The organism is Promicromonospora sp. NPDC023805 (assembly GCF_040639635.1).
In the GTDB taxonomy this organism is placed as follows: Bacteria; Actinomycetota; Actinomycetes; order Actinomycetales; family Cellulomonadaceae; genus Promicromonospora.
This window is the reverse complement of record NZ_JBFAAH010000001.1, coordinates 54,112-110,782: the sequence shown is the minus strand read 5'-3', so window position 1 is coordinate 110,782 and position 56,671 is coordinate 54,112. Positions and strand designations below refer to the sequence as shown.

Annotated in this window: 52 protein-coding genes, 1 tRNA gene and 1 pseudogene (1 of these 54 cut by a window edge); 32 read left to right on the top strand and 22 right to left on the bottom strand. The window is 71.2% G+C overall.

Going from position 1 to position 56,671, the window contains the following annotated elements; all coding sequences use genetic code 11:
• Nucleotides 1-476: the 3' portion of a hypothetical protein gene (locus AB0F70_RS00585; RefSeq protein WP_357442409.1), read on the top strand. 139 nt of this gene lie to the left of the window's left edge; 476 of the gene's 615 nt are visible here — the last part of the coding sequence; the start codon falls outside the window, past its left edge; its stop codon occupies nt 474-476.
• 39 nt (nt 477-515) lie between these two features.
• Here the strand turns inward: AB0F70_RS00585 and poxB are convergent, their stop codons facing one another.
• Nucleotides 516-2,249, bottom strand: a complete 1,734-nt coding sequence (poxB, locus tag AB0F70_RS00580) for a ubiquinone-dependent pyruvate dehydrogenase (protein ID WP_357442407.1) — start codon at nt 2,247-2,249, stop codon at nt 516-518.
• A 177-nt stretch (nt 2,250-2,426) separates the two neighbouring features.
• A complete protein-coding gene (locus tag AB0F70_RS00575) occupies nt 2,427-2,936 on the bottom strand; it encodes an Lrp/AsnC family transcriptional regulator (protein ID WP_357442405.1) in 510 nt (169 codons plus the stop codon).
• A 137-nt stretch (nt 2,937-3,073) separates the two neighbouring features.
• Between AB0F70_RS00575 and AB0F70_RS00570 the strand changes: the two genes are divergently transcribed.
• The 4 genes from AB0F70_RS00570 to AB0F70_RS00555 all read left to right on the top strand — a co-directional run bounded on the left by AB0F70_RS00570 (nt 3,074) and on the right by AB0F70_RS00555 (nt 8,644).
• Nucleotides 3,074-4,153 carry a thiamine pyrophosphate-dependent dehydrogenase E1 component subunit alpha gene (locus AB0F70_RS00570; protein WP_357443543.1) on the top strand — a complete coding sequence of 360 codons (1,080 nt, stop codon included), beginning with the start codon at nt 3,074-3,076 and terminating at the stop codon, nt 4,151-4,153.
• Complete coding sequence (locus AB0F70_RS00565; protein WP_357442403.1) at nt 4,150-5,154, top strand: alpha-ketoacid dehydrogenase subunit beta; 1,005 nt, start codon at nt 4,150-4,152, stop codon at nt 5,152-5,154. Before AB0F70_RS00570 ends, AB0F70_RS00565 begins: the two co-directional genes overlap by 4 nt.
• The gene (locus tag AB0F70_RS00560; RefSeq protein WP_357442401.1) at nt 5,151-6,596 is read left to right on the top strand and encodes a dihydrolipoamide acetyltransferase family protein; all 1,446 of its coding nucleotides are present in this window, start codon (nt 5,151-5,153) and stop codon (nt 6,594-6,596) included. Before AB0F70_RS00565 ends, AB0F70_RS00560 begins: the two co-directional genes overlap by 4 nt.
• 239 nt (nt 6,597-6,835) lie before the next feature.
• Entirely contained in the window at nt 6,836-8,644 is a 1,809-nt protein-coding gene (locus AB0F70_RS00555) for a DUF222 domain-containing protein (RefSeq protein ID WP_357442399.1), read from the top strand.
• Nucleotides 8,645-8,813: 169 nt separating this feature from the next.
• On the opposite strand, the gene AB0F70_RS00550 is transcribed toward AB0F70_RS00555, so the two are convergent.
• From AB0F70_RS00550 to paaZ, 3 genes are all read right to left on the bottom strand, one after another.
• Nucleotides 8,814-9,227, bottom strand: a complete 414-nt coding sequence (locus AB0F70_RS00550; RefSeq protein WP_357443541.1) for a hotdog fold thioesterase — start codon at nt 9,225-9,227, stop codon at nt 8,814-8,816.
• Nucleotides 9,228-9,273: 46 nt separating this feature from the next.
• Nucleotides 9,274-9,948 (bottom strand): TetR/AcrR family transcriptional regulator, encoded by a 675-nt coding sequence (locus AB0F70_RS00545; protein ID WP_357442397.1) that lies wholly within the window; start codon nt 9,946-9,948, stop codon nt 9,274-9,276.
• Nucleotides 9,949-10,065: 117 nt separating this feature from the next.
• Complete coding sequence (paaZ, locus tag AB0F70_RS00540) at nt 10,066-12,099, bottom strand: phenylacetic acid degradation bifunctional protein PaaZ (protein ID WP_357443539.1); 2,034 nt, start codon at nt 12,097-12,099, stop codon at nt 10,066-10,068.
• Nucleotides 12,100-12,267: 168 nt separating this feature from the next.
• On the opposite strand from paaZ, the gene paaA reads away from it, so the two are divergent.
• The 8 genes and pseudogenes from paaA to AB0F70_RS00500 all read left to right on the top strand — a co-directional run bounded on the left by paaA (nt 12,268) and on the right by AB0F70_RS00500 (nt 18,576).
• Entirely contained in the window at nt 12,268-13,227 is a 960-nt protein-coding gene (gene paaA, locus AB0F70_RS00535) for a 1,2-phenylacetyl-CoA epoxidase subunit PaaA (RefSeq protein ID WP_357442395.1), read from the top strand.
• A complete protein-coding gene (paaB, locus tag AB0F70_RS00530) occupies nt 13,224-13,520 on the top strand; it encodes a 1,2-phenylacetyl-CoA epoxidase subunit PaaB (RefSeq protein WP_357442393.1) in 297 nt (98 codons plus the stop codon). Before paaA ends, paaB begins: the two co-directional genes overlap by 4 nt.
• 40 nt (nt 13,521-13,560) lie before the next feature.
• The gene (paaC, locus tag AB0F70_RS00525) at nt 13,561-14,505 is read left to right on the top strand and encodes a 1,2-phenylacetyl-CoA epoxidase subunit PaaC (RefSeq protein ID WP_357442391.1); all 945 of its coding nucleotides are present in this window, start codon (nt 13,561-13,563) and stop codon (nt 14,503-14,505) included.
• Complete coding sequence (paaD, locus tag AB0F70_RS00520; protein WP_357442389.1) at nt 14,502-15,023, top strand: 1,2-phenylacetyl-CoA epoxidase subunit PaaD; 522 nt, start codon at nt 14,502-14,504, stop codon at nt 15,021-15,023. Before paaC ends, paaD begins: the two co-directional genes overlap by 4 nt.
• Nucleotide 15,024: 1 nt before the next feature.
• Entirely contained in the window at nt 15,025-16,080 is a 1,056-nt protein-coding gene (paaE, locus tag AB0F70_RS00515; protein WP_357442387.1) for a 1,2-phenylacetyl-CoA epoxidase subunit PaaE, read from the top strand.
• Between the two features lie 49 nt (nt 16,081-16,129).
• Nucleotides 16,130-16,872, top strand: a pseudogene (locus tag AB0F70_RS00510) (enoyl-CoA hydratase/isomerase family protein).
• Nucleotides 16,869-17,714, top strand: coding sequence for a 3-hydroxyacyl-CoA dehydrogenase family protein (locus tag AB0F70_RS00505; RefSeq protein ID WP_357442385.1), 846 nt, complete (start codon nt 16,869-16,871; stop codon nt 17,712-17,714). The pseudogene AB0F70_RS00510 and the gene AB0F70_RS00505 overlap by 4 nt, the downstream one beginning before the upstream one ends.
• Before the next feature lie 70 nt (nt 17,715-17,784).
• On the top strand, nt 17,785-18,576 hold the full coding sequence (locus AB0F70_RS00500; protein WP_357442383.1) for an enoyl-CoA hydratase-related protein: 792 nt from the start codon (nt 17,785-17,787) through the stop codon (nt 18,574-18,576).
• Nucleotides 18,577-18,644: 68 nt separating this feature from the next.
• On the opposite strand, the gene AB0F70_RS00495 is transcribed toward AB0F70_RS00500, so the two are convergent.
• The 5 genes from AB0F70_RS00495 to AB0F70_RS00475 all read right to left on the bottom strand — a co-directional run bounded on the left by AB0F70_RS00495 (nt 18,645) and on the right by AB0F70_RS00475 (nt 21,876).
• Nucleotides 18,645-18,971 (bottom strand): type II toxin-antitoxin system HicB family antitoxin, encoded by a 327-nt coding sequence (locus AB0F70_RS00495; protein WP_357442381.1) that lies wholly within the window; start codon nt 18,969-18,971, stop codon nt 18,645-18,647.
• Nucleotides 18,968-19,267 carry a toxin HicA gene (locus AB0F70_RS00490; RefSeq protein WP_357442379.1) on the bottom strand — a complete coding sequence of 100 codons (300 nt, stop codon included), beginning with the start codon at nt 19,265-19,267 and terminating at the stop codon, nt 18,968-18,970. The genes AB0F70_RS00495 and AB0F70_RS00490 overlap by 4 nt, the downstream gene beginning before the upstream one ends.
• A gap of 61 nt (nt 19,268-19,328) precedes the next feature.
• Complete coding sequence (locus AB0F70_RS00485) at nt 19,329-20,195, bottom strand: metal ABC transporter permease (protein ID WP_357442377.1); 867 nt, start codon at nt 20,193-20,195, stop codon at nt 19,329-19,331.
• On the bottom strand, nt 20,192-20,998 hold the full coding sequence (locus AB0F70_RS00480; RefSeq protein WP_357442375.1) for a metal ABC transporter ATP-binding protein: 807 nt from the start codon (nt 20,996-20,998) through the stop codon (nt 20,192-20,194). The genes AB0F70_RS00485 and AB0F70_RS00480 overlap by 4 nt, the downstream gene beginning before the upstream one ends.
• Nucleotides 20,995-21,876, bottom strand: coding sequence for a metal ABC transporter substrate-binding protein (locus AB0F70_RS00475; RefSeq protein WP_357443537.1), 882 nt, complete (start codon nt 21,874-21,876; stop codon nt 20,995-20,997). The genes AB0F70_RS00480 and AB0F70_RS00475 overlap by 4 nt, the downstream gene beginning before the upstream one ends.
• Before the next feature lie 187 nt (nt 21,877-22,063).
• Between AB0F70_RS00475 and AB0F70_RS00470 the strand changes: the two genes are divergently transcribed.
• The 6 genes from AB0F70_RS00470 (at nt 22,064) to AB0F70_RS00445 (ending at nt 28,135) form a co-directional block, all read left to right on the top strand.
• Nucleotides 22,064-22,858 carry an SDR family NAD(P)-dependent oxidoreductase gene (locus AB0F70_RS00470; RefSeq protein WP_357442373.1) on the top strand — a complete coding sequence of 265 codons (795 nt, stop codon included), beginning with the start codon at nt 22,064-22,066 and terminating at the stop codon, nt 22,856-22,858.
• Between the two features lie 78 nt (nt 22,859-22,936).
• A complete protein-coding gene (locus AB0F70_RS00465; RefSeq protein ID WP_357442371.1) occupies nt 22,937-23,923 on the top strand; it encodes an aldo/keto reductase in 987 nt (328 codons plus the stop codon).
• Between the two features lie 218 nt (nt 23,924-24,141).
• Nucleotides 24,142-25,128, top strand: a complete 987-nt coding sequence (locus AB0F70_RS00460) for an NADP-dependent oxidoreductase (RefSeq protein WP_357442369.1) — start codon at nt 24,142-24,144, stop codon at nt 25,126-25,128.
• A 123-nt stretch (nt 25,129-25,251) separates the two neighbouring features.
• Nucleotides 25,252-26,328, top strand: coding sequence for an ABC transporter substrate-binding protein (locus tag AB0F70_RS00455; protein ID WP_357442367.1), 1,077 nt, complete (start codon nt 25,252-25,254; stop codon nt 26,326-26,328).
• Complete coding sequence (locus AB0F70_RS00450; RefSeq protein ID WP_357443535.1) at nt 26,325-27,347, top strand: iron chelate uptake ABC transporter family permease subunit; 1,023 nt, start codon at nt 26,325-26,327, stop codon at nt 27,345-27,347. Before AB0F70_RS00455 ends, AB0F70_RS00450 begins: the two co-directional genes overlap by 4 nt.
• Nucleotides 27,344-28,135, top strand: coding sequence for an ABC transporter ATP-binding protein (locus AB0F70_RS00445; protein WP_357442365.1), 792 nt, complete (start codon nt 27,344-27,346; stop codon nt 28,133-28,135). Before AB0F70_RS00450 ends, AB0F70_RS00445 begins: the two co-directional genes overlap by 4 nt.
• A gap of 26 nt (nt 28,136-28,161) precedes the next feature.
• Here the strand turns inward: AB0F70_RS00445 and AB0F70_RS00440 are convergent, their stop codons facing one another.
• On the bottom strand, nt 28,162-29,214 hold the full coding sequence (locus AB0F70_RS00440) for a LacI family DNA-binding transcriptional regulator (protein ID WP_357442363.1): 1,053 nt from the start codon (nt 29,212-29,214) through the stop codon (nt 28,162-28,164).
• Nucleotides 29,215-29,329: 115 nt separating this feature from the next.
• Between AB0F70_RS00440 and AB0F70_RS00435 the strand changes: the two genes are divergently transcribed.
• The 3 genes from AB0F70_RS00435 to AB0F70_RS00425 all read left to right on the top strand — a co-directional run bounded on the left by AB0F70_RS00435 (nt 29,330) and on the right by AB0F70_RS00425 (nt 32,279).
• Entirely contained in the window at nt 29,330-30,403 is a 1,074-nt protein-coding gene (locus AB0F70_RS00435) for a substrate-binding domain-containing protein (protein ID WP_357443533.1), read from the top strand.
• A gap of 2 nt (nt 30,404-30,405) precedes the next feature.
• Complete coding sequence (locus AB0F70_RS00430; protein ID WP_357442361.1) at nt 30,406-31,452, top strand: ABC transporter permease; 1,047 nt, start codon at nt 30,406-30,408, stop codon at nt 31,450-31,452.
• Between the two features lie 119 nt (nt 31,453-31,571).
• Complete coding sequence (locus AB0F70_RS00425) at nt 31,572-32,279, top strand: ATP-binding cassette domain-containing protein (protein ID WP_357443531.1); 708 nt, start codon at nt 31,572-31,574, stop codon at nt 32,277-32,279.
• A 42-nt stretch (nt 32,280-32,321) separates the two neighbouring features.
• On the opposite strand, the gene AB0F70_RS00420 is transcribed toward AB0F70_RS00425, so the two are convergent.
• A complete protein-coding gene (locus tag AB0F70_RS00420) occupies nt 32,322-32,807 on the bottom strand; it encodes a MarR family transcriptional regulator (protein WP_357442359.1) in 486 nt (161 codons plus the stop codon).
• A gap of 30 nt (nt 32,808-32,837) precedes the next feature.
• On the opposite strand from AB0F70_RS00420, the gene AB0F70_RS00415 reads away from it, so the two are divergent.
• Entirely contained in the window at nt 32,838-33,941 is a 1,104-nt protein-coding gene (locus tag AB0F70_RS00415) for a bifunctional NAD(P)H-dependent oxidoreductase/GNAT family N-acetyltransferase (RefSeq protein WP_357442357.1), read from the top strand.
• Between the two features lie 36 nt (nt 33,942-33,977).
• On the opposite strand, the gene AB0F70_RS00410 is transcribed toward AB0F70_RS00415, so the two are convergent.
• The gene (locus AB0F70_RS00410) at nt 33,978-34,571 is read right to left on the bottom strand and encodes a hypothetical protein (protein ID WP_357442355.1); all 594 of its coding nucleotides are present in this window, start codon (nt 34,569-34,571) and stop codon (nt 33,978-33,980) included.
• A gap of 112 nt (nt 34,572-34,683) precedes the next feature.
• Between AB0F70_RS00410 and AB0F70_RS00405 the strand changes: the two genes are divergently transcribed.
• A complete protein-coding gene (locus AB0F70_RS00405; protein ID WP_357442353.1) occupies nt 34,684-35,451 on the top strand; it encodes a helix-turn-helix domain-containing protein in 768 nt (255 codons plus the stop codon).
• A 6-nt stretch (nt 35,452-35,457) separates the two neighbouring features.
• On the opposite strand, the gene AB0F70_RS00400 is transcribed toward AB0F70_RS00405, so the two are convergent.
• Entirely contained in the window at nt 35,458-36,357 is a 900-nt protein-coding gene (locus tag AB0F70_RS00400; protein ID WP_357442351.1) for a LysR family transcriptional regulator, read from the bottom strand.
• A gap of 87 nt (nt 36,358-36,444) precedes the next feature.
• Here AB0F70_RS00400 and AB0F70_RS00395 point away from each other — a divergent pair, with 87 nt between their 5' ends.
• The 4 genes from AB0F70_RS00395 to AB0F70_RS00380 all read left to right on the top strand — a co-directional run bounded on the left by AB0F70_RS00395 (nt 36,445) and on the right by AB0F70_RS00380 (nt 40,014).
• Entirely contained in the window at nt 36,445-37,290 is an 846-nt protein-coding gene (locus tag AB0F70_RS00395; RefSeq protein ID WP_357442349.1) for an LLM class flavin-dependent oxidoreductase, read from the top strand.
• Entirely contained in the window at nt 37,287-37,979 is a 693-nt protein-coding gene (locus AB0F70_RS00390) for an alpha/beta hydrolase (RefSeq protein ID WP_357442347.1), read from the top strand. The genes AB0F70_RS00395 and AB0F70_RS00390 overlap by 4 nt, the downstream gene beginning before the upstream one ends.
• Nucleotides 37,980-38,074: 95 nt before the next feature.
• Nucleotides 38,075-39,766, top strand: coding sequence for a PQQ-binding-like beta-propeller repeat protein (locus AB0F70_RS00385; protein WP_357442345.1), 1,692 nt, complete (start codon nt 38,075-38,077; stop codon nt 39,764-39,766).
• 174 nt (nt 39,767-39,940) lie between these two features.
• A tRNA-Pro gene (locus tag AB0F70_RS00380) sits at nt 39,941-40,014 on the top strand.
• A 62-nt stretch (nt 40,015-40,076) separates the two neighbouring features.
• Here AB0F70_RS00380 and AB0F70_RS00375 read toward each other — a convergent pair.
• The 8 genes from AB0F70_RS00375 to AB0F70_RS00340 all read right to left on the bottom strand — a co-directional run bounded on the left by AB0F70_RS00375 (nt 40,077) and on the right by AB0F70_RS00340 (nt 52,114).
• Nucleotides 40,077-42,977 (bottom strand): glycosyl hydrolase, encoded by a 2,901-nt coding sequence (locus AB0F70_RS00375; protein ID WP_357442343.1) that lies wholly within the window; start codon nt 42,975-42,977, stop codon nt 40,077-40,079.
• 163 nt (nt 42,978-43,140) lie between these two features.
• Nucleotides 43,141-44,535, bottom strand: coding sequence for a hypothetical protein (locus AB0F70_RS00370; protein ID WP_357442341.1), 1,395 nt, complete (start codon nt 44,533-44,535; stop codon nt 43,141-43,143).
• Between the two features lie 99 nt (nt 44,536-44,634).
• Entirely contained in the window at nt 44,635-47,253 is a 2,619-nt protein-coding gene (locus AB0F70_RS00365; RefSeq protein WP_357442338.1) for a glycoside hydrolase family 9 protein, read from the bottom strand.
• Nucleotides 47,254-47,452: 199 nt separating this feature from the next.
• Nucleotides 47,453-48,370 (bottom strand): hypothetical protein, encoded by a 918-nt coding sequence (locus tag AB0F70_RS00360; protein WP_357442337.1) that lies wholly within the window; start codon nt 48,368-48,370, stop codon nt 47,453-47,455.
• 62 nt (nt 48,371-48,432) lie between these two features.
• The gene (locus AB0F70_RS00355) at nt 48,433-48,918 is read right to left on the bottom strand and encodes a universal stress protein (protein WP_357442335.1); all 486 of its coding nucleotides are present in this window, start codon (nt 48,916-48,918) and stop codon (nt 48,433-48,435) included.
• Nucleotides 48,915-50,504, bottom strand: coding sequence for a tripartite tricarboxylate transporter permease (locus tag AB0F70_RS00350; protein ID WP_357442333.1), 1,590 nt, complete (start codon nt 50,502-50,504; stop codon nt 48,915-48,917). Before AB0F70_RS00350 ends, AB0F70_RS00355 begins: the two co-directional genes overlap by 4 nt.
• 12 nt (nt 50,505-50,516) lie before the next feature.
• Entirely contained in the window at nt 50,517-51,053 is a 537-nt protein-coding gene (locus AB0F70_RS00345) for a tripartite tricarboxylate transporter TctB family protein (protein WP_357442331.1), read from the bottom strand.
• Nucleotides 51,050-52,114: a tripartite tricarboxylate transporter substrate-binding protein gene (locus AB0F70_RS00340; RefSeq protein WP_357442329.1), complete on the bottom strand. Its 1,065-nt coding sequence runs from the start codon at nt 52,112-52,114 to the stop codon at nt 51,050-51,052. The genes AB0F70_RS00345 and AB0F70_RS00340 overlap by 4 nt, the downstream gene beginning before the upstream one ends.
• A gap of 109 nt (nt 52,115-52,223) precedes the next feature.
• On the opposite strand from AB0F70_RS00340, the gene AB0F70_RS00335 reads away from it, so the two are divergent.
• The 4 genes from AB0F70_RS00335 (at nt 52,224) to AB0F70_RS00320 (ending at nt 56,220) form a co-directional block, all read left to right on the top strand.
• Nucleotides 52,224-53,984 (top strand): ATP-binding protein, encoded by a 1,761-nt coding sequence (locus AB0F70_RS00335; protein WP_357442327.1) that lies wholly within the window; start codon nt 52,224-52,226, stop codon nt 53,982-53,984.
• Nucleotides 53,981-54,673, top strand: a complete 693-nt coding sequence (locus AB0F70_RS00330) for a response regulator (protein WP_357442325.1) — start codon at nt 53,981-53,983, stop codon at nt 54,671-54,673. The genes AB0F70_RS00335 and AB0F70_RS00330 overlap by 4 nt, the downstream gene beginning before the upstream one ends.
• Before the next feature lie 990 nt (nt 54,674-55,663).
• Complete coding sequence (locus AB0F70_RS00325) at nt 55,664-55,786, top strand: hypothetical protein (protein WP_357442323.1); 123 nt, start codon at nt 55,664-55,666, stop codon at nt 55,784-55,786.
• A gap of 215 nt (nt 55,787-56,001) precedes the next feature.
• Nucleotides 56,002-56,220, top strand: a complete 219-nt coding sequence (locus tag AB0F70_RS00320; protein WP_357442321.1) for a hypothetical protein — start codon at nt 56,002-56,004, stop codon at nt 56,218-56,220.
• The last annotated feature ends 451 nt before the right edge of the window (nt 56,221-56,671 follow it).

Here is a 56,671-nt window from a genome sequence, read left to right as displayed (position 1 = left end):
CGGCCGCCGAGCTCGCGGTCTCCGCACAGGAGCGGTTGCTGCCCGTGATGGACGGGCTGTACGAGACGCTGCCGGCCGAGGAGGCGGAGGAGGGCGAGTCTGCGGCTGCCAAGCCGACGTCGGCCGAGCTGGACGAGTGGCGCGCCGTCGTCGACGAAGTGACCGCGGAGACGCAGGCGCTGCCGACCGGCTCGTCCGAGCACAACATCGTCCGCAACGGGCTGATGCTCTCGACCCGGTTGCTGGGGAACACGCTCGACGTCCTCGAGCTGGCGGCGGGTGCAGAGGACCAGGCGCGGCTGCACGACGTCGCAGGCGACCTGCGCTCGCGGGCTGTGGACGCCTGGGCGGTGGCCGCGGTCCAGCTCGACCTGCAGCACATCGAGGCGGACCGCGGCCACCTGCACGCGTTCCTGCCGCTGCACTCGGGCATGAGCGCCGAGGGAGAGGCGGAGATGTCGCACGGCGACCACTGAGTTGTTTGCGCGGGTGCTGGCCGGCGCGGGGCGCGGCGATCAGTCGAACAGCCGCCGGAACACGTTCGTGTCGGCCAGGTCCACGAGCTCGTCGCCGCGTCCCGACAGGATCGTGCGGATCGCGTACAGCGTGAAGCCCTTGACCTGCTGGGCGGTGATCGCGGGCGGGATCGACAGCTCCTGCTGGGCCGTGACGACGTCGACCAGCGCCGGGCCGTCGTGGTCGAACGCCGCGCGCAGCGCGCCCTCGAGATCGTCCGGCTGCTCTACCCGCTGACCGTGGATGCCCATGGCGTTGGCGACGTCGGCGAAGCTCGGGTTGTCGAGCTGCGTGCCGAAGTTCACGAAGCCCGCGGCCTTCATCTCCACCTCGACGAAGTTGAGGGAGGAGTTGTTGAACACCACGATCTTCACGGGCAGCTTGTTCTGCCGGATGGTCAGCAGCTCGCCGAGGAGCATCGCGAGGCCGCCGTCCCCCGACAGGGCGATCACCTGCCGCCCGGGGAACGCGGACTGCGCGCCGATGGCGTGCGGCACGGCGTTCGCCATCGTGCCGTGGCTGAACGAGCCGATCAGGCGGCGCCTGCCGTTCATCGTCAGGTACCGGGACGCCCAGACGACGGGGGAGCCGACGTCGGGGATGAACACCGCTTCGTCGCTCGCCAGCTCGCTCACCAGGCGCGCGACGTACTGCGGGTGGATCGGCTCGCGGTTGCGGTCGTTGTCGGCGAGGTCGTCGAGGTCCTTGCGGGTCCTCGCGTAGTGCTTGAGCGAGGAGTCGAGGTGCTTGCGGTTGGTGTGGTCGTCGAGCAGCGGCAGCAGCGCGTCGATCGTGTCGCCGACGTCGCCCACCAGCCCGAGGTCGATCGGCGTGCGCCGCCCGAGCTGTTCGCCCCGGAGGTCGACCTGCACGATCTTCGCCTTGGACGGGTAGAACTGCTGGTAGGGGAAGTCGGTGCCGAGCATGAGCAACGCGTCGCAGCTCTCCATGGCGCGGTAGCCGGAGGAGAAGCCGAGCAGGCCGGTCATGCCGACGTCGTACGGGTTGTCGTACTCCAGGAACTCCTTGCCGCGCAGCGCGTGCACCACCGGCGCCTTGAGCCGTTCGGCGATCGCGAGCACCTGCTCGTGGGCGCCCTCGGTGCCCGCGCCGCCCAGGATCGTCACCTTCTTGGCCGCGTTCAGGATCTCGGCGGCCTGCCGCAGCTCGGCGTCGCGCGGGCGGACGACGCTCTGCGTCGCCCGGATCGGCGCCGACTTCTTGCGGCCCGCGCTCTCGGCCAGGAAGATCTCGCCGGGGATGACGACGACGGCGACACCGCGCTTCTCGACAGCGGTACGCATGGCGATCTCGAGCACGCGCGGCAGCTGCTCGGGCATGCTCACGAGCTCGGTGTAGACGCTGCACTCCCGGAACAGGTCCTGCGGGTGCGTCTCCTGGAAGTAGTTGCTGCCGATCTCGGCTCCCGGGATCTGCGCCGCGATCGCGAGCACCGGAACCCGGCTGCGGTTGGCGTCGAAGAGCCCGTTGATCAGGTGCAGGTTGCCCGGCCCGCAGCTGCCCGCGCAGACGGCCAGCTCGCCGGTCAGCGCGGCCTCGGCGGCCGCCGCGAAGGCTGCCGCCTCCTCGTGCCGCACATGCTGCCAGGCGACGCCGTCGCTGGTCCGGATGGCGTCGGTGAAGCCGTTCAGCGAGTCGCCGGGCAGGCCGTAGACCCGTTCCACGCCGGCGTCCTTGATGATCTCGACGATCGTGTCAGCGACATTGGTCATGACGTGCGCCCCCTGGGTTCGCCTCGGTCTGTTGCGCTGTCCGTGCGACGTTACCGGCGATGATCCGCTTCTTCATGTCGGGCTCGGTCGCGCGGAAAAGTGTGCCAAGCGCGCGAGCGCCTCACCCAGCGGGGGTGCCCCTTCTTGAGCGCACATACCCAGCACTCGACGGCGTCGTCAGCGTGTTCTTCGTTCGGACGGTGGGTCCGGGGGAGCGGCGGCCGGGGCCGGGCCTGCCGGGATCGGCTCCTCGAACACCAGCAGCGTGTGCGTGTTCAGGATGCCCTTCATGCCTTGGATCTGGTCCAGGATCAGGTGCCGCAGGTCGGCGTTGTCCCGAGCGCGGACGAGCAGGACGAGGTCGAATTCCCCGCCGACCAGCCCGATGTGGTCGACGCCCCGCAGGGTGCGCAGCTCCTCGCGGACCGAGCGCCACTCCGCCTGCTCCAGGTTGACCGTGACATAGGCCGACGTGCCGAGCCCGGCGAGCACCGGGTCGATGTCCGCGCTGTACCCGCGGATGACCCCGCTGGACTCGAGCCGCTGCACCCGCGCGTAGGCGTTGGCCCGCGAGATGTGCAGCTTCTCGGCCAGTGACCTCATGGACATCCGGCCGTCGTGACGGAGCTCGTCGACGATGCGCTGATCGACGTCGTCGAGGCCTGGTGCCACTTGTCTCGCAGCCACGCCCTCAGCCCCTTCGCTGCTGGACATTTGGATCGCATTACCTGCCCATTGCTGGACGGTTTCTCGGGTCCTCGCCGTTGATGGATTCCGAATAGAACCTTGACGAGTATATCTCTATGACAAGTGACGTGGATCGCATGTTGCCGTCGAAGACGCCGGTCATGCTGCTCGGTCCGGACGGCCGTCCTTCGGCCGCCGGCTCCGCGCACCTGCCCGCGGACGACGAGCTGCTTCGCGGGTTCGCGGGCATGGTTACCGCCCGCCGATTCAACGACCAGGCCAGCGCGCTCGTCCGGCAGGGACGTCTCGCGGTCTACCCCTCCTCGCACGGCCAGGAGGCGTGCCAGGTCGCCGCCGCGCAGGTGCTCGATCGCGAGGACTGGCTCTTCCCGACCTACCGCGACACCGCCGCCGTCGTCGCGCGAGGGGGTGACCCGGTCGAGGTGCTCGGCCTCCTCAAGGGCGACTGGCACTCGGGGTACGACCCCTACGAGCTGCGGATCGGACCCCTGACGACGCCGCTCGCCACGCAGCTCCCGCACGCCGTCGGGGTCGCGCACGCAGCCCGGCTGCGCGGGGAGCGCACGGTCGTGCTGGCGATGTGCGGCGACGGCGCCACGAGCGAGGGCGACTTCCACGAGGCGCTGAACTTCGCCGCCGTCTTCCACGCGCCTGTCGTCTTCTTCGTCCAGAACAACCAGTACGCGATCTCGGTCCCGCTGGCCAGACAGTCGGTCGCCCCGTCGCTGGCGCACAAGGGTGTGGGCTACGGCATCCCCGGGGAGCAGGTGGACGGCAACGATCTCGCGGCCCTCCTCGACGTCCTGTCCGGGGCGGTCGCGCGGGCCCGCGCGGGCGAGGGTCCCCAGCTCGTCGAGGGGCGCACCTACCGGATCCAGGCCCACACCAATGCCGACGACGCCACCCGCTACCGCGCCGACGACGAGGTCACCGCATGGGCGGCCAAGGACCCGCTGGTGCGGCTCGAGGCCTACCTCCGCGCCGAGGGCATCCTCGACGACGCCCGCGCCGCAGCCTTCACCGAGGCCGCCGAGGAGGTCGCCCGGCGCACGCGGGACGGCATGAACCGGGACGTCGAGCCGGATCCCGACGACCTGTTCCGCTTCGTGTACTCGCGGCCGACGCCGCAGCTGGTGGAGCAGCTCGCCGTGGTGCACGACGAGCTGAGCCGAACTGAATCGGAGGCCCACCGATGACCACCACCGCCGTCGCACACGAGACGCTCAGCACCGCGCAGGCGATCAACCGGGCGCTGCACGACGCGATGACCGAGGACCCCACCGTGCTGGTGCTCGGTGAGGACGTCGGCCCGCTCGGCGGCGTCTTCCGGGTCACCGACGGCCTCACCGCGAAGTTCGGCGAGGACCGCTGCTTCGACACCCCGCTCGCCGAGGCCGGCATCGCCGGCTTCGCCGTCGGCCTGGCCATGAACGGCATGCGGCCGGTGATCGAGATGCAGTTCGACGCGTTCGCCTATCCCGCCTTCGAGCAGGTGGTGAGCCATATCGCCAAGATGCGGAACCGCACGAGGGGCCGAGTCGAGCTGCCCCTCGTCATCCGGGTCCCGTACGCGGGCGGCATCGGCGGGGTCGAGCACCACTGCGACTCGTCGGAGGCGTACTACGCGCACACGCCGGGCCTGCACGTCGTCGCGCCGTCGAACCCCTCGGACGCCTACTCGCTGCTGCGCGAGGCGATCGCCTCGCCGGACCCGGTGGTCTTCCTCGAACCGAAGAAGCTCTACTGGGCGAAGGGCGACGTCGCGCTGGGCGGCGACCGCGAGCCGGGCATCGGCACTGCGGTGGTCCGGCGTCAGGGCACCGACGCGACCCTCATCGCCTACGGGCCCGCCGTACCGGTCGCGATGGAGGCCGCCGAGGAGGCCGCGCGCGAGGGCCGTAGCCTGCAGGTCGTCGACCTGCGCTCGATAGTGCCGTTCGACGACGCCACGGTCTGCGCGGCTGTGGAGTCGACGGGACGCGCCGTCGTCGTCGCGGAGGCCGCGGGCTTCGCCAGCGTCGCCTCCGAGATCGCGGCCCGGGTGAGCGAGCGTTGCTTCCACTCGCTGTCGGCGCCGGTGCGGCGCGTGACCGGGTTCGACATCCCGTACCCGCCGCCCAAGCTCGAGCACCTCCAGCTGCCGTCGGTCGACCGGATCCTCGACGCCGTCGACGACCTGCAGTGGGAGGACGCATGACCACCACCGCGACGGAGCAGACCTTCCTGCTGCCCGACCTCGGCGAGGGGCTGACCGAGGCCTCGGTGGTGCAGTGGCTGGTCTCGGAGGGTGACGTCGTCACGGTGGACCAGCCCGTGGTGGAGGTCGAGACGGCCAAGTCCGTCGTCGAGGTGCCGAGCCCGTACGCGGGCCGGGTCGGCGTGCTGCACGCCGCCGAGGGGGAGCTCGTCGAGGTGGGCAGGCCGCTGATCACGATCGCTGTTGTTGTGGTGGCGGCTGTGCCTCCCGATGGCGACGGGCCGGCCGCCGAGACCTACCGCGAGGAGGAGCGGGCGGGCTCCGGGAACGTGCTCATCGGGTACGGGACCTCTGCGCATCCCGGTTCGGGCCGACGGCGTCGGCCACGTGCTGTCCGGTCGCCGACGCCTCTTGTCGCTGCGGCGCCGGTCGTCGTTGCTGCTTCGGACGGCGCTGCGACCTCGGGCGGAGGCCCAGTCAAGGTGATCTCACCGATCGTCCGGCGGCTCGCCCGCGAGGCAGGGCTGGATCTGCACACGATCGCGCCGACCGGGGCCGGCGGGGTCGTCACCCGGTCCGACGTGTGGACCGCCATCGAGCAGGCGCGGCAGGCGCCGTCGTTGACGCCGTCGCGGGCTGCGGCTGCGACGGAGGACTCGGCGCCGGGCTCGGCCGCCGTCGGGCCGAATGCTTCTGCGACCGCAGCCGGGCCGGGCGCTTCCTCCGCCGTCGTGCCGAGCATTCCCGCCCGCGGGGAGCGGCGCATCCCGCTCAGCGGCTTCCAGAAGACGGCCGCCAAGGTGCTGTCGCGGAGCCGCTCGGAGATTCCCGAGGCGACCGTGTGGGTCGACGTCGACGCGACCGCGCTCTGGAGCCTGCGCGAGGCCGCCCGGACTCCCGCTGACCCGGGACCGGGCCTGCTCGCCTACGTGGCGCGGTTCGTCGTCGCCGGACTCAAGGAGTACCCGGTGCTGAACTCCAGGCTCGACGTGGAGCGCGACGAGATCGTCATGCCCGGCGTCATCAACCTCGGCGTCGCCGTCCAGGGGCAGCACGGGCTGGTCGTCCCGGCAGTGCTCGACGCCGGCTCGATGACCACCACCGAGCTCGACGTGGCCCTCCGTGACCTCGTCGCGCGCGCCCGCACAGGCAAGGCGACCACCGAGGAGCTCACCGCGGGGACGTTCACGCTGAACAACTACGGCGGCTTCCGGGTCGACGGCAGCGCGGCGATCATCAACCACCCGCAGGTCGCGATGTTGGGTCTCGGCCGCATCATCGACCGCCCGTGGGTAGTTGACGGCGAGATCGTGCCGCGCAAGATCACGCAGATGTCCTTCGTCTTCGACCACCGTGTCTGCGACGGCGGGACGGCGGCGGGCTTCATGCGTTCCGTCGCCGACGCCGTCGAGAACCCTGCCGCGGCGATCGTCCGTCTCTGACGGCGAGTCTCTGACGGTGTGCCGTTGAGCTGTGGTGCTCAGCGGCGCCGTCAGCGCGGGTTGTGGGTCCCTCGGTGGCGCGTCGAGACGGCCCGCGGATGTCCGGGAGGCATCCGCCGGCTGCCCTGAAGAGTTATCCACAGATTTCAAATCTGCCATGCAGAGCGTACGAGTGTTCGAGATAATGGATGCATCGAGGGAGTGAGTACTAGAGGCGAGCGATATGGGCGGGGGTGGGCATGGTGGAGCGGACGACGAACGACGGACCCGCCGACGGTCTGCCTGCTGCGGCCTCGATCGAGGACGTGCTGGCCCTGCTCGAGGCCGCGACCGCGCAACTGACTGCTCTGACCGACCCCGAGACCCTGACCGGATGGGACGCCCCGAGCATCAGCCGCCTGGTCGAAGCACACACCCGGATCCGCCGGGTCACGGGCCGCCTGGACGGAGTGCGCTACACCTTGCTGCCCCGGATCGAGAACGAGGGGTCCTGGCGATCGGGCGGCATGGCTCGTACGTTCACGTCCTGGCTGAAGCTCCGCGAAGGCATCTCCTCCTCCACCGCGAGCAAGGACATGACCATCGCGCGCCGCCTCGCGACCGCACTACCAGTCACTAGGGAGCGCCTGGTCGCCGGGACTCTGGGTGCGGACCACGCCCGTGTGATGACGGAGGTCGCGCCCACCAGCGAGACCCGCACGGACGCACTGGCCTGGTTGATCGATACCCGCACCGGCCACGCCACGACACCGGAACAGTTCGTGCAGAGCGTGCCGGTCGACTTCCCCGACCCGGCCGATGACCCTGACGGGTCCCGTACCCGGGAGTTGGTGACGCAGGTCCTGGAGCGTGCGGTCGCCGAGGGAACCCTGGTCACGGGTGAGGGCGTGGTCCTGCGGGAGGCTGGATCGTTGAACGCGGACCAGTTCCGCAAGGTGGCGCGTCGGTTCGCGACCATCACCGACCCCGACACCGACGACCTCGACGACGACAAGGCTGCTCAGGGCGAGTTCTTCGACTTGTCCAAGACGTTCGGTGGGTATCACGTGGCCGGGTTCCTCACCGACGAGCACGGCCTCCAGCTCACCACCGCGATCAACGCGATGATGGGCGCACCCTCAGCGGAAGACACCCGGACCACGACGCAGCGTCGCGCACAAGGTCTCGCTGATGTCGCCCGGGTCGTGCTGGACACGAACCAGGCTTCTCCAGGGGCTGCCATCGCACCGCACCTGAACGTGACGGTGTCCTGGAGCGAGTTCGTCGCTCAGGTCACCCGGACCAGGGGCGGCCTGTGCCTGACCTGCGGACAGACCACGCCCACCCGCGGCGACCGACTCGGCGCGGGTGCCAGGGTCTCAGGCACGAGCACGAGCACCAGCACGAGCACTGGCACTGGAACAGGTGCGGATGTCGGTGCAGGGGCGGTGAACACCGGTCCAGCGGCCGAGGAGCTGGCTGGAAGGCCTGCCGGCGGTCCGGGTGGAGGTTCGGGTGACTGGATTACCGCGGGAGCAACAGTGTCCGGGTTCATGTCCTCGGGTGGGCCGGTGTTCACCGAGACCGGCGGTCGTGCCCCACGCGCGTTGGTGCGCCGCCTGGCGCGCCACAGCGCCATCACCCGGATCGTGTTCGGACCCGATGGGGCAGTCCTGGACGTCGGACGGGCGCAGCGGACGGTGTCGGGACAGATGCGACGCGCCGTCATCGCCCGCGACCAACACTGCGTCTACCCCGGATGCGACCAACCACCCTCACGATGCGAGGTCCACCACGCCATCACCCACTGGGCCGACGGCGGGAACACCTCCGTGACCAACAGTGCGTTGTTGTGCTGGTTCCATCACCAGCTCGTCGATGCCAAGGGCATCACCATGCACTGGACCGGAAAGCCCACCACCGACACCACGGCCGGAGCCCTGCTGGAGACCGGATGGGCCTTCACCGACGCCCGCGGCCACCGCATCCAGCTACCCGAACCAATCGAAGCCCCACCCCGATCTGGCACGGACGCGACCGCCGATCCGCCAGACGCCGGAGCCGCCTGACCGATCGGCCGGCCGACTGCCTGAGTGGTCGGCCTGACGGGTGGGATCTGGCCGCTCCGCCTAGCCTGCCAGCCGCCTGGCCGGGCAGCTCGTCTAGCGGGCAGACTCACCGGAACGGCAGGCGGTTGGTGACGAACTCAGGTCCGTCGGCAGTGCGACCCGAACCGCGTCAGCGCGGCTCGATCAGCTGGTTGGTGATGCGGGCCGTGCAGATTCGGCGGCCCTGCTCGTCTGTCACGACTATCTCGTGGGACGTGATCGTCCGGCCGAGGTGAACCGGCGACGCCGTGCCGGTGAGGATTCCGTCCGTCGCGCCTCGGTGATGCGTGATGTTCAGGTCTACGCCTGCACAAACCTTGCCCAGCGTGCTCGCGTGGATCAGCGCGCACCATGATCCCAGCGCCTCGGCGAACGCCGCCGTCGCGCCGCCGTGCAGACGACCCAGCGACTGGGTGTTGCCCGCCACCGGCATGGTGGCCACGACCCGCTGCGGCGACTGCTCCAGCACGCGGATTCCCAGCTTCTCGTCAAGCGCGCCGAGCGTGATCGTCCACGGCTTGGTCGCCTCGTCACTCACCGCCATGTCGCTCCCTGCCCCTTCGCTGATCACGTGGTCACCGGTCACACCGTCACCGTACGACGCCGTCCCGCGCCGGGCCCAGGCCCTCGAAGAGCACGCTGGAGATCGTGGCGGCGAGCGCGTCGGCGGGGAGCGGCCCGCCGGGCCGGTACCAGTCGGCGAGGGAGTTGACCATGCCGAAGATGAGCCGGCTGATGACCTCGGGGTCGACGTCGGCGCGCAGGTCGCCGTCCGCGGCGGACTGCCGCACGAGCACGGCGAGGCGTTCGTCGATGTGCCTGCGTCGTTCCATCGCCGACCGCTCCAGGTCGCTGTTGCCGCGGACGCGCAGCAGGAGCGTGACGGCGGGCAGGTTGTCGGCGAGGATGCGCACGGCAGCCTCGACGGTGGTCCGCAGGCGAACGGAGCTGGGCTCGCCGTCCGTCGCGACCGACGCCGCCTCGACCGCCTCGCTCAGCCCCTCCAGCGCCTCGTCGAGGGCCGCCGCGAGCAGGGCCTCCTTGCTGACGAAGTGGTGGTAGACCGCCGACTTGGTCACGCCCAGCTCAGCGGCCAGGTCGCTGATCGACGTCGCGTCGTACCCGCGCTGGTTGAAGAGCGCGATCGCCGTCCGGAGCACCGCCTCGCGGTCGTGACCCGGACGGCCGCGCGGACGGCGGACAGGCGCGTCTGTCGATGCAGAGTCTGTCGGTGCAGAGTCCGTCGACATCGCGTCCGTGGTCATGGCGTCATCGTCCCAGATGAGAGACCAGCCCTCCGGCTGACCATGGAAGTGACCCCAACACACTGCACACGACACGCCGAGGAAGGCATGCAGTGTGTTGGGCTCGCTTTCTGGTCGTCAGTGGTCGGTCCGGTGGGCGGTCTTGGCGACCAGGGTCAGCACGTCGTACGTCGCCACCAGCTCGCCGTCCTGGTTGGTGACCGTCGCGTCCCAGCGCACCTCGCCGTAGTCGGCGGAGCTGCGTGGCGTGATCTGCTTGACGGTCAGGCTGACCCGGATGGTGTCGTCCACCTTGACGGGGGTGAGGAACCGCAGGCTGTCGACGCCGAAGTTGGCCAGCACCGGGCCCGGGGCCGGGTCGACGAACAGGCCTGCGGCCAGGGACACCACGAGGTAGCCGTGCGCGACGAGGCCGCCGAAGAACGGGTTCGCCGCAGCGGCCTCCGGGTCCGTGTGCGCGTAGAACGCGTCGCCGGTGAACTCCGCGAAGTAGTTGATGTCGTCGAGCGTGACCGTCCGCGTCGCCGTCTCTATGGTGTCGCCGATACGCAGCTCGGCCAGCGACTTGCGGAACGGGTGCACGCCGTCGAGCACGCGTCGCGAGCCCGTGGTCCAGCGGCCGGTGACGGCGGTGAGCATGTCGGGGGAGCCCTGGATCGCCGTGCGCTGCATGTGGTGCAGGACGGCGCGGACCCCGCCCAGCTCCTCACCACCGCCGGCGCGGCCCGGGCCGCCGTGCACGAGCATCGGCAGCGGGCTGCCGTGGCCCGTCGACTCGGCAGCGTCGTCGCGGTCGAGGATCAGCAGCCGGCCATGCCAGGGCGCAAGTCCGCGGGCCACCTCGCGGGCGACCTGCGGGTCGTGGGTGACGAGCGACGCCACGAGGCTGCCCCGGCCCCGGGCCGCCAGGTCCACGGCCTCCTCGACAGTGCCGAAGGTGAGCACCGTGGCGACCGGTCCGAACGGCTCCACGTCGTGCGGCTCGGCGGCGCCGGGGCGCGCCCGGAGCAGGACGGGGGAGAGGAAGGCCCCGCGTTCGGCGTCTGCGCCCACGACGTCGACGTGCGCCGGGTCGCCGTACACGATGTCGGCAGTGGTGCGCAGCGCCTCGATGGCCTTGCGCACCTCGTCGCGCTGGCCGAGGCTCGCGAGCGCGCCCATCCGGACGCTCTCGTCGGCGGGGTCGCCCACGGTGATCCTGGCCAGGCGGGCGCTGATCGCCTCGACGACGGCGTCAGCGAGCGCCTCCGGGACGATGACGCGGCGGATCGCCGTGCACTTCTGGCCGGCCTTGACGGTCATCTCGGTGACGACGCCCTTGACGAACAGGTCGAACTCCGGGTCCTCCGCCGTCACGTCGGGGCCGAGGATCGAGCAGTTCAGCGAGTCGGCCTCGACTCCGAGGCGGACGCCGCGGTGCAGCACGGCCGGGTGCTCGCGCAGGATCGCGGCGGTGTGCGCCGAGCCGGTGAACGCGACGGCGTCCTGCTCGCCGAGCTCGTCCAGCAGCGTGCCCGCGCTGCCGCAGACGAGCTGCAGGCTGCCCTCGGGCAGGATTCCGGAGGCGATGATCTGCCTGACTACCGCCTCGGTGACGTACGCGGTCTGGCTGCCGGGCTTGACGATGCTGGGCAGGCCCGCGAGGAACGCGGGCGCGAGCTTCTCGAGCATGCCCCAGACGGGGAAGTTGAACGCGTTGATCTGCACGGCGACGCCGGGGCGCGAGGTGTACAGGTGCTGGCCCACGAAGGTGCCGCCCTTGCCGAGCGGTTCGAGCGCGCCGTCGAGCACCACCGTGTCGTTCGGGAGCTCACGCTTGCCCTTGCTCGCGTAGCTGAACATCGTGCCGATGCCGCCGTCGATGTCGACCATCGAGTCGCGCCGGGTGGCGCCCGTGCGGAGCGAGAGCGCGTAGAAGTCGTCCTTGAGCCCGCCGAGGTGCAGGGCCAGCTCCTTGAGCAGCGTCGCCCGCTCGTGGAACGTCAGCCGCCGGACGGCGGGGCCGCCGACGTCGCGGGCGTGGGCGACCAGCGCCGCGAAGTCGAGGCCGTGGCTCGAGACGCGGGTGACCTCCTGCCCGGTCACGGCGTCCAGCACCGGTTCGCCGTCGTCCGTCCCGCGGAACCAGCGGCCCGCGACGTAGCTCTCCAGCTGTGTGCTCACCGTCTCAGTGGTCACTGTGCGTATCCCCTCGGGTCGCCCGATCGGCTGTGATCGGCGTCGGTCTGCCCGGGCCGTTGTGCAACCCGGTGCGGCTGTGTCAATCTAGTACAGAACGATCGGTCAGTAAATAGTCGCAGCCATGCCCTGGAGGTGCCCATGCCGGTAGTCGCCGAGCCCGAGCTCGAGGCGCGCTTCGAGGCCGTGATCAACCGCAAGGACCGCATCGAGCCCCGCGACTGGATGCCCGACGCCTACCGCCGCACGCTCGTGCGGCAGGTCGCCCAGCACGCGCACTCCGAGATCATCGGCATGCAGCCGGAGGGCGGCTGGATCGGCCGCGCACCGTCGCTGCGGCGCAAGGCGATCCTGCTGGCCAAGGTGCAGGACGAGGCGGGGCACGGCCTCTACCTCTACTCGGCGGCCGAGACGCTCGGCGTCTCGCGCCAGGAGCTCACCGAGATGCTGATCAGCGGCCGGCAGAAGTACTCCTCGATCTTCAACTACCCGACGCTCTCCTACGCGGACATGGGCACCATCGGCTGGCTGGTCGACGGCGCCGCCATCTGCAACCAGGTGCCCCTGTGCCGCACCTCGTTCGGGCCCTACGGGCGGGCGATGATCCGCATCTGCAAGGAGGAGTCCTTCCACCAGCGGCAGGGCTACGAGCTGCTCACGACGATGATGCGCGGCACGGACGAGCAGCGCGCCATGGTCCAGGAGTCGGTGGACCGGTTCTGGTGGCCTTCGCTGATGATGTTCGGCCCGCCGGACGACGAGTCGCCCAACACCGCGCAGTCCATGGCATGGGGCGTCAAGACGCACACCAACGACGAGCTGCGCCAGCGCTTCGTCGACATGTCGGTGCCGCAGGCGAAGGCGCTCGGCGTGACCCTGCCCGACCCCGATCTGGTCTGGAACGAGGAGCGCGGGGCCCACGACTTCGGGCAGCCGGACTGGGCCGAGTTCTGGGAGGTCGTCAAGGGGAACGGCCCGTGCAACGCCCAGCGGGTGGCGCATCGCAAGAAGGCCTGGGACGACGGCGCCTGGGTCCGCGAGGCGGCGCTCGCGTTCGCGGCCAACGAGGGCAGCCCCCACGACGAGAAGGCGACGGCATGAGCAACCAGGTCCGCGGCGAGTGGCCGCTCTACGAGGTGTTCATCCGCGGCAAGCGCGGCCTCAACCACGTGCACGTCGGGTCGCTGCACGCGCCCGACGACCAGCTGGCCCTGCGCCACGCCCGCGACGTCTACACGCGCCGCAACGAGGGCGTGAGCATCTGGGTGGTCCGGTCGTCCGCGATCACGGCGTCCAGCCCGGACGAGAAGGACCCGCTCTTCGCGCCCAGCGGGGACAAGGTCTACCGGCACCCGACGTTCTACGAGATCCCCGCCGACGTCCCGCACATGTAGGTCCGCACTTCTAGCCTCGTATCCGCAGGGAGAGCACAGCATGCCTGACGTCCGGACGCACGAGCCCGACGACCACGACAGCGCCTACTCGGGCCTGCTCGTCAACGACGCCCACTGGGCGTTCGGGACCGACTTCGAGGACCCGCTCGCCGGCGTGGACACCACTGTGCCCGACGGCGTGGACCCGGCGACGCTGGCGACCTACTGCCTGATGCTCGGCGACGACGCCCTGGTGCTGTCCCAGCGGCTCGGCGAATGGTGCAGCAACGCGCCGGACCTCGAGGAGGACATCGCGCTCTCCAACATCGCGCTCGACCTGCTCGGCCAGGCACGGCTGCTGCTCGCCCGGGCGGCCGCCGCAGACGCTGCGCAGGTACCCGCCCTGCCCGACGGCTCGCCGGTCCCGGACGAGGACCGGCTGGCGTACTTCCGCGACGCCCAGCAGTTCCGCAACGTGCGGCTCGCGGAGGTGCCCAACGGCGACTTCGCGCAGACGGTCGTCCGGATCCTGCTGTTCTCCACGTGGCGCCTGGCGCTGCTCGACCGGCTGTCCCAGAGCCGCGACGCCGTGCTCGCCGCCGTGGCCGCCAAGGGTGTCAAGGAGCTGACCTACCACCGCGACTTCGCCGGGCGCTGGTTCCTGACCCTGGCCCGCGGCACCGAGGAGTCGCGACGGCGGCTGCTCGCCGGGCTCGACGAGCTCTGGCCGTACTGGTCCGAGCTCTTCGAGCCGCACGACGTCGAACGCGCGGCCGCGCTGTCCGGCGTCGGCGTCGACCCGGCGGGTGTCGCCGCCGACGTCGAGGCGGTCCTCGACCAGGTGTTCGCGGCGAGCGGCGTCGACCGGCCGGCGCTGCCGCCGCTCGCCGGAAGCCAGGGACAGACGGGGCACAAGGGCCGCGACGGCGACCACACCGAGGCGCTCGCCGAGCTGCTCGCCGAGCTGCAGGTGGTTGCCCGCGCGCACCCGAGGGGGCAGTGGTGACCGCCGCGCTTCGCCGGGGCACGGCCCTCGAACGGGCACGGGACGCCGCCTCCGCCGTCGTCGACCCGGAGCTGCCGATGCTCACGCTGGCCGACCTCGGGGTCCTGCGCGACGTCGCCGTCGGCGAGGACGGCGCCGTCGTCGCCGCGATCACGCCCACCTACTCCGGCTGCCCCGCCATGGCCGCGATGCGCGACGACCTCGTGCGCGAGCTGCGCGCCGCGGGCTTCGCCGACGCGCGCGTGCGGGTGGTCCTCGAACCCGCCTGGACCACCGACTGGATCACCCCCGCGGGACGGGCGGCGCTCGCGGCCGCCGGGATCTCGCCGCCCGGGCCCGCCCCACGCCGGTCCGGCCCGGTGCCGCTGCGGCTCACGCCCACGCGGCGCGCCGTCCGCTGCCCGCGGTGCGGGTCCGACGACGTCGTGGTCGGCTCGGAGTTCGGCTCCACCGCCTGCAAGGCGCTGTACCGCTGCCAGGCCTGCCTCGAGCCGTTCGAGCACGTGAAGGAGATTTGACGTGACCGCAACGTTCCACACGCTCACCGTGACCGACGTCGAGCAGCTCACCGACGACGCGGCCGCCGTCACCTTTGACCTGCCCGCCGAGCTGCGGGACGTGTTCGACTTCGCCGCGGGCCAGTCGCTCACGCTGCGGCGCACCGTCGCCGGCGTCGAGCAGCGCCGCAGCTACTCCATCTGCGCGCCCGCGGGGAGTGCGCCACGGATCGGCGTCCGCGAGGTTCCCGACGGCCTGTTCTCGACCTGGCTGGTGCGGGAGGTGCGGCCCGGCGACCAGGTGGAGGTGCTGCCGCCGAGCGGCAGCTTCCGGGCCGACCCGGCGCAGGGCGGGCGGCACCTGTGCATCGCTGCGGGTTCGGGCATCACGCCGATGCTCTCGATCATGGCCACCGTCCTCGGCAACCCCGACGCGCGGGTGACGCTGCTCTACGGCAACCGCACCACCAGCTCCGTGATGTTCGCGGAGGAGCTCGCGGACCTCAAGGACGCCCACCACGACCGGCTCGACCTGGTCCACGTCCTGTCCAGGGAGCCGCGCGACGTCGAGCTGTTCTCGGGCCGGCTCGACGGCGACCGGCTGCGCGACCTGCTCACCCTCGTCGTGCCCGTCGGTGACATGGACCACGTCTGGCTCTGCGGGCCGTTCGGCATGCTCACCGAGGCCCGCGCGGTGCTGGCGGAGCTCGGCGTGCCCGCCGAGCGGGTGCACTTCGAGCTCTTCTGGGTCGACGAGCCCCCGCCCGAGCTGCGGCATCCGGACCGGGTGGTGGACGGCGCGACGAGCGCGGTGACCGTGATCCTGGACGGCCGGTCGACGACCAGTGCGATGTCGCAGGAGAGACGGCTCCTCGACGCCGCGCAGGAGGTCCGGGCCGACCTGCCCTTCGCGTGCAAGGGCGGGGTCTGCGGCACCTGCCGTGCGAAGGTCTGCGCGGGCGAGGTCGACATGGTGCGCAACTACGCGCTCGAACCGGAGGAGGTCGCCGCCGGGTTCGTCCTGACCTGCCAGACGTACCCGGTCAGCGACGAGGTCACCGTGGACTTTGACGCATGAACGGACTTTGACGCATGAACGGACTTCGACGCACGACAGGCTTCGACGCATGACCGCGCCGCTGCTGGTCGAGGAGCACGACGACCGGGTGGTCCTGCGCCTGAACCGGCCGGAGGTCCGCAATGCGATCGACCGGGCGATGGTCGAGGCCCTGCACGCCGCGTGCGCCGCGCTGGAGGCCGCACCGCGGGTGGCGCTCCTGGTCGGCGCCGGCGGTACCTTCGCAGCGGGGGCGGATATCGCGCAGCTCCGCGAACGACGGCGGGACGACGCGCTCGCCGGCATCAACTCCGGCGTCTTCGAACGGGTCCGGAAGCTGCCGATGCCGGTGATCGCGCTCGTCGACGGGTACGCGCTCGGGGGCGGCGCGGAGCTCGCGTACGCGTGCGACTTCCGCATCGGCACCCCCGCGACGAAGATCGGCAATCCTGAGCCGGGCCTCGGGATCCTCGCCGCTGCCGGCGCCGCCTGGCGGCTCAAGGAGCTCGTGGGCGAACCCCTGCCAAGGAGGTGCTGCTGGCCGGCCGGGTGCTCGACGCCGAGGAGGCGCTCGCGGTGCGCCTGCTCAACGAGGTGGTCGACGCCGGCGACCTCGAACCCGCCGGGCACCGGCTCGCCGACCGCATCGCCGCCCAGGCGCCGCTCGCGGTGCGGCTCACCAAGTCCGTCCTGGACGCGCCGCGCGACGCGCACCCGCTGGTCGACGACATAGCGCAGGCGGTGCTGTTCGAGACCCAGGACAAGACGGACCGGATGACCGCGTTCCTCGAACGCCGGAAGGGGAAGTCGTGACGGCCGACGTCGTACCGGAGCCTGTGCCGAAGTCCGTCGGCGTGTACGGCGGCGGACGGATGGGCGGCGGGATCGCGCACGCCTTCGCGATCGCCGGAGCGGCCGTCACGGTGATCGAGAACGACGAGCCGTCGGCGCGGGCGGCACGCGAGCGGATCGAGGCGAGCCTCGCCAAGGCGGCGGCCAAGGGCGTACGTGCGACCGGCACCTTCGAGGTGATGACCGACGCCGCAGCCCTGGCCGGCTGCGCGCTCGTCGTCGAGGTGGTGCCCGAGCTCGTGGACCTCAAGCAGGACGTGCTGCGGCGGATCGCCGCCGTCGCGCCCGGCGCGATGATCGGCAGCAACACGAGCTCCCTGTCGATCGACGTCCTGGCGGAGGCGCTGCCCGACCCGTCCCGGCTGGTCGGCCTGCACTTCTTCAATCCCGTCCCGGTGAGCGCCCTGGTCGAGGTGGTGGTCGGACGGCGGACCGCGCCCGGCCTGGTCGAGTCGGCCCGGGGCTGGGTCGCCGGCCTGGACAAGACGGCGATCACGGTCAGGGACTCGCCGGGCTTCGCCAGCAGCAGGCTCGGAGTCGCGATCGCGCTGGAGGCGATGCGCATGCTGGAGGAGGGCGTGGCCGACGCCGCCGACATCGACACGGCGATGACGCTCGGCTATCGGCATCCGGTGGGTCCGTTGCGCACCACCGATATCGTCGGGCTCGACGTGCGGCTGAACATCGCCGAGCACCTCGAACGTGAGCTGGGGCCGCGGTTCGCGCCGCCGCGGGTGCTCCGGGACAAGGTCGCGGCCGGCGAGCTGGGACGCAAGACCGGCAAGGGTTTCTACACGTGGTGAGGCAACAGGAGTGAACAGAGGTGACGCAACGTTCGCGCAGGTTCGGACCGCAGACTCTGAAGGAGTTCTTATGACCGACACCCCCGTCGTCGTCGACCGCAGGGACGCGGTAGCGACGATCACGCTGGACGACCCCGAGCACCGCAACGCGCTGACCTCCGCGGCCAAGGTGATGCTGCGCGACGCCGTCGCGGACATCGCCGCCGACGAGCAGGTGCGCGCGGTGGTGCTCACGGGGTCGGCCAGGGCGTTCTGCCTGGGGCAGGACCTCGGCGAGCACGCGAAGGCCCTGGAGGGCGGCGCGGAGTCGGCGTTCGCGACCGTCCGCGAGCACTACACGCCCATCGTCCGGAACCTGCTGACCATGCCCAAACCCGTGATCGCCGCGGTGGGCGGCACCTGCGTCGGGGCCGGGCTCGGCCTCGCGCTGGCCTGCGACCACCGGGTCTTCGCGGACGGCGTGAAGCTGGCGACCGCCTTCGCCGGGATCGGGCTGACCTTCGACACGGGCCTGTCGGTGACGCTGCCGCGCGCGGTGGGGGACGCCCGGGCGAAGGAGCTGATGCTGTTCGGGCGCACGTTCACCGCCGAGGAGGCCATCGCCTGGGGTATCTCCGGCGAGACGGTCATCGCCGAGGACGTGCTGCCCCGGGCGGTCGACCTCGCCAGGCAGCTCGCCGCCGGGCCGACCGCCGCGTTCGCGCAGAGCAAGCGCCTGATCGGGCACGCGCCGGGCCTCAGCCTCGACGAGGCGCTCGAGGCCGAGGCACTCGGCCAGATCGCCTGCGGTGCGACGAGCGACCACGCGGGCGCCGTCGCCTCGTTCCTGAACCGGGAGACGCCGGTCTTCACGGGCCGGTGAGCAGGCGGTCCGCCAGGCCGTGCGTCTGCGGCCTGACGGACGGCGCCGAACCGCCCGTCAGGCTCCCGTCACGCGACTGCGAGGCGATCGGCGATGAGGCGGTTCAGCGACACATGCTGTTCGGCGGCCTCGATGGCGAGGCGGCGGTGGGCCTCGGGCGGGATGCGGACCATGAACTTGCCGGAATACTCGCGGTCCGCCAGCGGCGCGGGTACGGGTTCGCCTGAGGTGCGCAGGTCCTCGACGACGTCAGTGACGACCTGCATGAGTCCCAGGAGTGCGCCCGCGGGGCTGCTGTCGAGCCACGACAGGGATGCGAACTCGGCGACGGTGGCGACGTACTCGCCGTCTGCTGCCGAGAAATGGACACGATAGGTGTAGTGGTCAGCGGTCACAGCTTCTTCTCCTTGCCTTGCTCTGTGTTTGTGGCCGTTTCGGTGGTGTCCTGCTCCTCTTCAAGCTTGGCGATTGCGGCGAGGACCTGCCGCACTTGGTAAGCCTTCGCCTTGCCGTGGTCGTTCTGAATGTTGACGCGGGGGTCTCCCTGCCAGGGCGTCCTGAAGACGGCATGCGAGGATCCGCTCTGCCGTGCCTCGCCGAAGTAGTGCTCACAGACCTTGAACAGGTCCGCATACCGGACTCCTGCCGGGCCGGCGCGCATCGCTTCGACGATCTTGTCTAGTTTCCCCATGTCGCCACGGTATCAATAGTGATACTGCTGGGTCAGGTGATAGGCATCCGCAGCGCGTCGTTCAGTTCGAGACAGCTGTCCGCCGTCGGGCCGCGGGTAGCTTGCTGATCAGACCGTGGCGCGGGCTGAACAGGTAGACGAGCAGGAACGCCGCTCCCTGGACAAGGACGACGAGCCCGCCCGAGGCGGCGTCGAGCCAGTAGCTGAGGTAGATGCCCACCACCGAGCAGGCCGCCGACAGGACGGGGGCGATCACGAGCATGCGCCCGAACCGGTCGGTGAGCAGGTGGGCGGTGGCGCCGGGGATGATCAGCATCGCCACGACCAGGATCACACCGACCACCTGGAGAGCGACGACGGCGGTCAGCGCGAGCAGCCCGAGCAGCAGCGCCCCGAGGAACCGGGGCGAGAGCCCTATCGCGTGGGCGTGCATGGGGTCGAACGCGTACAGCGTCAGGTCGCGGCGCTTGAGGACCAGGATCACGAAGGCGATCGTGGCGAGGATCGCGATCTGGACGAGGTCGGGGTTGGAGACGCCGAGGATGTTGCCGAAGATGATGTGGTTCAGGTCCGTGTTGCTCGGCGTGACGGAGATCAGGACGAGGCCGAGCGCGAAGAGGGTCGTGAACACGATCCCTATCGCGGCGTCCTCCTTGATCCGGCTCGTGCCGCGGATCGCGCCGATGAGGGCGACGGCGAGGAAGCCGAACACGAGGGCCCCGAGCGCGAACGGCGCACCGAGCACGTAGGCGATCACCACCCCGGGCAGGACGGCGTGCGAGACGGCGTCGCCCATCAGCGACCAGCCGACCAGGACGAGCCAGCACGAGAGCAGCGCGCAGACGATCGCGGCGATGACCGTCGTCACGAGGGCGCGGACCATGAAGTCGAACTGCAGCGGCTCCAGCAGGAGGTCGAGGAGGCTCATGCGGATCCCTCCCTGTCGAAGTCTCGCTCGAGATCCCTGTCGAGATCCCTGTCCAGCACGTCCAGCCCGAACGCGCGGGCGAGGTTGTCCGGCCGCAGCGCCTCCGCGACCCCGCCGTGGAACAGGACCCGGTGCAGCAGGAGCACCGCCTCGTCCGCGAGCCGGGGGAGGGCGTGCAGGTCGTGGGTGGAGACCAGGACGGTCCGGCCGTCGTCGGCGAGCTCTCTGAGCAGCCGCACGATGGTGGCCTCCGAGCGTTTGTCGACGCCGGCGAAGGGTTCGTCCAGCAGGAGGATCCGGGCGTCCTGCGCGATGCCGCGGGCGACGAATGCACGCTTCCGCTGCCCGCCCGACAGCTGCCCGATCTGCCGGTCGGCGTAGCCGGTGAGCTCCACCCGGTCGAGGGCCTCGGCGACGGCGGCGTGGTCGGCGTGCCGGGCTCGCCGGGTCAGGCCCTGGCGGCCGTAGCGGCCCATCATGACCACGTCCCGGACGGAGACGGGGAAGGCCCAGTCGACGTCCTCGCTCTGCGGCACGTACCCGACCAGGCCCTGCTTGCGGGCCGCGACCGGGGCGGCGCCGTCGATCAGGACGGTCCCGGTGTCGGGGCGGACCGTCCCCATGATCGCCTTGAACAGCGTCGACTTGCCCGACCCGTTCATCCCGACGAGCCCGGTCACCCGGCCGGGGGCGACCCTGAGGGACACGCCGTCCAGGGCGACCACCTCGCCGTAGCGGACGACGACGTCGGACACCTCGATGGCGGGAGTCTGGTTCGCTCGATCCTCGTTGGCGGGGCTCACGAGCCGCTCCCGGTGAGTGCGTCGACGATCGTCGTGGCGTCGTACCGGATGAGGTCGAGGTAGGTCGGCACCGGCCCGTCGGCCGCGGAGAGCGAGTCGACGTAGAGCGTGCCGCCGAATGCCGCGCCGGTCGCCTCGACGACCTGCTGCATGGGCTTGTCGGAGACCGTCGACTCGCAGAACACGGCGGGGACGTCGTTGGTCTCGACGAACTCGATGGCCGAGGTGATCTGCTGCGGGGTGGCCTGCTGCTCGGCGTTCACGGGCCAGATGTACTGCTCGGTCAGGCCGGCGTCGCGGGCGAGGTAGGAGAACGCGCCCTCGCAGGTCACCAGCGCCCGCTGGTTCTCGGGCAGCGCCGACAGCCCGGTGACGAGCTCGTCCTGGACCTTCTGCAGCTTCGCCTGGTACTCGGCGCCGTTGGCCTCGAAGTCGGCGGCGTGCTCCGGGTCGAGCTCGGCGAACGCGTCGACCATGTTGTCGACGTAGAGCTGGACGTTCACCGGGCTCATCCATGCGTGCGGGTTCGGCTTGCCCGCGTAGGCGTCCTCCGTGATGTCCAGCGGTTCGACGCCGTCGGACACGACGACGTGCGGAACGTCCACCGACTCGACGAACTGCCCGAACCACGACTCGAGGTTGAGCCCGTTGTCCAGGATCAGGTCGGCCTCGGACGCCTTGGCGATATCGCGCGGCGTCGGCTCGTACCCGTGGATCTCCGCGCCGACCTTGGTGATCGACTCGACCCGTAGATGGTCGCCGGCCACGTTCTGCGCGACGTCCGCGAGCACGGTGAACGTGGTCAGCACCACGGGCCGGTCGTCGGACCCCGAACCCTGCGCCGAGGCCGCGCATCCTGACATGGCCCCCGCGACCATGACCAGGGGGAGTGCGAGGCGGACGGCGGCGACGGCGCGGCGAGTGCTGGGCATGCCACGACCCTAAAAGTTCGGACACCCGAACACAAGTACTTGCTGACCCAAACTCCGCGTCATGGTGACGTAGCCAGACAAGCAAAGGCTCAAACGCTTGATAGCTATCTAACGTCTGATTTATCGTCGCCGTATGACTCGCGCACTTGCCCTGATCACGGGCGCCTCCTCCGGCATCGGTCTGGCCTACGCCCGGACGCTGGCCGCCGAGCACGACTTCGTCCTGGTGGCGCGGCGCGAGGACCGGCTCGTCGCCCTGGCGGAAGAACTGGCGACCGTCGGCGCCGCGACCGAGCTGCTCCCCGTCGACCTCAGCACCCGGTCCGGCGTCGCGGCAGTGGTCGAGCGGCTCTCGGCCGGTGACGTCCGGCTGCTGATCAGCAACGCAGGGGCCGCCGGCGAAGGTCGGGTCGCCGAGACCGACCAGGCCGCCATCGACCCGTTCATGACCCTGAACGCACTGGCGACCATCGAGCTGGCACGCGCAGCGCTCCCCGGGATGCTGGCCGCCGACGACGGCACGATCATCACCGTCTCCTCGCTGCTGGCCTTCAGTGCGGGGGTCTCCGAGGAGCACATCCCTGCCCGCACCCTGTACGCGACCGCAAAGGCCGCGATCGTTGCCTTCACCCGAGGGCTGGCCATAGAGGTCGCCGACACCGGCGTGCGCGCCCAGCTCGTGGTCCCTGGCAGCACTGCTACCGAGTTCGGCGGCGGACGCCGCACCCCGAGGCCTACCGCAATGTCGGCCGACGGCGTGGTCCAGGCCAGCCTCACAGGACTGCGCCTCGGCGAGTCGATCTGTATCCCCGGACTCGAGGACCAGGCCGCCGCGCTGGACGCCCTGGCCTCGGCCGAGGCCACGTTGATGTTCGGCGGCAACAAACCGACACCCGCCGTCCGCTACCTGGTGACTGCCGAGAGCTGACCGGGCTTCGGGGAACGTCACGCCCGTGCCGGCGACCCGGTACCGGGACTGAGCACCACACTGAAGGAGGACTGACTCATGCACACCAGGACCCTCGGACAAGGACTCGAGGTCTCGGCCGTCGGGCTGGGCGCGATGGGCATGTCCCAGAGCTACGGGCCCAACCCCGGCGACCGTGACGAGATGATCGCCGTCCTGCGCTCCGCCGTCGACCACGGTGTCACGTTCTACGACACGGCGGAGGTCTACGGCCCGTACGAGAACGAGGAGCTCGTCGGCGAGGCCCTTGCCCCGATCCGGGACCAGGTCACCATCGCGACCAAGTTCGGCTGGGACATCCAGGACGGTCAGAGCGTCGGGCTGAACAGCCGGCCCGAGCAGATCCGTCGCGTCGCCGACGCGTCCCTCCGACGACTGCGTACCGACCGGATCGACCTGTTCTACCAGCATCGGGTCGACCCGGACGTCCCGATCGAGGACGTCGCAGGCACGGTCGGTGAGCTCATCGCCGCTGGCAAGGTCAGGCACTTCGGGCTGTCCGAGCCGTCCGCCGACACGGTCCGCGCTGCGCACGCAGTCCACCCGATCACCGCGGTGCAGAGCGAGTACTCCCTGTGGACGCGCGACCCCGAAGCCGAGGTGCTGCCCGCCCTGGCCGAGCTCGGCATCGGGTTCGTACCCTTCAGCCCGCTCGGCAAGGGGTTCCTCACCGGCACCGTCAACACCAGCAGCACCTTCACCGAGGGCGACATCCGTCATCGCGTTCCGCGCTTCGAGGCCGACAACCTGGCCGCCAACCAGGCCCTCGTCGACCACGTCAAGAATCTGGCCGACACGAAGGGCGTCACACCCGGGCAGGTCGCGCTGGCCTGGCTGCTCGCCCAGCAGGCGTGGATCGTGCCCATTCCCGGCACCCGGCGCACCAGCCGCATCCAAGAGAACTCCGCCGCGACCACAGTCGCTCTGTCCGCGGACGAGCGTGCCGACCTCGACACCCTCGCCCAGCGCGTCGGCGTGCACGGCGACCGCTACAACCCCACCCACATGGGCTACGTCAACCGCTGAGGCACCAGAAGATCATTCTGACGCACCTGAACCTTGCCGACCGAGCAGGCCAGGGGGTAGAGGGCAAGGGAGTGGACGGCAAGGGCCGTGGCGAAGGGGGGAGGAATCTCTGTCCTGTTCCAGTCGCGGGCGCCATGGCAGATTCGATGACGTCGACGGGTCAGGCTCAGCGTCGACGTCTCGTCAGCACGAGAGCCATCAGCACGAGAGGAACAGACGTGGAGACCAACGCGAACCCGCCCGCACCGGCAGGACAGATGAAGGCCATGGGGTTCACTCACCACGGAGGACCCGAGGTCCTGGGATTCGTCGACCTGCGCAAACCTCACGCGGGCCCGGGCGGCGTGCGCATCCGCGTCCGCGCTGCGGCGGTCAACCCCGTCGACGCGATCATCCGCTCCGGAGCGTTCTCCGGGATGGACGCGGACACCGCGCACCCCGTCGTGCCCGGCATGGACGTCGCGGGCACGATCGACCAGATCGGGCCGGACCAGCCCGACGGCTTCGACCTCGCTGTCGGCGACGACGTGGTCGGCTTCGTCGTGCCCTCCGGGGCTCACGGTGGCTACAGCGAGTCCATTGTGCTTCCCGCGCAGTCGATCACGCGCAAGCCGTCGAACGTGAGCTTCGTCGAGGCCGCGTCGTTCCTGTCCAACGCGCTGACCGCGGAGCTGACCCTCGAGGCGCTCGCGCTGGAGCACGGGTCGACGCTGGCCGTGACAGGCGCCGCAGGCGCCGTGGGCGGCTACCTGGTCGAGCTGGGCGCCGGACGAGGTCTCGTCGTGATCGCCGACGCCGCACGAGGAGACGAGGAACTCGTGCGCACGCTGGGCGCGACGCACACCGTGGGGCGCGCGCCGGAGTTCGTCCAGGACGTCCGAGACCTCACCGAGGGGCGCGGCGCCGATGCCCTCGCCGACGCCGCGATCCTCACCGACGCGGTGCTGCCAGCAGTCCGGGACGGCGGCCAGATCGCCTTCTACCTACCGACCGACCTGGTGCCGGACCGCGGTGTCAGGCCCTTCTACTCCTACGTGATGGGGTCCGCGGAACGGCATGACGCCATCGAGCGGCTGGCACGCATGGTCGAGCGCGACGAGCTCACCACACGAGTGGCCGCGGTCTATCCGCTGGCCGACGCGGTCGCCGCGCACGAGCGCCTGGCGCGCGGGAAGCTGCGGGGGCGCATCGTCCTGGAGCTCTGAGCCAGGTGACGGTCGTGCCGGGTGAACGAGTGAACGGTGTGGACAGAAGTTAGGTTAACCTCACCTCACAACGCTCGAACGCTCCGTGACCGCGGGGCACCGCAGCACGACCTCAGGAGACCCGTGGTTATCACTGGAATGCGCGCGGGAACACGCGCGCGCACGGCGGCGCTCGCCGCCGTCGTCCTCGTCGGCCTGACCGGATGCGGAGCGTCCGAGGTCGTGGAGCCCGCGCAGGCGGCGCCGGCCGGCGAGGGCCGCACCGAGTACCCGCTCACGCTGGAGAACTGCGGCCAGGAGGTCACCGTCGAGTCGGCCCCCGCGCGCGTGGTGTCCCTCGACCAGAACTCCACCGAGATCCTGCTGTCGCTCGGCCTCGAGGACCGGATCGTCGGCACGGCGTCCTGGACGGACCCCGTGCTGGACTCGCTCGCCGAGGCGAACGAGGACGTGCCGCGGCTCGCCGACAACGCCCCGACGTACGAGGTGCTCCTGGGGGCGGACCCGGACTTCGTCACCGCCTCGTTCGGGCGGCACTACAACGAGGGCGGCGTCGTCGCCCGCGAGCGCCTCGGCGAGTCCGGCATCGGTTCCTACCTGTCGCCGACGGACTGCGACAACGGTCAGAGCGTCAACGGCGGCGGTGCCCGGACGGTGCCGCTGACCGCTGACGAGCTGTACCAGGAGATCCACGAGCTGGCGGAGATCTTCGACGTCGCCGACCGGGGCGAGGCGCTGGTCGCGGACCTGCGGGAGCGTGCGGAGGCCGCGACCGAGGGTGTCGACTTCGAGGGGCGGACGGTTATGTTCTGGTTCGCCGACACGAAGACCCCGTATGTCGCCGGCGGACTGGGTTCGGCGTCGTACCTGGCGACGACCACCGGGCTGGAGAACGTCTTCAAGGACTCCGTCGACGACTGGCCCGCGATGGGCTGGGAGAGCGTGGTCGAGGCGGACCCTGACATCCTCGTGCTGGGCGACCTGCAGCGCGACCGGTTCCCCGGGGACCTGCTCGACGACAAGATCGAGTTCCTCAAGAGTGACGAGCTGACCAGCACCCTGGACGCCGTCCAGGAGGAGCGGTTCATCCCGCTGCACGGTGCGGAGATGAACCCGTCCATCCGGTTCGTCGACGGGCTGGAGAAGATCCAGGCGTGGTGGCTCGCGAACAAGGACTCGCTCAACAAGGACAAGCCCTGAGCACGAAGCCGCTCGCGGCCGCAGGCCTGACGCTCGGCGGGATCGTCCTGCTCGCCGTGTCGGTAGGCGTCGCCGTCACCCTGGGGCCGGCCGACGTGTCGCTCGTGAACGTGCGGGACATCCTCCTGAACCACCTGGGGTTCGCCGAGATCCCGGTGCGGATCTCGGAGGACGCGATCGTGTGGCAGGAGCGGCTGCCCCGCGCGCTCGTCGCCGCCGCGTGCGGGTCGGGGCTGGGGCTGTGCGGCGCGATCCTGCAGTCGCTGCTGCGGAACCCCTTGGCGGACCCGTTCGTCCTCGGCGTCTCGTCCGGCGCCTCCACGGGGGCAGTCCTGTTCGGGATGCTCGGCCTCGGCGGCGGGGTTCTGGGCCTCTCCGGCGGCGCGTTCCTCGGCGCCCTGGTGGCCTTCGGCCTCGTGCTGCTGCTGGCGCGTTTCGCGAGCGGCGGCACCTCGGGGGTGATCCTCGCGGGTGTGGCGAGCACGCAGCTGTTCTCGGCGCTGACGTCGCTGGTCATGTTCGCGTTCGCGGACTCCGACGAGGCCCGCGGCGTGATGTTCTGGCTCCTGGGCTCCCTGGAGGGGATGCGGTGGGACGACGTCGTCCTGAGCACCGTGGTGGTCACGATCGGCGCGATCGTCTGCATCGCCTCGGCCCGCACGCTGGACGCCTTCGCCTTCGGTGAGGACGTCGCGGCGTCGCTCGGGATCGCGGTGGCCCGGACGCGCGTGCTGCTGCTCGTCCTGACGGCCCTGCTCACCGCGACGCTGGTGAGCATCGCGGGCGCCATCGGGTTCGTGGGGCTCGTGCTGCCGCACGCGGCGCGGCTGCTGTTCGGGCAGCGTCACGCGCGGGTGATCCCGGCGACCATCGTCCTCGGCGCGGTGTTCATGGTCTGGGTCGACGCCGTCTCCCGGGTCGCCTTCGCGCCGACACCCCTGCCGGTAGGTGTCGGGACGGCGCTCGTGGGCGTCCCGGTGTTCGTGCTGTTGCTGCTGCGCAGAAGGGGACGCGCATGACGCTCCAGACCCGAGACGTCTCCTGGCGGCGCGGCGGCACGCTCGTGCTCGACGGCGTCACGCTGCGACCCGAGCCCGGGTCGACCATCGGCCTGCTCGGTCCCAACGGCTCCGGCAAGTCCTCGCTCCTGCGGCTGCTGCAGGGCATCGCGCGGCCCGACGCCGGGACGGTCGCGCTGGACGGCATCGACCTCGCCCGGCTGCGCCGTCGCGAGATCGCCAGGGCCGTCGCGAGCGTCACCCAGCACGCCGACACCGACGTCGACATAGTGGTGCGCGACGTCGTCCGGCTGGGCCGCACCCCGCACCGGTCAGCCCTCGGCGGTGAGCTCGCGCGGGACGAACGGGTGGTCGCGGAGGCGCTGGAGCACGTCGGGCTCACCGCGAAGGCGGGTCATCTCTGGCACACGCTGTCCGGCGGGGAGCGTCAGCGGGCACACATCGCCCGGGCCCTCGCGCAGGAGCCGCGCGAGCTGCTGCTCGACGAGCCGACGAACCACCTGGACATCCGCCACCAGCTCGAGCTGCTCGAGCTCGTGGCGGCGCTGCCGCTGACCGCGATAGTCGCCCTGCACGACCTCAACCTCGCCGCGATGTTCTGCGACACGGTGGTCGTGCTCCAGCAGGGGCGCGTGGTCGCAGCGGGGCCGCCGGCGGACGTCCTGACCGCCGAGCTCATCGCCGAGGTCTACGGCGTCCGGGCGCGCGTGAGCCACGACGACGGCTCGGGCCGGCCGACGGTCACGTTCCAGCCGGGGCCGCTCGACCGAGCAAGCCTGCACAGCTGATCCGGCGGCCTGATCCGGCGGACTGGTCAAGCAGGCCCAGGGATCTCGCCCGAGCCGCGCACGATCAGGCGGGTCGGCACCACCACCTGCCGCGCGGCGCTGGTGTCGCCCTCCAGGTGTGCGAAGAGCCGCTCCGCCGCGAGGCGGCCGATGCGGTCCGGGTCCTGCGCGATGGTCGTCACCGCCGGCTTCATGAGGTCGCCCGTCTCGACGTCGTCGAACCCGACCAGGGCTATCTCCTGCTCCCGGCCGAGCTGCTGCAGGGCCCGGATGGTGCCGATAGTGATCAGGTTCTGGCTCGAGAAGATCGCGGTCGGCGGGTCGGGAAGGGCGAGGAGCGTGCGGACGACGGCGGTGGCGCTCGCGTCGTCGTGCAGGCCGAGCACCATCAGGGCGGGGTCGGCGTCGATCCCGGCGGTGGCGAGCTCGGTCAGGTAGCCCTCCCGCCGCAGGCGCGCCGTCTCTATGCGTTCGAGGTCGCCGAGGAACGCGATCCGCCGGTGCCCGTACGAGACCAGGTGGCGGACGGCGTCGCGTGCGCCGTCGACGTTCCCCGTCACCACGCAGTCGGTCTCGATGCCGTGCGGCGTCCGGTCGACGCACACCAGCGGCGTCCCGCGGTCGACGTGCACCCGCAGGTACGACTGGTCGTCGCGGACCGGCGTGACGATGAACCCGTCCACCCGGCGCCGGGCGAGCGCGGTGACCGCCCGCAGCTCCGCGGCCGGGTCGTCCTCCAGGCTCGCCGCGAGCACCGCGTACCCGTACTCGGTGGCCACACGTTCGATCGCCCGGTGCACCTGCGCGGCGAACGGGTTGGCGACGCTGGAGACGAGGAGGCCGAGGGTGCGGGAGCGGCCGTCGGACCGGCGCAGGTTGCCGGCCTGGAGGTCCGGCTCGTAGTGCAGGTCCGCCGCGGCGCGGTTGACGCGTTCGGCGGTCGCGAGGGAGACGTTGGGCTCGCCGTTGATGACCCGCGAGACGGTCTTGATGCCGACGCCGGCGACACGCGCCACGTCGCGCATCGTCGGCCGCCGCTGGCGCACCGACGGCGAGGAATCGTCTGACACCGATGTCATATCTGGGCCGCTCCTTTGCGTTGTTGCCTTGACCCTACCGGGACTTTCGGTTAAACATGGACCTGACAACGTTGTCGGGCAACCGGCCCCACGAAGGAGTTCGACGGTGAACACACTGACCAATGACCGACCCGCGCTGCGGCGCGGTATCGCGCTGACCGGCGCCATCGCACTCGGGGCGCTCGGCCTCACCGCGTGCGGCGACAGTGACAGCGGTGACAACGGTGTCGGCGTCTCGCTGATCGTCAAGACGACCACCAACCCGTTCTTCGTCGCGATGCAGGACGGCGCGGAGGCGGCCGCCGTCGACCACGGTGTCGAGCTGACCATGGCCGCAGGCAAGGCGGACGGCGACGAGGAGACCCAGATCCAGGCGATCGAGAACGCGATCGCCCGGGGTGACGCGGGCATCCTCATCACGCCGAACGGCCCGTCCGTCGTGGACGCGCTGAAGAAGGCGCGCGACGCGGGCCTGTACGTGATCGCCCTGGACACGCCGCCCGACCCGGCCGACGCCGTCGACATCACGTTCGCCACCGACAACCGCCAGGCCGGCGTGCTGATCGGCGAGTGGGCGGCCGCCCAGCTGGACGGCGAGAAGGCAACCATCGCGCTGCTCGACCTCTTCGACGACAAGGTCGTCTCGGTCGACTACGACCGTGACCAGGGATTCCTCGAGGGCATGGGGATCGACGTCGCGGACCCGAGCACCAACGGTGACGAGGCCCCCACGGGGACCTACAGCGGCGGGGACTACGAGATCGTCGGCAACGAGGCGAGCCAGGGCGCCGAGGACGGCGGGCGCACCGCGATGGAGAACCTGCTCACCAAGAACCCGGACGTCAACGTCGTCTACACGATCAACGAGCCGGCCGCGTACGGCGCGTACCAGGCCCTGGAGGCCGCGGGCCGGGAGAAGGGCGTCGTCCTCGTGTCGGTCGACGGCGGCTGCGCGGGCGTCGACAACGTGAAGGAAGGCGTGATCGGCGCCACGAGCCAGCAGTACCCCGTGAAGATGGCCGAGCTGGGCGTCGAGGCGATCGCCGAGCTGGCCGAGTCGGGCACCGTGCCCAAGACCACCGAAGGGCTCGACTTCTTCGACACCGGTGTCGAGCTCGTGACGGACACACCCGCCGACGGCGTCGAGTCCATCGACTCGGCCGCCGCGGCCGACCTCTGCTGGGGCTGACGATGAGCGCATCCACCATTCCTGCCGCGACTCACGAACCGGCGCACGAACCGGCCGCCCAGTTCCTCGACCGCCGGACCCCGCTCGAACGCGCACGCGGCGTGCTGCACCGTTACCCGGCGCTGAGCCCGGCGATAGTGCTCGTCGTGTCCGTCATCGTCTTCGGCCTCCTCAACGACCGGTTCTGGGCGCCCGCGAACCTGTCCCTGATCACGCAGCAGGTGGCGGTGGTGGGCACCCTCGCCGTCGCCCAGACGCTCGTGATCCTCACCGCGGGCATCGACCTGTCGGTCGGCGCGACGATGGTCCTTGCCTCGATGGTCATGGCCCAGATCACCACGTCGGCCGGGGCGTCGCCAGTGGTGGCGCTGCTCCTCGGGCTGGTCGCCGGGCTCGCCGCGGGCGGCCTCAACGGCCTGCTCGTGACCCGCTTCAAGCTGCCACCCTTCATCGCCACGCTGGGCACGCTCAACATCTACCTCGCGGTCACGCTCCTGTACTCGCACGGGGCCACCGTGCGCGGCGGCGACATGCCCGCGGCCATGACGTGGACGGGAACCACGTTCCCGGTGTTCGGCGTGCGGGTCTCCACTGGCGTGATCCTCATGCTCGCGGCCTACCTCGTGGTGGCGTTCGTGCTCGGGCGCACCGCCTGGGGTACGCACGTCTACGCCGTCGGCGACGACCGCGACGCCGCGCGGCTGTCGGGCATCAGCGTCCACCGCGTGCTGCTCAGCGTGTACCTCGCGGCCGGGGCGATCCTTGCGCTCGCCGCCTGGATCCAGATCGGGCGGGCCAACGCCGCGAGTCCCAACGTCGGCATCGACATGAACCTCGACTCGATCACCGCCGTCGTCATCGGCGGGACGAGCCTGTTCGGCGGCCGGGGCACGGTCTGGGGCACCCTGCTCGGCGCGCTCATCGTCGGGGTGTTCCGCAACGGGCTGTCCCTCGCGGGCCTCGACGTGCTCTACCAGACCCTTGCCGTGGGCGTCCTCGTGATCGTCGCGGTCTCCCTCGACCAGTGGATCAGGAAGGTGCGCAAGTGACGACCACCGACACAGACACAGACACCGACACCGACGCAGCCACAGCGGCCGGCCCTCCGTCGTCCGACGAGCGGAAGCCCGTCCTCCAGGCCCGCGGGCTCGTCAAGACCTTCGGCCATGTGGTCGGGCTCGACGGCGTGGACATCGAGCTCTACCGCGGCGAGGTGCTCGCGATCATCGGCGACAACGGCGCCGGCAAGTCGACCCTCGTGAAGTGCCTGACCGGCGCCGAGGTCCCCGACCGGGGCGAGGTCCTCCTCGACGGCGAGCCGGTGCACTTCAAGCGGCCGCAGGACGCACGGGCGGCGGGGATCGAGACCGTCTACCAGACGCTCGCCGTCGCTCCGTCGCTCGACGTCGCCGCGAACCTGTTCCTCGGCCGCGAGGTGCGGCGCAAGGGCGTGCTCGGCTCGGTGCTGCGCATGACCGACCGCGCGGGGATGCGGGATCGGGCCCGTCGCGAGCTGCGCGATCTCGGCATCTCGACGCTGCAGGACGTGACGGTTCCCGTCGAGAACCTGTCCGGCGGGCAGCGCCAGGCGGTCGCCGTCGCGCGGGCCGCGGCCTTCGGCTCGAAGGTTGTCGTCCTCGACGAGCCGACGGCGGCGCTCGGCGTCCGCGAGTCGGGTCAGGTGCTCGAGCTGGTGCGCACCCTGCGCGACAAGGGGGTGCCGGTGATCATCATCAGCCACAACATGCCGCAGGTCTTCGAGGTCGCGGACCGGATCCACATCCAGCGGCTCGGCCGGCGTGCGGCGACGATCACGCCGCAGTCGCACACCATGACCGAGGCGGTGGCGATCATGACGGGCGCCGCGGAGGGCTGACGGCACGCGCCGGGGCGCCTGGCCCTGCCGGGACTCTCCGGTCTAGCCAGGTGCTTCGGCGATCCTGTCGGCAAGGTCCCGGATCGTCTCGAGCTCCTCGGGGTTCAGGTGGTCGACGAACCGGCGTCGTACCGACGCCAGGTGCGTGCTGGTCGCCTCACGCAACGCGGCCAGGCCTGCGGGGGTGAGCTGAAGCACGACGCCGCGGCGGTCGGTGTCGTCGGGCAGGCGGTCGACGAGCCCGCGCGTCTGCATCCTGCTGATCTGGTGCGAGAGGCGGCTGCGCGACCACTCCATCTTCTCCGCCATCTCCCGCAGTCCCCACCGGTGGTCGGCCCGGTCGGCGAGCGTGCTGAGCACGTCGTAGTCGGGCATCGAGAGGTTCGCGGGGGAGAGGTCCTTCGTGGTCCGCTCGGTGACCGCGACGAGCATGCGGCGGAACGCGCGCCACGCCGCCTCCTCGTCAGGGGTGAGCCAGCGCCGCGTGCCGCGCTGCCCGGGGAAGGGTGCAGGGTTGGTCGTTGACATGTCTATGACCCTACCCGTAGGTTCGATTTCATGTACACGTCAACGAAAATGCCGAGGGTCCTGGTCGTCGTGCCCAGCACCCGCCCCGGGCGGCGTGGGCCGGCGGTGGCCGACTGGTTCACCTCGGCCGTCGCCCGACGCGCGGAGGCGCTCGGGGTGCAGTGCACCCTTGCCGACCTGGCGGAGATCGACCTGCCGTTCCTCGATGAGCCGGAGCACCCTTCGACCGGGCAGTACGTGCACGAGCACACGCGCCGTTGGAGCGAGCTGGTCGCGGGCTCCGACGCGTTCGTCATCTGCACACCGGAGTACAACCACGCCATGCCGGCGGCGCTGAAGAACGCGTTCGACGCCCTGTCGGCCGAGTGGGCCGGCAAGCCGATCGGATTCGTCTCCTACGGCAACACCTCGGCGGGCACGCGCGCGGCGCACATGGCCAAGAGCGTCGCGGTCACGCTCGGCATGGTGCCGATCCGGGCGACGGTGAACCTGCGCATCGCGGACAGCTTCGACGGCGACGGGCTCGTCGCGGACACGAGGCGCGACGCAGCGGCCGTGCGCATCCTCGACGAGCTGCACGAGCTCGCGGGGCTGCTCGATGTGCTGCGTCGTCCTGGGCGAACCCGGCTCACCGCGCCGGAGCACGCAGGGATCACCATCGCGCCGGCCCGGGACGACGACGCGGGCGAGCTGCTGGTCCTGCAACGCTGCTGCTGGGTCGACGAGGCGGTGGTCAACGCCACCTTCGAGATCCAGGCGCTCCACGAGCCGCTCGACGTCGTCCGGCGGGGAATCGCCGAGCATGCCACCTGGGTGCTGCGTGACGGCGGGCGAGTGGTGGGTGCCGTGCGGGCGCGGAGCCAGGGGACGACCTGGGAGATCGGACGCCTCATGGTGGCGCCCGATCACCGGGGTCGCGGGCTGGGCCGGTACCTCCTGTCCTGGGCGGAGGCACAGGCTCCCGAGGGCACTACGCTCCTCAGGCTGTTCACCGGTGCCCTGAGCTCCAGGAACCTCCGCATCTACGGCCGGGCCGGATACCACCACGAGTCCACGTCCGCGGGAGTGGCCCACCTGGCCAAGGCGGTGCAGTCCCAGGAGGTGGTGGCCGACGCCGAGCGGGTCGGCGTCTGACCGGGTGTGTCTTGCGCGGTTCGGGCGTTCTGCGGGTCAACGCACGACGGCCGCGGTACGTTTCCCGACCCCGCCGCGGGCCACCACCGCGGCGGCCGTCCCTGCGACGACGAACAGGGCGGCCAGACCCAGCCAGCCCACCGTCCCGTGCTCGATGGCGGTGGCCGTCACGAGCGCGGGGGCGACCATCGACGCGACGGCGTAGCCGGTCTGGCTCAGGCCCTGGTACGCGCCGGCGCGCTGGGGGTCGGCGAGCTCGAAGGCCATGCCCCAGCCGCGGACCTCTACGCGCTCCGGCCCGGTGTACCACCGCGCGAGCATCGCCTGCTTCGACGAGCCGTTCGCCGAGCGCATGCCGATGGCGAGGCACGCGACCAGGGTGAACACGACGGCGTCCGACGCGAGGGTGTAGGCGAGCATCGCCAGCCCGTTCAGGCCCGTTGCCCAGGCCTGGACGTGGTGGGCGTCCACCCGGTCCGACAGCCATCCAGCGGTGTAGGCGGCCAGCACGCCCACGCCGCCCGCGATGCCCAGACCGAGGCCCACGGTCGTGGCACCGAGCCCGATGACGCGCGTGAAGTACAGGGCGCTGACGGTGTAGAAGACGCCGCTGGACAGGGCGAACGCCATGGTGCTGAGGGTCAGGGAGCGCGCGACACGGTCGCTGGGAAAGAAGGTCTGTTGCACGCCCCTTTGTCCGCCGCCGAGGGTGCCCCGATCAACTGATGTAGCCTGCGGCTTCATGGAACCGCGACGGTCCGGCGGACTGATCGAGTACGAGCTCGCCGGGATGGACGTCGCCGACGTGCGCTTCGCCGTGTCGCCGCTCACCGAGCTCACCCTGTCCCTGCGCACGTTCCGCGACCTCGGCCGGTACCCGGTCCACCTGCCCTGGCTCCAGCGCACCGAGCAGGCGCGCTCGGCGCTGGACCTGCCGCTGCTGCTGGCGCTGACCAACTCCGTGCTCTGGACGCCCGACTACCTCACGCCCCGGCCGTACAGCCCGCTCACCCGCATCGGGGACGAGCTCGCCGCCGTCGAGAACGTCCCCGATGCGCGGATGCTCGACGGCGTGGTGCGCGTACGCCTGGGCACCGACGCCCGGTTCCGCCGGCCCACCACCGGCGAAGGACTCACCCTCGTGCCGACGCTGTTCACCCGCGGCGCGACGGCGCCGATCTCACCGGAGGAACCGCCCGTCGTCATGTACGGCGCACGCGGCGTCGGGACGCTGTGGCAGGCCGAGCCCCGGCGCGCACCCGAGGCGCTCGCGGGCCTGGTGGGGGCGCCGCGTGCGGGGCTGCTCACGGTCCTGGCGGCGCCTGCGTCGTCCACCGAGCTGGCGGGCCGGCTCGGGGTGACGACGTCCGCCGTCAACCAGCACCTGCGGGCGCTCCGCTCCGCTGGCCTGCTGACCAGCGCGCGACACGGGCGTTCGGTCCTGTACCTGCGCTCCGAGCTGGGCGACGCCCTGGTCGCCGGCGTCGGCGGGGCGAGCGCCCGGGCCTGAGCCCGCTCACTGGAGATGTCTCAGGTCCTGCGCGATCTCGACGGTCAGCTCCACGGCCCGGGCGGCGAGCGGGGAGAGGGTGCGGTGGGCCCGGCGGAGCAGGTAGAGCTCGCGGTGCGCCACCGCCGGGCGCAGCTCGTGGATGCTCAGCGTCTCGTCGGTCGTGGCGCCGGCGCCGTGGATGGCCAGCCAGGGGAGGATCGCAGAGCCCAGACCGGCGCGCGTCATCGAGAGCACCGCCTCGTTGCCGCCGGCCCGGAACATGTACTCGGGTCGGACGCCGCTCGCGGCGAGCGCCTCCTCGAGGGCCGGCTGCGCGCAGTCCGGCGGCCAGGCGACCATCGGCGCCCCGTCGAGCGCGGCGAGGTCGACGGGGCCGTCCGGGAAGCGCCCGCGGGAGGCCACGAGGAAGTACGGGTCGTCGAGCAGCTTGACGTACTCGACGCCGGCGTCGTCCTTGCGGACGTCGTAGAAGAGCAGGTCGACCCGTGCGAGGTCGGGGGAGTCTGACTCGTCCTCGGAGAGCCGGATCTCGCAACCGGGGAACTCGTCGAGGAGCCTGCGGACCAGGACCGGGAGCACGGTGTTGGACACGCTCTGGAAGGTGCCGATCGTGAGGCGGCCCTCGCCTGCCTTGAACCCTTCGACGGCGGCGTCCAGGGCGTCGGCCCTGGCGAGCAGCTCGGCGGCGTGCACCTGCACCACACTGCCGAGCGGGGTGAGCTGGACCGGGCGCGGGCCGCCGGGCCGGTCGAAGACGCGGCCGCCGACGGCGCGTTCGAGGCCGGCGATGTGCTGGCTGACCGTCGACTGGGTGTACCCGAGCCGGGCGGCCGCCCGGCCGAACGAGCCCTCGCCGATGACAAAGGCGAAGGTCGCGAGATGCCGGAGCTCCACGTCTGTCATGTCAGCAAGGGTATATCGCCAGACGCGATCGTCACCATCGGATTTCATCGCTTTTCACGATGGTCGCCCGGTTCTAGCGTGGCTGCCATGACCACACACATTCGATCGGCATTCTGGATCCCGGTCTTCGACGAGCTGGCGGATCCGCGGGTGGTGGCACGGCTCGCGGCCGAGGCCGAGGAGGTCGGCTGGGACGGGTTCTTCCTCTGGGACCACATCGCGTGGGCCGCGCCCGTGCAGCAGGTCGGCGACCCGTGGATCTCGCTCGCGGCGGCGGCAATCGCTACCGAGTCGATCCGGCTGGGGCCGATGGTCACGCCGGTCGCCCGCCGTCGGCCGGTGAAGCTGGCCAGGGAGACGGCCTCGCTGGACCAGCTCTCCGGCGGCAGGCTGACCCTCGGCGTCGGGCTGGGCAGCGACGTCTACGGCGCGGAGTTCGTCAGCACCGGGGAGGAGGTCGACGCGCGGGTCCGGGCGGAGCTGCTGGACGAGACGCTGGACATCCTCACCGCTGCCTGGTCGGGGCTGCCCGTCCACCACCGCGGCAAGCACTACGTGGTCGACGACATCACCTTCCTGCCCATGCCCGTGCAGGAGCCGCGGGTGCCGGTCTGGGTCGCGGGCTACGCGGGCCGCGTCAACCCGGTGCGCCGCGCGGCGAGGTTCGACGGCTACTTCCCGATCGGCGTCCGGCACCCCGACCAGCTCGCCGAGCTGCGCGAGACGATCAGCGGCCTCCGGCCGGACCCCTCGGCGCCCTACGACCTGGTGGTGCCCGTGGCGCCCGGCGCGGACCCCGCCGGGTACGCTGCCGCCGGCGCCACCTGGCGCCTGACGGAGCTCGACCCGGACGAGATGACGCTCGACCACGTGCGGGGAGTCCTCCGGGACGGTCCTCCCACCACGTCGCGCAAGGAGGCGGTAGCAGGATGAGCACTTTTGTACTGATTCACGGGGGCGGAGACGTCGGCTGGCACTTCCACCGGGTGGAGGCCGAGCTGCGAGCGCGCGGGCACGACGTCGTGGCCCCCGACCTTCCGGCCGACGACGACTCGAAGACCTTGGTGGACTACGCGGACGTCGTCGTGGAGGCCGTCGGCCCGAGGCGGGACGTGGTCGTCGTCGGCCACTCGTTCGGTGCGTTCACCGCGCCGCTCGTCGCCGACCGTCTGCACGCGGATGCGCTGGTCCTGCTGGCCGGGATGATCCCGGCGCCGGGGGAGTCGCCGGACGACTGGTGGGCGAACACCGGCTACGGGAGCGCGGTGGCGGAGGCGGCCGAGCGGGACGGCGGCCTGACCGGCAGCGCGGACCCGTACGTGAGCTTCTATCACGACGTGCCGCGGGAGATCGCGGAGGAAGCGATGAGCAAGGGACGGGAGCATCCGTCGAGCGCCGCGACGGATGCCCCGTGGCCCTTGGCCGCGTGGCCCGACGTGCCTACCCGGTTCCTGCTCTGCAGCGAGGACCGCTTCTTCCCGCCGGACTTCTTCCGCCGTCTGGTTGCCGACCGCCTGGGCATCGTGCCCGACGAGATGGCCGGCAGCCACTGCGTCGCGCTGAGCCGGCCCGTGGAGCTCGCGGACAGGCTGGAGGCGTACGCGGCCGACGTGACGGGATAGCTGCGACGGGACAGCCGCGACGCGATAGCGGGGCGGAGGCGGCGGGTCTCGGTGTTCGACCCCTGCGGTGCTCTATCCGCATCTATGCTCTCTCCATGCTGCGTGATCCGGACGAGGGCTCCGCATTCGTATTCGATCTGGTTGAGCACGACGAGCCTGACCCGGACCGTCCGCCCGTAGCTCCCGGTGCGAACGGGACGGTCCAGGCGGCGGCCCCCGCCGTCGCGGACGACGCCGACCGCGAGCCGGACGCGCCGGCCGCGCGCGGGACGGACGCCTGGCGGCGGACGGTCCCAACGGTCGCGGCGGTCCTGGCGATCGCGCTCGGGACGGGCATCGCCTCGGACGGCGTGCGGGACGCCGCGCGGATCGAGCGGATGCGCGACTTCGGCGGCGGTGTCGAGGACGTGTCGACGCCGCTGACGGAGAAGTGGGTGTGGGACGGGGACGTCGGCCTCGTCGACCGGGGCTTGGGCGGGACGGACGCGATAGTCCTCGGCGACATCCTGGCGTTCCAGTCCGGCCGCGACCTGGTCGCGCTCGATCCCGCGACCGGCGAGGAAGCCTGGGTCGTCCCGCTCGGCGACGATCCGGCGTGCGGGCCGACAGGTGTCTCGCCCGACCAGGGCGCGCCGGCCCGTTCGGTGTCGATGATGGTGTGCCTGTACGGCGCCGCGGCGGACCGCGAGGCCGTGAGCGTGCGGCCCGACGGTACGGTCTCCGCACCGCGGACGCTCGACCCCTCGGACACGCGCCGGCACGGGTCGGCCCGGCCAGGACCCGACGGAACGGTCCTGCGTGCCATGCGGATCGGGCCGGAGTCAGAGGTGGACCTGGGCGACGCCAGGTGCGAGGACTCGGGGGAGTGCACCGGGACCGTCGCCGCCGGGCGGGACGTCGGGCTCCGGGCGGAGAGCGCCGTCACCGGGGAGGAGCTCTGGACCGTTACCGTCCCGTTCGAGGGGGCGGAAGCCTGGGAGTGCTGGGACGATTCCTGGGAGGACCCGAACGGGGGACTGGCCTTCGACGGGGAGGTCCACCCGGACGGGTTCGGCGGGCACGCAAGCGCCGACCTCGTGCGGCTGTACGGGTGCGGCGTCGCGGCCGCCGTCACCCCGGACGGCTTGCTGCTGGATCCTGAGCCCGACCCGGGGACTGGCCACGCGGAGAGCCTTGCCCTGGGCGGTTACGCGTGGCTGGACCAGAGCGGTCCGGCGCGCACCGTCATCTATGACGACGACGGCGCCGTCGTCGTCGACGTCTCCGGTCATGTGCGCGGCCCGAGCGTCGCGGACGGAGCGGGTCCGGACACCTTGCTCGGAACCGATGAGACCGGGGGGCGCCTGCTCGCCTACGACGCGGACGGTCTCCCACGATGGGACATCGCGGCCCAGGCTCCTGAGCACGCGTTCCTCGCACAGGTGGGCCGGACCGTCGTCGTCAGGGCGCAGGGCGCGGAGGACGTGCGCGGGCTGGACGTCGACACGGGCACGGAACGGTGGCGGTGGGACACCCCCGCAGCAGGAGACTGGGTGATCGGGACCTTCACCGACGGCCGGGCCGTACTGCTGCACCTGATCCAGGCCGATTCCGGCCTCCCTCGGATGGTCTCGCTCGACGCGGCCTCCGGCGAGCTGCTCTGGCAGGAGAGCGACGAGGCCGCCACGAGCAGGATGGAGGCTGCCAGCAGCGGTCCGGACGACGAGGAGGTGGCCGTCCCGGCGCTGGTCGCGGTGGACGGGCGCCTGCTGGAGGTCAGCCGCAACGGCGTCCGGGGGCTCGGATGAACCCGCTGGAAGCCCGGGACGAGGCCTCGACCGAATGGTGGGTCCTGGACTGTGATCTGCGGCATTGGCGGTGACACCCCCCTTCTGGTCGGGCGTGGGGCTGGAGTTGGGGTAGTATTTCCGTCGGCCCCAAAGGGCCAAAACCGGTAGTGTCGAGCATGCTCGAAACGACCGCGGGCTGTGGCGCAGCTTGGTAGCGCACTTGACTGGGGGTCAAGGGGTCGCAGGTTCAAATCCTGTCAGCCCGACAGATCGCCCCTCACCTGTTTACGCAGGTGAGGGGCGTTTTTCGTTCCATCGAGAGCGGAGCTCAGTGCACGCTGATCGCGTCCAGCCGGTGCGTTCCCCCGTTCAGGAACACGTTGACGCCCTGGACCGTGCCGACGAGGGCCTGGCACTCCTCCGTCAGCGTGGTCAGGTCGACCACCACCTCACCGGGCTCCTGCACCCAGCCGGCCTGGCCCGTCTCGCACCAGGTCCAGTCGGGACCGAGCTGGAGCGCCACCTTGGTGTCGAAGCCGGTGGTCCCCGCCACATCGAGCCGGAGCTCGGTGCGGCCGGTGAGGTCGATCCCGCCGGGCCCGGACAACCAGGCGCCGTCGGCCCCGGCCTCGACGGTCAGGATGCCGCCGGACGCGGTTGCCGTCCCGTTCGACCAGCTGGGCACGGCCCAGCCCTGGTCCCCTTCTTCGAAGTCGGCGATCACGACCGGCTGGAGCGGCGACGGCAGCGCGTCGAACCGGAACAGCATCGCGGTGAGCGCGGCCCGCTTCACGGTGTGGCCTGCCCCGAACGACGTCGACGACGCCGCCGGCACCGCCCCGGTCTCCACCGCCCACGCGGCGGCTTCGGCGGAGGCGGCCGGGACGTCGCCGTACACCGTGGCGACGTCAGCGGCGGGCGAGCCGTAGAGGTGCCAGAACGCCTCGGCGACGGCCAGCTTGGTGGCCCCGGCGCGCGGCGCGGCCGGGGTGGCGACGTCGCCCTCCGGGTCGTACGCCCGCAGGAGGGCAGCGAGCTCGCCCGCCTTGACGGCGCGCGTCGGGTAGAAGCGGCCGCCGCTGTCGCCCCAGCGCACGGCCTCGGCAAGACCCTCCTCGGCGAGCCACTCGATCGCCTCGTACTCGGCCATCGTGCGCGGCGTGTCGCGGAAGACGGGCGGCGGCGGGGTGCCGAGCACGGCCTTCAGGTCGTCGACGACGATCGCGCCGGAGGACGCACCGCCGTCGGCGGCGTTGACGTACACGTTGAACTGGCTGACGTTCTCGAGGTCCTCCTGCGTGATCCGACGGTCGGCGTTGCCGGTGTCCCAGGGCGCCGGGCGCCAGTCCGCGAACGGGATGGTCGCCACGTACGGGGCGTCGCCCGCGAGCGAGGGGTACGCCTCGTACGAGACGCCGCCCGCGACGAGCTGGAGCACGAGCTTGTTGCCCGACGCGTCCGGGTCCACCCACAGCGAGAAGTCCCAGTTGCCCGACCAGTCGGCGCCTACCTGGCGACCCACGCCGGTGTACGACTGGTTCGCGAAGTCGTAGGCGAGGCGCATCGCGTTGTCGCCCGACCCGACGGAGCCGCCCGCGGCCGCCCGCTCGAGCGTGATGGTGTTGGCGTTGTACTGCACGTACTCGGCGCGCAGCGCGGTGTCGTCGCCGTAGCCCTCGAAGTCGTCCATCACGCCGGGCGCGAAGACGGGCTCGGGGCCGAGCACCACCGCAGACGGCACCGTCACCTCGCCCTCCGCTGTGACGACGCGGAGGGTGAGGGCGCGGGTCGAGTTGCCGAGCTCGGCGGCGGGGATCGCCCACTCGCCGGTCCACCACAGCTCGCCCGCGGCGGGCGGGGTGAGCACTACCTCGCCCACGGCGCCGCCCACGGTCACGGAGGCGCGCTCGACGTCGACGCCGGAGATCGTGGCGCGCAGCGTCGTCGGCCCGGACGTGACGCGTGAGCCGTCCGACGGCGACGCGAGGTGCGCCACCGGAGCCGCGGCCACGGGCTCGGTGACGGCGTCGAAGGCACCCTCCACCTCGTCCGCGAAGTATGTGTACGGGTCGGCGTGGAACGCCTGGAAGTCGGGCAGCATCTCGCCCTCGGTCGGCGTCCACGGCGCGTTCGACCCGCCGAAGTTGGCCCACGTGAGCAGCCACGCATTCCGGGAGGCCCGCGGGTCGGCCTCGATCGCCGCCAGCAGGTCGGTGAACCAGGAGGTGTTGAGGTTCTCGCCGTCGGGCTTCATGCCACCCGTCGGGCCGGTCTCGGTGAAGGTGCTCACCTTGCCGCGCTCGTCGGCGAGGTCGGCGATCATGCCGAGGTCCGCAACGACGGTGGCGAGGCGGGCCGGCGACGCGCCCGAGTCGTCGTAGTAGTCGTAGCCGAGCACGTCGACGAAGCCGTCCCCCGGGTAGGTACGCAGGTACGTCTCGGCGTCGCCGCCGAAGGTGCCGTTGGGCGACCAGGAGTAGAGCAGGTTGTCGACGTTCTTGACGTCGCGCAGGTATTCCACGGTGAACCGGAAGAGCTCCTTGAACTCGCCGGGCGTGCCGAAGGCGGCGCCCCACCAGAACCACGAGCCGGTGTTCTCGTGCCAGGGCCGGAACACGATCGGGATGCGGTTGCCGTCGGCGTCGCGCGCGTTGTCAGCCGCCAGAGCTACGAGGTCGAGGTACGCGCGGAGCTCGGCGTTGTGGGTGCCGCCGGGGAGGACGGCCCGCAGCGCGTCGCCCGAGGTGTCGTAGAAGTCGCCGCCCGTGACCACGTTCTCCATGTGCATCGACAGGGTGCTGATGCCGCCGAGATCGTGCGCCTCCCGGATGCCTTGTGCCAGGAGCCGGGCGTTCTCCTCGCGAGGCCCGCCGTAGACGCCGGGCGGGATGTTCCCCTCGATGCTGAGGGTGTCGAAGCCGAAGACGGCGGGGTGGTCACCTGTCGCGGCCAGCACGTCCGACGAGACGCCGTCACGCGTGGTGAAGGTCTCGCCGACGTCGGTCGTGTGCTGGTGGCCGAACAGGATGCCCTGGCCGCGCACGTCGCGCAGGTATGCGAAGAGGCTTCGGGTCTCGGCGGTCGCCTCGGCGTCGACCAGGTCGACGACCGGGTCGGTGATCGGCACGGGCTCGGCCGCGGCGGTGGTCGCGAGCGGCACGCCGAGGCCGGTCACGGCGAGGGCGATCATCCCCGCGAGCAGCCTGCGTGCTTGGGTAGAAGGGCTCAACGCTGAACCTCCGGTCACCTCGCGGACAGGCGCGTCGGCGCCGGCCGCAGCTGGGATTGGACCGGCCCAAGGTAGCGCCGCGGGCTCACTCAGGTCAGTGGTTGACGCAGGTCCGAATCGTTTAACTGATCGTTTCGGAATGAGCTCGCCCGCGGCGCTCCGATCAGGGTGTGAGGTCGAGGACGTCCTCGCCGACCGCGAGGACCGACCAGACGCCGCCGTCGGCGTCCTTGAGCTCGTAGGCCGGGAGCAGCAGCACCGCGCCGTCCGGCATGTACTGCTGCGCCACACCGAGACGGCCCGACGTGATCGTCACGTCAGTCACCGGCCAGGCGATCTGGGCGCCCGGGGTCGGGGCGGGGGGCACCGACGGGTCGGGGGCGGGCATCATGTCGCTGCTGGCCGTGTCACCCTCCTGTGCGGCGCGGGCGTCCGCCGTCTGCGCGATCAGGCCGCCCGAGGCGCCGAACCGCGGGTCACCCAGGCGCTCCACGGCCTCGGCCTCGCTCACCACCGGATACTGGCCGAGCGAGATCGTCTCCGCGAGAAAGCCGTTCAGGTTGGCGATGCCGGACGTCGACACCGACGCGCTCCACGACAGCCCCGTGCGCTGCCCCTCGATGACCTGCCACGCCGTGACGTAGCGCCACGGGTCGTCTTCGTACGTCTCGCCCGCCTCCAGCTCGAAGCCCTCGGGGTCGACGCCGAGACGGTCCATCACGTCCCGCAGCGCCGCGACGGCGTCACCCGTGGCCGGGGCCGGGTCGGGTGTGACGGTCGGGCAGTCCGGGGCTGGGAGGATCTCCGCGCTGTCGGTGCCGCCCTCGCCCGTCGTACCCGGCTCGGCCTTACCCCGCTCGGTCTCGCTCGGGAGCGGGCAGGACCACGGGTCGCGCGCCGGGTCGTAGAAGTCGAAGCTCCCCGAGCCGTCCGCGTAGACGTGGACCGTCGGGCCGCTGCCGTCGGCCGGGCCGACCACCCAGGAACCGTCCTCCTGGCGCGGCTTCCCGGAGACGCCCAACGTGTCGCCCACACGGCGTGCCGTCTCGGCCGACAGGACTCCGGCGGGGTCGAGGCCGAACGCCTCGGCCTCGGAGCCCGACGTCGACAGGTCCGCACCCGCGTGGAACACCGTGCGGCCCCCGAAGCCGTACGGGTACGACAACTTCTGGTCGGCACTCTCGGCCGCCATACCCGTGTCCGTTGCCGCCATCGGTCCCTGCGCCGGCCCGGTGCCGCGCGAGTCCGCCGCACCGACCGGGGCCTCCAGCGTGATCGGCGCCTCGGCAGCGCCCTCGCCCGCGCCGCCGGGGCCACCGGCCCCCGCGGCCCCAGTGGCGCCCGCCAGGTACCCGCCGCCCCCGACGGCGACGAGGGCCACCGCGGCGGCCGCACCGAGCCATCTGGTCCGACGCCGGGCAGGCCGCGCGGCGAGCTCGTCGCCGGGCACCGGCGTGCCGGCGTCGTCGTGGCTGGCTGCGCCCAGCTCGAATGCGGCGTCCTGGCCCGGCTCGTCCTGGCCTTGCGCGCCGGGGTCGCCGTTCTTGTTGGTGTCCATCGTGGTCCTCCGTGCTGAACGTGGGGGCCGGGGCGGCACTCACACTCGTCATGTGTGCCGTGCGGGCCCCCACATTCAGTCGGTGGCGAATCACCTCGCCTATGGGACCGTTTGATCGCAGGCCACGCCGTTCACCGTGAACTCGGTCGGGTTCGTGTTGACGCCGGTGTGCGAGCCGTTGAACCCCAGGTCGGTGCTGGCCCCTGGCGCGAGCGTGGCGTTCCATGGCGACCCCGTCGCGGTGACGGCCGTGCCGGACTGCGTCCAGGCGGCCCCCCACCCCTGGGTCACCCGCTGGCCGGACGGGAAGGCGAACCCGAGCGTCCAGGTGAGTGGTGCCGTGGTGTCGTTCGTGACCCGTACCGAGCCGGTGAAACCGTTGCTCCAGGTGCTCGCCGAGTAGCTGACCCGGCACCCGCCGGCCGGGCCGGCCGTCGTCGTGAAGGTCACGGCTGGGCTCGCGCCGGACGGGTTGCCCGCGTTGTCCCGGGCGCGCACCACGAACGAGTAGGACGTGCCGGCGGTCAGGCCGCTCACCGTGTAGGCGGTAGTGGCGGACGAACCGGCGAGCACCTCGGTGCTGCCCTGCAGCCGGTAGACGTCGTAGCCGGCGACGCCGCTGGGCGGGTCGCCGTCGTCCGTCACCGCCGGCCAGGTGAGCCGGGCGCCGGAGGAGGTGACGGCGGTCGCCGTCGGCCGGGCAGGGGTGCCCGGCGCGGTGGTGTCGGTGGGCGTGCCGCCGGTGGGCTCGGTGCCCCAGACCAGCCTGCCGCCGTCGTACAGCGTGATCGCCTTCGTCTTCACCAGCGCGGTGGTGGTGAGGCCGGCGAACGACGGGTCGTTCGCGTTGCTCCAGCCGGTGCCGCCGCTGACCCGGAACTGGAGCTCGCGGCGGTGCTGCGACTGCCCGCCGGGGTGGATGTCCTGTCCCGCGCAGCTGAGCTCTGCGTAGTAGAGGCTGCCGGACGCCTGCACGGGCCTGGCGGTCTGCGGGCCGCACTCGCTGTAGTTCGACGACAGGGTGAGGTTGGCCGCGGAGTCGCCGGCGTCGAGGTTGAACCAGTACCGCAGCCTCGCGTTCTCGAGCGAGCGGGCAGGGAAGGCCGACCGGTTGCGGATCAGGGCCTTGATCTCGACGAACGTACCGCTCGGCGGCTGGTTGAGCTGCGCCTCGACGAAGACCTCGTCCTGGTCGGGGGTCTCCGCCTGCGGGAAGCTCGCCAGGGGCGTGCCGCCGTACTCCTTGGCCAGCCGCGCGAGGGCGCCGGAGAAGCCCGCGTTGTAGTCGGTCGCGACCTCGTTGGCCGTGTAGTCCTGCCGTGAGTCGGTGTAGGCGTCGTTGGCCGACGGCGGTCCGCCGACGAGCGCCCCGTAGAGGACGTGCCGGGTGTCGACCGGGTCGGTGATGCTGTCCAGCCAGGACCCGTGCGCGGTGCGGTGGTGCGGCTTGGTCGGCGGGTTGGTGCCGAAGCCCACCACGTACGACGAGTCGCGCGGGTTGTCGCCGAGCGCGTAGTCGATCTGGCGGACGCCGAAGTCGTGGTAGCGCGCCTTGAGCGTCGCGTCGGTGAGCCAGTCCGAATAGACCAGCGCGACGAACGACGTGTTGGCCGCGTACCGCAGCGAGCCCCACGAGTCGAGCACCGCCTGACCGCCGGGGGAGTAGGGCACCCTCTGCCCGTTCACGCCGACCGTCCAGTAGTCGAGCCAGCGGTTGGTGTCGTCGACGTACTTCTGCTTGCCGGTCTCCATCGCCAGGAGCGCGTACGCACCGAACGCCTTGTCGTCCCAGGCGATCGTCCACTTGTACTTGCGGGTGCTGGACTGGTTCTCGGTGCCCAGCTTGTCGTACTCGGTCTCGGCCTTGGCCAGGTACGTCGCGTCCCCGGTGGCCTTGTAGAGCCAGTAGGCGCCCCAGACGAGCTCGTCCTGGTAGCCGGACCACGACCTGTAGTAGGGGGCGACAGCGGTGACGCAGTCCGAGTAGCTGCCGCGGTAGGTGTCCGCGAACGAGTAGAGCTGCTTGGCGTGCGCGATGAGCTCGCTCGCGTACCCGGGGTCGTCCTGGAGGACGATCGCCGAGGACGCCATCGCGGCGGCCGTCTCGGCGGCGACGTCGGAACCGGGGCAGGACGCGGTGATCTTGTGCGCCGGGCGGTCCATGGTCATGACCTCGGCCGGGCCCCACCACTTGTGGTCGTCCTCGCCGTCGCCCACCTGCACGTACAGCTCGTTCGGCGCGGTGTGGGCCTTGACGAGGTAGTCGTTGACCGAGCGCAGGTTGTCCTTGAGCTCGTCGAGCTGGCCGGCCCGCGTGTATCCCTCGGGCGACTCGATCGCGCCCCACGCGAGCATCGTCGTGCTGAACGCCATCGGGAAGCCGAACTTCACGTGGTCGCCGGCGTCGTACCAGCCGCCGGTGAGGTCCTTGCCGACGTCGGCGCCGTCCTGCAGTGCGGAGTCGCCGCGCCAGCTCACCGGGTAGTCGTTCGGCAGGTCGCCGGACTGCTGTGCCTGGTAGAAGAACATCGACTTCTGCAGGGCTTCGGCGTAGTTGAAGGCAGGGTCGGCGTTGAAGGCAGGGTCGGCGTCCGGCGCGCCCGTGGCGGGCGCCGCGACGAGCAGGGTGGCGGCGAGCGAGAGCGCCGTGCCCGAGGCGAGCGCGGTGGCGCGCCTGCGCCGGGCCGGCGCGTCGGGAGTGCCGGACGGGTGTGCCATGAGGACCTCTTCAGCGCTGGAGACGGTCGGGGAGACGACGTCAGGCCGTGGCACGCCGTCGCCCCGGTGCGACGCGCCTGGACATCGTCGCGAGGGGCGGATTTCTCCGTCAACGACCTAAACGATTCACACGCTGTGCGGCGACGTCCATGCTGGATCCTGAGCTGTCTGCTGGACGACGACCGGTTGCCCGGTTGCCCTATGAATTCCTTCGGAGCCGCGCTCCCGTGAGCCGGGTGGCCACGCCGGCCATCCCGATGGCCGCGGCGACTGCGGCGTCGACCCATGCGGTGGTCAGGCCGAGTGTGAGAGAGAACCGGGCGATGTCGGTCATGGCCTGGATGTTGCCGAGGTCGGCCCGGTAGGAGACCACGGCGAGGATCGTGTCCAGGACGGCGGTTCCGACCCAGAGGAGGAGTAGCGCTGCGATCCAGACGAGCAGGCGGCGTGCGGGCTTCCACCCGCACCAGGCGAGCGCGAGTCCGGTCAGTACGGCAGGAGCGTACTGACCGCCGTGGTGGATCAGCAGGGCGAGAAATGTCGGGGTGTTCCCGACGGCGAAGAACGCCGTCAGCCAGTGGCCTACGGCGATCGAGCCCACGCAGGCGGCAAGCACGACCGTGGGGACGGAACCGCGGGCGAGCATGCCGCAGACGGCCACGCAGACCCCGAGCGAGACGACGACGGCCGCGGTGATGGCGGCGACGTAGATCTGGGAGGCGGTACCGGCGCGCAGCCCGGGGACGACGGTGAGCAGGGTCTGGACGGTCGCGACGACCTGCACCGCGGCGAGACCAGCCGTCGCGAGGGTGGCGGTGCGGCGCGGGTTCGGCCAGGGCCACCAGCGTGCGGCGAGGCCGGCGATCACACCGGGCACGACGAGCATGCCGATCAGGGACAGGACCATGTACTGGTTGAACGGCAGCAGCGCGACGGGCATGTCCTCGGGCAGGGTGGGCGAGGCCCACAGGTTCTGCAGCGGCAGCCGCATCCCGGTCAGCAGCCAGGGGAGCAGTCCCACCAGGGCGGCACCGGCCCCGACGAGGACAGCCGCGACGGCCCACGACGACCGGGACCGAGATGCGGGCGGGGCTTCCTGTTCCTGTGTGCTGGTCACGGCGGACATCCTGGCACGATGCGCTTGGCGTGGACGCCGCCGCGACCCTTGCCGCGACCGGCTCAGTCCGGCCGCGACCCAGGCTTGACGGCGAGCACGGGGCACTCGGCGGTCAGCAGGATCCGTTGCGCTACGGAGCCCATGAGCAGCTTGCCCACCGGGCTGCGGTGCCGCAGCCCGACGACGACGAGCCGCGCGGACAGCTCGTCGGCGACGTCGAGCACCTGGTCCGCGACGTCCCGCCCCATCTCCTGCCGCACGATGTGCGGCAGGCCGGTACCCCGGAGCCGCTCCGCGAGGTCGGCGAGGCCGGTGGGCGCCGCGAAGCGGTCGTCCACGAGGGCGTCCCCGCGGGTGCCGTTGACCACCGCGACGCCCCGCCCGCCCTCGCGGGCCCAGGCGATGCCGTGCTCCAGCGCGGCGGCGCCGAAATCGTCGGGGGTCCAGGCCACGACCACCCAGCTGTCGGCCGCGCCCCGCCCCGTGCCGTCGTCAGGCCCCGTGTCCCGGTCCGGCCCCGTGCCCTGGTCCTGCGTCTCCTTCGTCACCGCTGATCTCCTTCCGTCCCGACGGCGGCGCCGTCGTCCCGTGCCACGTCCGCGACCTTGGCCTCGGCCTCCAGCCGCGACTCCGTCCGCGACCGCCACCGCGACAGCAGCGGACGGGTCACCAGCACCAGGAGGAGCACCACGTAGATGGCGATCGCCAACGGCTCGCTCCACAGGATGGCGGGTTCGCCGCCGGAGATGGTGAGTGCCTCGCGCAGCTTGGTCTCCATGAGCGGGCCCAGGATGACGCCGAGGATGAGCGGCAGCACCGGCAGCCCGAACCGCCGCATCGCGAGGCCGAGCAGGCCGAACACGAGGAGCAGGCCGATGTCGAACGGGTCGAGGTTCGTGGCGTAGGCGCCGAGGCAGGCGAAGAAGAGGATCCCGGCGTACAGCTGGGGACGCGGGATACGCAGCAGCCGGGCCCACAGCGGCGCCAGCGGGAGGTTGAGCACGAGCAGCAGGAGGTTGGCGACCAGCAGGCTCGCCAGCAGGGTCCACACCATGTCGGCGTGCTCGGTCATGAGCTGCGGACCGGGCTGGATGCCGTAGCCCTGCAGTGCGGACAGCATCACCGAGGCCGTCGCCGTCACGGGCAGGCCGAGCGCGAGCATCGGCACGAGCATCCCGGCCGCCGACGCGTTGTTCGCCGCCTCCGGGCCTGCGACGCCCTCGATGGCGCCCTTGCCGAACTCGTCCTTGCCGCGGCCCTTCGCGCTCGAGCGCTTCGCCAGCTTCCGCTCGGTGATGTACGACAGGAACGTCGGCAGCTCGGCGCCGCCGGCCGGCAGCGCGCCGAACGGGAATCCGTACACGGTGCCGCGGAGCCACGGCCGCCACGAACGCCGCAGGTCCTCGCGGCCGAGCCACGGTTGCCCGACCGGCACGACCCGCACGGGCTTGCGGCGCAGGTGCGCCGCGACCCACAGCGCCTCGCCGAGGGCGAAGATGCCCACGGCCACCACCACGATGTCGAGGCGGTCCACGAGCTGGGCGACGCCGAACGTCAGGCGCGGCTGCCCGGTGTTGAGGTCCAGCCCGACGAGGCCGACCGTCAATCCGACGAACAGGGCGAGCAGGCCGCGCAGCGGGCTCGCTCCGAGCACGGTCGCGGTCATGACCAGCGCGAGCACCATCAGCGCGAAGTACGACGGGGCGCCGATCTCGACGGCGACATCCGCCAGTGCAGGCGCGAACAACGCCACCAGGAGGGTGCCGATCGTGCCTGCGACGAACGATCCGACGGCGGCGGTGGCCAGCGCCTGCGCGCCCCGCCCGACGCGGGCCATGAGGTTGCCCTCGAGCGCCGTCATCACGGAGGCCGACTCGCCGGGTGTGTTGAGCAGGATCGACGTCGTCGACCCGCCGTACATGCCGCCGTAGTACAGGCCGGCGAACATGATGAACGCCTGCGTGGGTTCGAGCCCGAACGTCACGGGCAGCAGCAGCGCGATCGCCATCGCCGGCCCGATACCGGGCAGCACGCCGACGAACGTGCCGAGCAGGACGCCCACCGCGGCGTACAGGAGGTTCATGGGGGTCAGGGCGGCGCCGAGGCCGTCCCAGAGCAGTCCGAGGTTCTCCATCAGGTCACCGCCTCACAGGATTCCGTCGAGGACGCCGGGGGTGAGCGGGATGCCCAGCCCGACGACGAAGCCGTACCAGCTGGCCACCGCGAGCACGAGACCCACGAGCACGTCGCGGATCAGCGTGCGGCTGCCGAGCGCCCACGCCGCGCCGGCGAAGAGGATCGCGCCGGCGAGCGCCCAGCCCAGCCAGGTGACGGTGGCGATGGTCAGCAGGATGACGCCCACCAGCTTCAGCACCGTGGGCCAGTCGGCGGGCGTCGTGACGTCGACGTCCTCGCCCGCCTCCGGCTCGGGGCGGGAGCCACGCGCCGTCGCCACGGCCAGCAGCGCGCTCGTGACGACGAGCCCCGTGCCGATGACGAGCGGGAAGATGCGCGGACCCACGGGGTCGGCGAAACCGACCTCCAGGGTCGTCGCGTCGTACACGGTGTACGCGCCGACGAGGAGCAGCACGGCGGCCAGCCCGTACTGGGCGGCGTCGACGCGCGAACCCTCGGGGCCGTGGTCCGTTGCCCCTGCTTCGGGGGTCTCCACCTCGGCGCTCACAGCAGGTTCAGCTCCTTCAGGGTGGTCGACACCCGTTCGTCCTGCTCGCGCAGGAACTGCTCGAAGTCGTCGCCTGTGACGAAGGCGTCGGTCCAGCCGTTGTCGGCCAGGGCCTGCTCCCACTCGGGCGAGTCGTGCATGCGGGTGAGGTAGGCGATGAGCTCGTCGCGGCGCTCCTCGCTGATGCCGGGTGGGGCGACGACACCGCGCCAGTTGGTGAAGACGAGGTCGATGCCCGACTCGGTCAGGGTCGGGACATCGGCGAGGACCTCCTCGGTCAGACGCTCCTCGCCGGAGACGGCGAGCACGCGCAGCTCGCCCGCCGCGATCTGCCCCTCGAACTCGGCGAGGCCGGAGAACCCCACCTGGATCTTGTGCCCCAGCAGCGCACTGGTCAGCGGGCCGCCGCCGTCGTAGGACACGAACCGCACGTCCTTCGGGTCGATGCTGACGGCCTTGGCGAGCTGCATCGGGAACAGGTGGTCGGGGCCGCCGGGGGACGAGCCACCGCCCACCACTACCGATCCCGGGTCCTTCTGCCACGCCGCCACGAGGTCGTCGATCGTGCGGAACGGGGAGTCGGCAGGCACGAGCACGCCCTCCTGCTCCTCGATGAGCTGGGCGAGCGGTGTCGCGTCGTGCGGGCGGGCGTCCACGCCGAACGAGTACGTGGACCCGACCACGCCGAGCCCCAGCGTCATCATGAGCCGCTCGTTGCCGGCCTCGCCCATGAGCCGCGACATCGCTACCGAGCCGCCCGCACCCAGGATGTTCGTCACCTGGATGTCACCGCCGGTGATGTCGTCACGGTCGAGGACGCCCACGGCCGCACGGCCGGTCTGGTCGTAACCACCGCCCGGGCTGTTCGGTATCCACATGTCGAGGTCCGCCGAGTCGTCGCCACGCGTCACGCCGCACCCGGTGCCGACGGCGACCAGGGTCGCGGCGAGCGTGGCGGCGAGGGTCAGACGGATGCCACGGCGAAAGCCGGCATTGCGGGGGTGCCCGGGTTCCGTGGGCTCGGACGTGCGGCTCGGGGGGCCGGATGTCGTCGACGACATCGGTTCCTCCAGACTGGGTAGGTGCTGCGGGGCAGCTCTGCCCCGGAGTCATCGTCACAGGCGCCCGTCGGGCGCGTCATCATTGGGTAACCAAAGGAGGTTGAGAAACTTGCGGTCAAGCGGTCACCCCATCCGCCACCTCACGCTCGGCGGGCAGGTGCTGGCGCTGCAGCTCGCCGTGCTGCTCGTGGTCGTGGCGGCGGCCGCCGTCGTCTTCCTGGGGCAGGCCGACGCCGCGTTCCGCGACGACCGCGCCGACCGGCTCGAGGTCGCTGCCGAGGGACTGGCCGGCATCCCGGCCGTGCAGGCGACGCTCACCGAGGAGGCGCCCGACACCCGGGCGCTCGCGTTCTACCTGCAGACGCGTGCGGCGTACGTCGACGCGCGCAACGCCTACGCCACCGACCTCGACGGACGCATCCTGGCAGCGACCGACCCGACGCGGACGGGGGAGCGCCTCGACCTGCCCGACGACGCCGCCACACGTGCGGGCAGCGGCGACGTGACGGACGTCGCCGGCCGTTCGATCGCGGCGTGGGTACCCGTCTACGGTGGCGGCGCCTCCGCGCCCGGGCCGAGCGCTCCGCGGCCCGTGGCCGTCGTCGTGCTGGCCGACCCGTACCCGCCGCTGGCGGAGCGGATCTCGAGCGCCGGCGGCGACGTGCTCGTGGTGCTCGGCATCGGCACCGTGCTCGCGGCCGCTGGGTCGTGGCTGCTCGCCCGCCTCGTCAAACGCCGCACGCGCGGCCTGGAGCCGGCACAGATCGCGGCGCTCGCGGACCACCGCGAGGGTGTGCTGCGGTCGATCCGTGAGGGAGTCGTCGTCGTGGGCGACGACGGCCGTGTGAGCCTGGTGAGCGACAGTGCCCGCGACCTGCTGGGCCTGCCCACCGACGCCCCCGATCCCACCGGCCGGCGACTGGAGGACCTGGGGCTCGACCCCGCCGTCCTCGAGCTGCTGCGCGGCACGGACGAGGTGCACGATGCCGTCCTCGTCGCGGGAGACGTCATGGGAGACATCAGGGGAGACATGGTGCTGGTGCTCAACCGCCGCCGGGTGCTGCACGAGGGTCACCCGGCCGGCACGGTGACCACGCTGCGCGACCGCACCGAGCTGCTGGCGCTGCAGAGCGAGCTGCACGCACGCACGAGCGTCACCGAGACGCTGCGCGCGCAGACGCACGAGTTCAGCAACCAGCTGCACACCGTCTCAGGGCTCATCGCGCTGGGGGAGTACGACGAGGTGGGCCGCTTCGTCCACCGGCTGACGCGACGGCGCGCGGAGCTCAGCGACGTCGTTACGGCGCGCGTCGCCGACCCGGCGGTGGCGGCGCTGCTCATCGCCAAGGCGACCCTCGCGGACGAACGCCACGTCGAGCTCGTCGTCGACCAGGGCAGCGCGCTGCCGCGCCTCGACCCGGACCTGTCCGCCGACGCCGGCACCGTGCTCGGCAACCTCGTCGACAATGCCGTCGACGCCGCGGCCTCGTCAGCGGGGTCGGCCGCAGGGTCGTCGGCAGGGTCGTCCGCAGGGTCGTCCGCAGGGCCCGGCGTGGGCGACACTGCCCGCCCGGCGCGGGTGCGCGTACGGCTCGCGGTCTCCGGCCCGAAGGAGGACGTCGTCATCGAAGTCGCCGACAGCGGTCCCGGGGTGGCGCCCGAGCAGGTGGACGCGATCTTCCGGCGCGGCTGGAGCACCAAACTCGCGGGGACGGCGGGCCGCGGCGTCGGGCTCGCCCTCGTGCACGTACTGACGCAGCGCCGCGGGGGCGGCGTCACGGTGCGAGATGATGAAGCGCTGGGCGGTGCGATATTCACCGCCCGGCTGCCGCAGGGCATCGTGACGGACGAGGGAGGTCGGCAGCAGTGAGCCTGGACGTGCTCGTGGTGGACGACGACTTCATGGTCGCGTCGATCCACCGACGCTTCGTGGAGCGGGTGCCGGGGTTCCGTGTGGTGGGCGAGGTGCACACCGGCGCCGACGCGCTCGCCGCCGTCGACCGGCTCCGGCCCGACCTCGTCCTGCTGGACGTGCACCTGCCCGACGTGAGCGGCATCGAGGTGCTGCGCCGGCTGCGGACGGCCGGACACGACATCGGCGTCGTCGTCATCACCGCGGCCCGGGAGGCCGACACCGTCCGTGCCGCCGCAGCGGGCGGGGCGGCGCACTACCTCGTCAAGCCGTTCGCACCCGAGGACCTGGCTGCCCGGTTGGAGGAGTTCCTCCGTACCCGGCAGGCCCTCGACGGTCTGGGCGACGCCGACGTCGGTCAGGAGGATCTCCAGGCCGACATCGACGCGGTCTTCGCGCGGTCACCGCAGGGCGCCGGAGCACGCGCCCCGCTGCCCAAGGGACTCAGCCTGGAGACGGCCGACGCCGTGCTGGCCGCGCTCGCGGACGGCGTCGAGCTCAGCGCCACGGAGTGCGCGGACGCCGTCGGCGTCAGCCGGGTGAGCGCGCGCCGCTACCTGGAGCACTTCGCGACGGCGGGCCGCGCCGCGGTGCGGCTCAACTACGGCACCGCGGGGCGGCCCGAGCGGCGCTACCGGCTCAGCTGAGTGCCCTCCTCGGCAGGAGCACTCGCCAAGAGCGGCGGCGCGGCCGACGGGGTGGACCCTGCCGTGGAGGAGGGACGACCGACCCGAGGCAGACCGGCCGGGAGGCAGACCCTGAGCAGCTCATTGAGCTCGGTATTCCCGAGGATGCGTACGAACTGAACGGTTAGACGCAAGACGAGTGTTGCGTACGTCAGTCACTGGGCCGAAGGGGCAGCCGGGACTCTCCTACGGAAGTGGTGCTGCGCAGGTCGTCACAGAGAATGACATCGTGATCACTGTGATCACTGTGATCACTGTGATCACTGTGATCACTGTGATCACTGTGATTACGCGATGAGGCTCAATAAGCACAACGAGGAGCGGGTCGCACGACTGCGGGTGTTGATCAAGTCGTTCGACGGATCGGTGGGCGAACTCGACGGCTTGCAAGTGCAGCTTTAACGCGAGATGGGACTGCTGGAGAACGACGGATCTGGCGTAGCGGAACTCGTTCGACTTGCAGAGGCGGACGTCGAAGAGATCCGCTTCATGCGTCTTCTCGAAGATCAGGGAGCCGCCGTCGTGCTGCGCATGAGGCGACTCGCCACTGACCTGGGAGGCTGATGGCATGATCGTCGTGCGCCGAGCCGACTGCTTCTCCGGCTTTCTTCGTTCCCGGTCGCCGTGTGGCTGTGCTCCTCTCGACCGGACTCGCGAGGTGCCCCGATTGTTGAGGAGGAAGCACCGTGACCATCTTGTGGGCTGCCACGTCACCAGAGTCTGGACGGTTCGTTCCGACCGAGCGGTCTGGGATCGATGGCTTGACCGCTCGGTTCGAGGAACTGCGTGCCCAAGGTCAGGGGTACCTGGAGGTGCGCGCGGTCGACGAGCCGTCCACGCTCACCTTGGGCTTCAAGGGGTCTGCGGCCGTGATTCAGCGCATCTCTGACGACGGCAGGATGTTGTTGCTCCTAGCGGCCACGCCGGGCTTCGAGGACGTCGAGGTCGGTGATGGACGGTCTTGTCGAGTTCACGACTGACTTCGTGCTGGACCTGGATCAGGCGTGGCGAGATATCGAGGAGTTCGTCCGTACCGGTGACGCGACCCAGGTTGGGAAGTGGTGCGAGCTGTGACAGCCGGGCGACCTGCTTTGTCGAGTGGGTAGAGCGGCCGTGCGGGCCAGGGTGCGGTGCGGCCGACGGACTTCCCCGGCGACCGCACCGTGTCTGGCGTCCTGCGCGGCTACGCGTCCCCACCCTCCGCGAAAAGTCGGGGGAGGAACTCGATGAGCGACTTTTGACGTCCCATATGTAACCTCCGAACTTGACCGTGATCTCTGGGAGTAACGATGAATGTCGATATTCGCGATGGTGAGTACGTGCTTGTCCTTTCCCGGTCTGAGTTCTTCCTTCTGACGGACGCACTCGAAGAGCATCTCCTATTGAGGGGGGAGCGGTTCGACGTTGCCGGATATGGTCGCGCTGCCGCCAGGGCATTCGCGAGCGAACTCGCGAAGATGACCTTGCTTGCCCGAGGGGCCGAGGTTCGTGGCGACGAAGGTGAGTAGGTCGCGAGCCTTTCCGTTCTTAACGGCTCTAGCGGCAAAATCGGCCGGGTCGCCCGGCACGCGGCGTTTGAGGGCTCGCCTCCACACGATGCTCAACCGCCGACCGTCTGTTCCTGACTGCCGACGGGGACGTCGAGCGGAAGAGTCGAGCCTGTTCACCAAGGGTCATTGGGCCCTGCCAAGGAGGAGGGATGGCCGGCCCACGGCACACCGACCGAAAGGCCAGACTCAGTGTCGGTAATATTGTGAACAGGGAAATCTTGCGGGAGGTGGAATGACTAGGATAGAACTTCGTGAGCGGCTCATTGAGCTCGGAATTCCCGAGGATGCGTACGAACTGAACGGTTTGATGCGAGACGAGTGTTGTGTACTTGATGAAAACTACGAGACGTGGTCGGTCTACTACTCGGAAAGAGGGTTGCGCACGGGTGAGCGAGAGTTCACTTCGGAA

Excerpts from the sequence above, each read along its gene's own strand:
- poxB (WP_357442407.1), bottom strand. The coding sequence starts at position 2,249 with ATGACCAATGTCGCTGACACGATCGTCGAGATCATCAAGGACGCCGGC.
- AB0F70_RS00570 (WP_357443543.1), top strand. The coding sequence starts at position 3,074 with ATGTTGCCGTCGAAGACGCCGGTCATGCTGCTCGGTCCGGACGGCCGT.
- AB0F70_RS00565 (WP_357442403.1), top strand. The coding sequence starts at position 4,150 with ATGACCACCACCGCCGTCGCACACGAGACGCTCAGCACCGCGCAGGCG.
- AB0F70_RS00560 (WP_357442401.1), top strand. The coding sequence starts at position 5,151 with ATGACCACCACCGCGACGGAGCAGACCTTCCTGCTGCCCGACCTCGGC.
- AB0F70_RS00555 (WP_357442399.1), top strand. The coding sequence starts at position 6,836 with ATGGTGGAGCGGACGACGAACGACGGACCCGCCGACGGTCTGCCTGCT.
- AB0F70_RS00550 (WP_357443541.1), bottom strand. The coding sequence starts at position 9,227 with ATGGCGGTGAGTGACGAGGCGACCAAGCCGTGGACGATCACGCTCGGC.
- AB0F70_RS00545 (WP_357442397.1), bottom strand. The coding sequence starts at position 9,948 with ATGACCACGGACGCGATGTCGACGGACTCTGCACCGACAGACTCTGCA.
- paaA (WP_357442395.1), top strand. The coding sequence starts at position 12,268 with ATGCCGGTAGTCGCCGAGCCCGAGCTCGAGGCGCGCTTCGAGGCCGTG.
- paaB (WP_357442393.1), top strand. The coding sequence starts at position 13,224 with ATGAGCAACCAGGTCCGCGGCGAGTGGCCGCTCTACGAGGTGTTCATC.
- paaC (WP_357442391.1), top strand. The coding sequence starts at position 13,561 with ATGCCTGACGTCCGGACGCACGAGCCCGACGACCACGACAGCGCCTAC.
- AB0F70_RS00500 (WP_357442383.1), top strand. The coding sequence starts at position 17,785 with ATGACCGACACCCCCGTCGTCGTCGACCGCAGGGACGCGGTAGCGACG.
- AB0F70_RS00490 (WP_357442379.1), bottom strand. The coding sequence starts at position 19,267 with ATGGGGAAACTAGACAAGATCGTCGAAGCGATGCGCGCCGGCCCGGCA.
- AB0F70_RS00485 (WP_357442377.1), bottom strand. The coding sequence starts at position 20,195 with ATGAGCCTCCTCGACCTCCTGCTGGAGCCGCTGCAGTTCGACTTCATG.
- AB0F70_RS00475 (WP_357443537.1), bottom strand. The coding sequence starts at position 21,876 with ATGGTCGCGGGGGCCATGTCAGGATGCGCGGCCTCGGCGCAGGGTTCG.
- AB0F70_RS00470 (WP_357442373.1), top strand. The coding sequence starts at position 22,064 with ATGACTCGCGCACTTGCCCTGATCACGGGCGCCTCCTCCGGCATCGGT.
- AB0F70_RS00465 (WP_357442371.1), top strand. The coding sequence starts at position 22,937 with ATGCACACCAGGACCCTCGGACAAGGACTCGAGGTCTCGGCCGTCGGG.
- AB0F70_RS00445 (WP_357442365.1), top strand. The coding sequence starts at position 27,344 with ATGACGCTCCAGACCCGAGACGTCTCCTGGCGGCGCGGCGGCACGCTC.
- AB0F70_RS00440 (WP_357442363.1), bottom strand. The coding sequence starts at position 29,214 with ATGACATCGGTGTCAGACGATTCCTCGCCGTCGGTGCGCCAGCGGCGG.
- AB0F70_RS00430 (WP_357442361.1), top strand. The coding sequence starts at position 30,406 with ATGAGCGCATCCACCATTCCTGCCGCGACTCACGAACCGGCGCACGAA.
- AB0F70_RS00420 (WP_357442359.1), bottom strand. The coding sequence starts at position 32,807 with ATGTCAACGACCAACCCTGCACCCTTCCCCGGGCAGCGCGGCACGCGG.
- AB0F70_RS00415 (WP_357442357.1), top strand. The coding sequence starts at position 32,838 with ATGTACACGTCAACGAAAATGCCGAGGGTCCTGGTCGTCGTGCCCAGC.
- AB0F70_RS00410 (WP_357442355.1), bottom strand. The coding sequence starts at position 34,571 with ATGGCGTTCGCCCTGTCCAGCGGCGTCTTCTACACCGTCAGCGCCCTG.
- AB0F70_RS00405 (WP_357442353.1), top strand. The coding sequence starts at position 34,684 with ATGGAACCGCGACGGTCCGGCGGACTGATCGAGTACGAGCTCGCCGGG.
- AB0F70_RS00400 (WP_357442351.1), bottom strand. The coding sequence starts at position 36,357 with ATGACAGACGTGGAGCTCCGGCATCTCGCGACCTTCGCCTTTGTCATC.
- AB0F70_RS00395 (WP_357442349.1), top strand. The coding sequence starts at position 36,445 with ATGACCACACACATTCGATCGGCATTCTGGATCCCGGTCTTCGACGAG.
- AB0F70_RS00390 (WP_357442347.1), top strand. The coding sequence starts at position 37,287 with ATGAGCACTTTTGTACTGATTCACGGGGGCGGAGACGTCGGCTGGCAC.
- AB0F70_RS00385 (WP_357442345.1), top strand. The coding sequence starts at position 38,075 with ATGCTGCGTGATCCGGACGAGGGCTCCGCATTCGTATTCGATCTGGTT.
- AB0F70_RS00370 (WP_357442341.1), bottom strand. The coding sequence starts at position 44,535 with ATGGACACCAACAAGAACGGCGACCCCGGCGCGCAAGGCCAGGACGAG.
- AB0F70_RS00365 (WP_357442338.1), bottom strand. The coding sequence starts at position 47,253 with ATGGCACACCCGTCCGGCACTCCCGACGCGCCGGCCCGGCGCAGGCGC.
- AB0F70_RS00350 (WP_357442333.1), bottom strand. The coding sequence starts at position 50,504 with ATGGAGAACCTCGGACTGCTCTGGGACGGCCTCGGCGCCGCCCTGACC.
- AB0F70_RS00340 (WP_357442329.1), bottom strand. The coding sequence starts at position 52,114 with ATGTCGTCGACGACATCCGGCCCCCCGAGCCGCACGTCCGAGCCCACG.
- AB0F70_RS00325 (WP_357442323.1), top strand. The coding sequence starts at position 55,664 with ATGGACGGTCTTGTCGAGTTCACGACTGACTTCGTGCTGGACCTGGAT.
- AB0F70_RS00320 (WP_357442321.1), top strand. The coding sequence starts at position 56,002 with ATGAATGTCGATATTCGCGATGGTGAGTACGTGCTTGTCCTTTCCCGG.